The organism is Dyadobacter sp. SG02 (assembly GCF_900109045.1).
GTDB lineage: Bacteria > Bacteroidota > Bacteroidia > Cytophagales > Spirosomataceae > Dyadobacter.
The window spans coordinates 1-57,671 of record NZ_FNYL01000022.1; the positions used below are offsets into that span (position 1 = coordinate 1).

Consider the following 57,671-nt stretch of genomic DNA (forward strand, 5'->3'; position numbering starts at 1 on the left):
ATCGTTCCGGGGTTCGCGCGAACGACAGGTGCAGAGCACCAAAATATTTGTAGAAACGGGGTATTCGTGTGCAAGATGTGAGGTGCAGCGCACCGTGATAAATATTTTCAGGCGGTTAGCCATCATTTGAAATTCAACAAATACCCCGTCAAATCGGCCAAATCCTGTTCGTTGAGTCCCAATGCAGTCGGTTCGGGCATTAATGACGACGGCATCTTTTCCCTCGTTTTAATCTGATCGGCTTTGATCGTATGCTGCTGGCCGGCGGCATCTTTCAAAACCACATTTGCGCCATCGCTCATAAGAAACCCGAAATAGGTATCCCCCTTTTTGGTTACGATGGTATAGCTTTCATAGCCGAAAACCATGCTGGCGGATGGGTTCACAATGGCATCGAGGAGGCCCGCTTTGTCGAATTTTTTATGGATAGTAGTCAAATCCGGCCCGATTTCGGCGCCGATTTTGCCATGCTTGTGGCAAGCGGCACAAGTTGTCGAGAATATCTTTTCGCCGTGCGACGGGTCGGCATTCATTCTGGATATAAAATCGGTTTTGAGAACCTTTCCGTTTCTCGGGAAAAATTGGCTGGCGACCACGCGCACATTCTGATCCGGGTTTTTGAAAATGATTTCGCTCACGGATCTGGCGATGGTGTCGGGTAACTGGCCTTGCACGCGCATGTCCACGAGGATATTGCCGCCATTCACATCCGAGGCCATTTGCCGTGCGGTTTCAATGCGTTGCGGCATGGGTTGCGCTTTATCGGCGACGGTCTTTTTCAGGTCGAGCATACGTTTGTAGGCGGGCGTCATTACCTGCGCGGTGGCTTCCTCCCAGTTCATCAGATCGGCCCAGTCGTTGCTTTTGCGGAAATTGATCCAATAGGAAGCCTGCGAGGCCACATCCGGCAATGTGGATTTGGATAATGCGATCATCGCTTCGGCCGCTTTTTTGTCTTTGATAAAACCGATGGCCGTCAATGCCTTACGGCGCTCCGGTTCGGATACTTTCGCAGATCCGGCCCGGGTTTTCAGCTCGTCCACGGCTGATACCGGATGCAGTCGCCATGCCAGGCCTGCGCGCTGCGGTTTCCAGTTGGGCGCGTCGGCTTTGAATGCCTCGCGTACATATGCATACACCTGAGTCTCTTTTCCATCAGCCGCCGTACCGATCGCTTCCAGCATCCAGGGATCTTTGCCGTCGTAGTTTTTAATAAGGTTTGAAATACTGTTAAATGCCTCCTGATAAGGAACATCCCGCAATGCTATTCCTACCTCCCGTCGAACGGACGCGTCGGCATCTTTGGACATTTGTTCGAAATAGGCATTTGCCTTACCCGTCGATTTTAATGCACGGAAGGCCGTGAGCCGGTGCATTGCATTCGGGGACGATAGCAGTTTCACCTCTTCCGCATTGCCTTTTTCCCCCAATTGCGCCAAAAGCCAGATGGCTCTCGCCTGATGGTACGGGTTTTCAGCCGTCAGCAACTGTTTAACTTCCGGTACGACAGCCCCGCCTTTCATTCTTAGCCCTTCAAAACCTAATGCCCGGACATTGATCGCTGGATTTTGCAATGCATTCACAAGCCCTGCGGTTGTCGTGAAATCCAGCTTCGGTGTAGTTAGCTTCTTCCCTTTGGGTATAATGCGGTAAATGCGTCCGTAGCCCTTTTTATCCTTCATCGCGTGCCCACCTACGACCGGATCATACCAATCTGCGATGTAAATGGCCCCATCAGGCCCCACAGCCACATCCGACGGTCGGAACCATTTGCGATAGTCCTGGTCGGTTTCGTACCATTCGTACCGCTCCGAAACTTTGGGGAAAGAACTGATCAGGTCCTGGCGCTTCAATTCAAAACCGGCCCCCTGCGGCCTGGGCTGGTAGGCGAAGATTACGTTACGGCCTGCTTCGCAGCTCAGCAATGTGCCGCGATAGTTTTTCCCCAATTCATCCCCTTCATAAAATACAATACCCGTTGGAGAACCCGCACCGGAATTGTCGCCGGCCGGCATTACGCCCGGGTCTTCCTGGTGCCAGTGCGTGGCGAAAATATCCTGTCCGGGCCGACGATCGGCCTGCCAGTAGCGGGTACCATCGGCCGAAAAATAGCCCGCATTGCCGTTTTCCTGCAAAAAAGAAACGCGGCAGGTGATCACCTGGTCGTCGTTATCGTTCTGCCACATATTGCCGTAGCTGTCGAGGCACACTTCGTAGCTGTTGCGGAAATTGTGGCCCAGCACTTTCAGGCCGGTACCGTCCGGATTGATGCGCAATGCGAGGCCACCTACCCAAATGCGGCCGTCGTCCGACTTCTGATTCCCTTCATTTTTCTTGTTATAAGGCGTGCCGCCGGTGTAAAGACTGCCGCTTCTCAATGTAAAGCCACTTTTGTCGGTGACGTTATGCGGACCTGCATTACCGGTGTTGAAATAATACTTCCCATCCGGCCCGACGATGAGCGAATGTAGCGAGTGATCATGGTCGAAACCACCGAACCCGGTTAGGAAAACTTCGCGTTTATCGGGTTTGTCGTCACCATTCGTGTCCGTGTACACGAGCAGGTTAGGCGCGCAGGAGACGATGGTTTTATTACCAATCACCGCAATGCCCAGCGGTGCCGTCAGCAACGAATCTTCTACATACACCTTGGAAGATTCTGCCCTTCCGTCGCCATCCCGGTCTTCCAGGATCATCACCCGGTCCCCTTTTTGCTTATGGCTGAGGCGCTCGGCAGGTTTGGTATTGAAATCGCGGTAATTCACGGCCTCCGTGATCCATACCCGGCCTTTGGCGTCGATATCCATGTTCGTCGGGTTATAGAACATCGGTGCTTCCGCCCATAATGTGGCTTCAAGGTCGTCGGGCACGTACAAGCGCGAGGAATCGCCGGCCGCCACGACCGGTACGAAGGATCGATGCTGTGGTTCCCGGCCGTTTTGCATTGAAATCATGCTGAAAACGGAAGCCAGCAGAATGCTTCCCGTCAAAATACCGGTTCTGCGGAGTGGTAATGTGTTGGTAATGTTCATGGTGTGTTATCAAAAAGGGAGGATGGAGGAAAGGGAGAATGGGGCAATGAGCCGTAGAAGCTTTGCCTCCTTAATCCGTCATCCTACGTTAGAAATAGTCCTTTGAGGTAATCAAGATTGTGCTGGTAAGTCGGAATAATCTCGGCTCCCTGCGGGGTAGCGCCTTCGATTTGCATCCAGCCTTCGTAACCGATGTCTTTTACCGCTTTCGCCACCCGCGGCCAGTCGAGCGGGCCTTCGCCAAGGCGCTGGCCATTCTCCTTCATATGTATTTCGCAAATCATATCTTTGCCAAGCATCGGTATTTCCTTGAAAATATCATGGCCGGCGTCGGTGGAATTGCGAAAATCGTAATAAACCTTCACCGCCTTCGAACCGACCGCATGGATAATATCCAAATGCTCCTGTCCGCTCAGCCAGGATTCGATACCCAAGGTAATGCCTTGTTTCTCCGCATGAGGTGCCACTTTTTTCAAACGTTCAATCACGGCTTTTTTACCGGCATCATCGTTGCGGAGGTCGCCGTCCGAAAAGAACGCCAGCAAAATCACTTTCACGCCCAATGCCTTGGCCGCATCCACACTGTTCCAGACCCATTCTTCCGTTTTCGGCTGTGATTTGTACGGTACCCGGTTCAGCTCGCCGATCGCCAGGCTCGACACTTTCACACCCGTACGCGCGGACGCGTCGCGGATTGCCTGCAAGGTTTCCGGCACCGAAAGGCCCTTTTCGTCTTTCCCGGTATTATAGCTTACCTGGATGCCGTGCAAACCGATCTGTTTCGCCCGCTCGAATGCTTCCGGGCTTAGTTGCCGCCCTACCGACCAGTCGCACGCGCCGATCTGGTATTTCGGGGCCAATGCGTGACCGGTTTTCAGCGTATCGTCTTCGCCGAACGCCGCCGATGCCACCAGTAGCGCACTGCTTTTGAGCATTTCCCGCCGGTTCAGTACCAAATCTCCTTTCATTACAGTCAGATTTTGAAATACTTAAAGAAATATCTTCAAAATGTGCTGTGATGGGGTTTCTACTTATAACCGCAGGTAACGTTACCGGCTGAATGCGTCTTCGATATGCCGGATCTCCGTCGAGCCATCGGGCAGCGTGAGGACCGATACAATGTCAAAGCGGACATCAGTTTCCCAATCGATATCGAAAATGTACTGCTCCGCGGCGCGCATGATCAACTTCGCCTTTGCTCCATTTACAAACTCCTCGGGCATGCCGAATGCTGTGCCGCTACGTGTTTTTACCTCCACGAAAATCAGCATTTCGTCTTTGGTGACGATCAGATCGATTTCGGACTGCCAGTTACGGTAATTTTTGGCAATGATTTTGAAGCCCTTTTCGAGCAGGAAGGATGCCGCGGTGGTTTCGCCCCAGCGGCCAAGGTCGTTGTGTGTAGCCATAATAATGTGTGTTTAATCAAAAACTCAGATTCTGATATGATCGCCTCAAGCTGGCTTACTTTGACATATGGAAGTTTTGAAGCATGTTCATAAAGGTTTCCGCTTTGTCGTCTTTAACACTAAGTAAAAGCTTCATAATCACAGAATTTAGTTGCACTGACAAATTTGACGAACATTTAGCTAATAAATTAGCGTTGTGAAACGGGGACGTGTGTGTACGATATGTCGGGTAAACCGGAAGCTTCCGGTCTGAACATTTAGACGTAGCAACTACAAATTGGTAACGCATTGTCCGGAAAATTTTTTTGACCATTGAAATGAATACCCTGATCAATAAAAAAGTACAGTTCCGGGACCTCGGCCTGATCGATTATCAGGAGGCCTGGAACTACCAGGAGAAAATTTTTGCGGAGACGCTGGAAATTAAGACGCAGAATCGCGGCCTCGACCCCGGGAAGCAGCAATTGACGCCGAATATCCTGCTTTTCTGCCAACACCCGCATGTATATACGCTGGGGAAGAGTGGCAAGCCCGAACATCTTTTGCTGGCGGAAGATGATCTGGCGGCGAAGCAGGCGAAATACTACAAAATCAATCGCGGCGGGGACATTACTTACCACGGCCCTGGGCAAATTGTGGGCTACCCGATCCTCGACCTCGACAATTTCTTCACGGACATCCATGTGTACATGCGTACGCTCGAAGAGGCTATTATTCTTACATTAGCGGAGTATGACGTGCAAGCGGGCCGAATTTCAGGATTGACGGGTGTTTGGATTGATTTTGAGGAACAGAAAAACCCAAGGAAAATATGTGCATTGGGTGTGAAAGCGAGTCGGTGGGTCACGATGCATGGATTTGCCTTGAATGTCAATACTGATTTGTCTTATTTCGGAAATATTGTCCCGTGCGGGATTGAAGATAAGGCCGTTACGTCCCTGGCGGCGGAACTGGGCGGGGAAGTGGATTTAGAAGAAGTTTCATTTAAATTAAAAAACCATCTGGCGCAATTGTTCAGTATGGAATGGGAAGCAGTGTAATGAAGAAGGATATTATTTTTCACCCTGTGAAGGGAATAAAGGTCGCGATTGTGCGGAGTACCAATGAGTTGAACGCCGAAGAATGGAACGTGATCGTGATCAACCGCAACGACGAGCCGGTCACAAGCGTTTTTGTGACTTCAAAAGGTTATGGTAACACGGAGTCGGGTACGAATACCGATCAGCGGACTTCCACATTAAGGCATTTTTTCCCGGAAATCCCCTCCGGCGGGCACGTGGTGGTGGAGCCGATCATGCCGGATGTCTTTCATTTGAATAATGAGTTTTGGGTGAGCTACTTCATTGGAAGTCAGATTTTTGATAAGAAATTCATTTTCGTACCTGACAGTATCGTCGAGGAAAACATGATGACGATCGATCCGCTGGGGCTGGAAGGTGTTTTGCATGAGTGACCTTCTTTCGTGTGGGTTTTAAGTGATATAAGTTATCATTTCGATATTTTGCATAATATTGAAAATCATCATTTAAACCCTACACACTATGACAGAAGATTTCAAACGCCGCGCCAAAAATTTCCTGCTCCTCGACATTGAAACCGTTTGCTCGCACGCCAGCTACGACGAACTCCCCGGGCGAATGCAGAAACTCTGGGACAAAAAGGCCCTGGCACTCAAAAAAGGCGACGATACAACTACGAATGCAGACTACTTTTACGACCGCGGCGCCATTTATGCGGAGTTTGGAAAAATCATCTGCATTGCCTTCGGCGCGTATTATTGGAACGAAAAAGACGAGATTGCGTTTAAGGTGAGTAGCTTCGCAGGAAACGACGAAGTTCAGTTGCTGCTGCAATTCAAGGCGTTGATTGAAAAATACCCCGCCGAACAGCTAATCCTCTGCGCCCATAATGGCAAAGAATTCGACTTCCCGTTCATTTGCCGACGGATGCTGATCCACCGCATCGAAATCCCCAAAGCATTACAAATTACGGGTAAAAAGCCCTGGGAGCTTCTCCACCAGGACACGATGGATCTGTGGAAATTCGGTGACTACAAAAGCTACACCTCGCTCGATTTGCTCGCCGCCGTTTTTGATATTCCCGGAAGCAAGAACGAAATGAGCGGCGACCAGGTAACAAAGGTTTATTACGAGGAAAATGATCTGGCTAAAATTTCCCGATATTGCAGAGAGGACGTGGTAGTGCTTGCCCAACTTTATTTACGGCTGCATTGCCTTGACCAAATACCCGAACCAAATATCGTACGGGTGGAGTAACCCACGGTCGGCGGAAAACAGCGGCCCATATCGAAGTTCCGTGAAAAACGCGGGACATTTTATACATTGAATACATGAGAGATAAAAAGAGTAATAAGAAACTGCAACCTGAAAGAAGGGAGGCCGCGACGCCTCATCATATCGTTTCTTACATAGATAATTTAAAGGCGGACATTGCCGCGTTCTTTGATCTGAACGCAGAACACGCATTCCGGCCTTTCGATGTGCATGACCATTTCGGCGTGCACGACAAAAAAGTAAGGCTTCTTTTCAACGAAATCCTGCACGAACTAGAACAGGATGGCCGGTTGGTATACCATAAAAATGGTACTTATACCGCCGTTCCGCTCAAAACCAAGCCCACAGGACTAACCGGTCGCGTAGACCGCGTCAACAAAGGCTTTGCGTTCGTGGTGATAGACGGGCGCGACGACGATATTTACGTGGATCTGGAATTGCTGAATGGAGCCTGGGATGGCGATATCGTGCAGATCCAGCCGCTTTCGAGAAATACACGCAATACAAAATCGCGCGGCGATTCGGGTCGCAACCGGACGGAAGGGCGCGTTACCGAAATCGTGGAGCGCTCGAATGCGGAGATTGTCGGTATTATTGAGATTAACCCGCGTTTCGCGGTCGTTCAGCCGGATAACAAGAAGCTTTTTGACCCTATTTTCCTCGAACCCGACGAGGTAGGAGAGGCGCGCCATGGCGATAAAGTCATCGTGAAAGTGAAAGAATGGCCTACTCGCAGGAGCCAGGCTGAGGGCGAAATTGTGTCGGTGCTTGGAAAAGCAGGTAACAACGACGTGGAAATGCACGCGATCCTGGCCGAGTTTGGATTGCCTTACCATTTCCCGGAAATCGTGGAAGCCGAGGCGCAGAAAATTCCCGATAAAATTGCCAAAAAAGACATTGCCAAACGCCGCGACATCCGCGATGTGCTGACGTTCACGATCGACCCGGTAGATGCCAAAGATTTTGACGACGCATTGTCTGTCCGATATCTGGGCGAAGATGTGGTGGAAGTAGGCGTGCATATTGCCGATGTTTCGCATTATGTGTTGCCCGGTACCGAGCTCGAAAGAGAGGCGTTTCGTCGCGCTACGTCCGTTTATCTCGTAGACAGAACGGTACCAATGCTGCCCGAAAAGCTTTCAAATAACCTTTGTTCGTTGCGCCCGAATGAGGACAGGCTGGCATTTTCGGCCATATTTGAAATTAATTCAAAGGGAAAATTGCTGAAAGAATGGTTTGGAAGGACGGTGATTCATTCCGACCGCCGTTTTAGCTACGAAGAAGCACAGGCCGTGCTTGATTCGGGCGAAGGCGATTTCCCGAAAGAACTGGATACGCTGAACCAACTGGCGAAGGTTTTCAGGAAAGAGCGCTTTAAAAAAGGTGCTATCAACTTCGAAACGCCGGAAGTACGCTTCCGTCTCGATCCGGAAGGCCGGCCGTTGGGCATTTATACCAAAGAACGGCACGATTCGAACAAACTGATAGAGGAATTCATGCTGCTCGCCAACAAGCGCGTGGCGGAATATGTGTATTCGCTTTCCAAGGGCGAAGTCAAAAACACGATGGTATACCGTATTCACGAAGCACCCGACCCCGATCGTTTGCAGACCTTCGCGAATTTTGTGGCCAAACTGGGGTTGAAACTGGAAGTCGAGGAAGAAGGTCAGATCGCAAAATCCATGAATGCCATGCTGGCGAAAGTGGAAGGTAAGCCCGAGCAAAACCTGATCGAATCGCTGGCGGTGCGTACGATGGCCAAAGCGCGGTATAGCACCGAAGATATGGGTCACTTTGGACTGGCATTCAGGCGGTATTCGCATTTTACTTCGCCCATTCGCCGCTATCCCGATGTAATGGCGCACAGGCTGTTACAGCATTATCTCGACGGCGGTGCCAATGTCGATAAGGAAGCTTACGAAATCGCTTCCAAGCATTCATCCGAGCGCGAACGGCTGGCTGCGGAAGCGGAAAGGGCTTCGATCAAGTACAAGCAGGTTGAGTTCATGAGCACGATGGACCCCGAGAAAGAGTTCGACGGCATCATTACCGGTGTAACCGAGTTCGGTATTTTCGTGGAAATCACCGAAACTGCTTCCGAGGGTCTCATCCGTATGACCGACCTGGGCGACGATTTCTACGAGCTTGAAAAGGAAAACTATCGCATTATCGGCCAGCATACCAAGAAAATATATACGTTTGGCGATGCGGTGAAGGTGAAAGTGAAGGAGACCAACCTGGCACGGCGGAGCATGGACCTTTACCTTGCCGGTACCAAGCCAGGTCGTCGGAGCGAATTCAGCCGTCCGGGCTTTGATCGGGATAACGATCGGAGGCCACGGGATCGCAAGCCCAAGGAGCCACGCGGTTCCGGGCGCGTGAAGCGGAGCTCGGGTGGTGGCGGTAGCTCGCCAAAGCCTAAGCGGCGGAGGCGATAGTGTTACCTTTTTGAATTCCTACGTATAAATGGGATAACTAATCCTGTTTATAATGGAAATCGTTTACAAAGAAGAATCTTATAGTATCATCGGCAAATGCATAGAGGTGCATCGCGAGCTCGGACATGGCTTTCTGGAAATCGTTTATAAAGATTCGTTGGAAATACTATTCCGGCAAGGAGGACTGTTTTATGAAAGAGAAAAGGAGTACCCGGTTTTCTTCAAAGGAATTTTACTGCCTCATAAGTTCTTTGCTGATTTTGTGGTTCTTGACAAGATCATTCTGGAAGTCAAATGCGTTTCTTGCCTTACAGATGAGCATGTTGCCCAGACCTTGAATTATTTGAAAGTTTCGCGGAATAAACTGGGACTATTGGTGAATTTTGGGCGGGGGAAGTTAGAATACAAACGGCTTCTGCTTTAATGGTATGCCACGAAGGCACGAATATCCACGAATGCCCTTCGTGCTAATTTGTGCCTTCGTGGCATTAAAAAAACAATAGCCTCTATGACCGCCAAAATCACCTTTCTATTGCTTTTCATCACCTTCCTAGCCAAAGCCCAAAAACCCGCCGACAAGGAAGAATGGCAATCCCTCTTCAACGGCAAGGATCTTACGGGTTGGGATGTGAAAATCGCCGGCCATAAGGTGAATGACAATTACAAAAACACCTTCCTTGTAGAGGATAACATGATCCGCGTGAACTATAAGGAGTACGACAAGTTCACGACGGAATATGGCCATATGTATTACAACAAGCCCTACTCGCATTACAAAATCAGGCTTCAATACCGCTTCACAGGCAACCAGGTACCCGGAGGGGCATCCTGGAATGTGCGGAATAGCGGTATTATGCTGCATTCGCAATCGGCCGCAAGCCTCGGACTCGACCAGGACTTTCCGATTTCATTGGAAATGCAATACCTGGGCGGCCTCAATGCGGGCGAGCGCAACACGGGTAACCTCTGCACACCGGGCACGATTGTCGATATCGACGGTAAACTGGCCGAAGCGCATTGCATCAATTCCAGTTCCAAAACCTACAACGGCGACCAATGGGTGGATGCCGAAGCAATCGTACTCGGCGATTCGATCGTTTACCATATGATCGGTGGCGATACTGTGCTCGTTTTCACCAACCCGCGCATCGGCGGCGGTTACGTCGGCAAAAACCACACTTTTAAGGACGGGAAAGTAGGTAATGAAGCCGAATGGATCAAAAAGGACAATACCAAACTCGGCAGCGGCTACATTGCATTGCAAGCCGAAAGCCATCCGATCGATTTCCGGAATATCGAATTACTTAACCTGAAAGGCTGTATGGACCCTAAGGCGACGAATTACAAATCGTATTACGTCGCGGCCGACAACTCGGCTTGCACCTATAAAAAGAAATAACCTGCGTCACGCGGGCAATAAAACCCGATTGATTTTCGGTTTTTTATATTTTTGCAGGAATGGACGGTTCGTCTGAATCGCCCATTTTTTGTTTGAAATCAGCCTTTGTGCGAATGAAAAAAAATCTTACCCGGTTTGTACTGCTTGTGGTTGTCCTGGCCGGGATCAACTGGCTGGCTTCATCGTTTTTTTTCAGGTGGGACCTTACCGAGGATAAACGTTACAGCATTTCCGACGCTACCAAAACGCTTTTGGGTAGTCTGGAAAAGGATGTGATCGTGAATGTGTACCTCTCGGGCGACTTTCCGGCCGGCTTCGAACGCCTCGAAAGTGCTACGCGGGAAACTTTGGAAGAGTTTAAAACCTACGCCAACGGGCATTTAATCGTCAATTATTCTGATCCATCCGCCGCCACGAGTGAAGAGCAGCGCCAAAAGCAATACATGAGCCTGATCGACCGCGGGCTGAATCCTACCAATGTATTCGCGAACGAGGACGGCAAGCGCACGGAAAAAATTATTTTCCCCGGTGTGATTGTCCAGGCCGATACGCTTTCGGTCCCGGTTCAGTTATTGAAAGGTAATAAAGCGAGTTCGCCGGAAGAACAGCTGAACCAGTCTTACGAAGGTGTCGAGTTTGAACTGGCATCCGCGATACGTGTGCTGGCGAACCCGGAACGGAAAAAGGTAGGGTTTGTGGTTAGCCATACGAAAATTTCCCCCGCCCGTTTGAGCGATATTATCGCCACAATTCAACAGAGCTACGATGTTTTCCTGGACATGAACAATCCTGAGTCATACGAAGGCCTGGACGCATTGATCATCATGAAACCCGACAGCGCATTTTCGGAGGCTGAAAAGTATAAGCTCGATCAATATGTAGTAGGCGGTGGTAAGGCGTTGTTTTTTGTGGACGGCGCACGGGTGGATAGTGTAAGTCTGGATGGTAATTATGCCCAGCCGCTCGATCTGAACCTTGGCGATTTGTTTTTCAAATGGGGTGTCCGGTTAAATACCAACCTCGTCAAAGACATGAACTGCGCACAAATCCTGCTGAATGTGGGTAACGTTGGCGATAATCCCGAGATCAAGCCCATGCCCTGGCGCTTTTTCCCACTCCTCAACAATTTTGGGACACATACGGTAACCCGTAACCTGAATGCCGTTTACACAAGATTTCTGAGCTCGATCGACACGGTCGGCGGGGCGAACGGCATTGCCAAAATGCCTTTGCTGCTGACCTCGCCGTACACCCAGCTCGTGAATGCGCCCGCGCTCGTGGGCTACAATGAGGCGCGTAAAGATCCTGAACCTTCGGAATACCGCTCGGGAATTAAACTCGCCGGGGTATTGCTCGAAGGATCATTCACATCGCTCTTTCAAAACCGCATCCTGCCCGGTGATCCGCGCGCAGCGAAGTTCAAGGCGAGTGGTAATGCAGGAAAGGTGATCATTTGCTCCGACGGCGACCTGATCGTGAACGATTATGATTATAAAAGGAATGCCCCATTACCGCTCGGTTACGACCGCGTCACGAAGCAAACTTTCGGCAATAAGGATTTCGTGCTTCACGCGCTGGATTATATGACAGACGCCAACGGTTTGATCAATGCCCGCGGTAAACAGATCGCCATCCGGGCTTTGGACAAAATCCAGATTCAGGAAAACAGGAAGTTCTGGCAAACGCTTAATTTGCTCCTGCCGGTAGTGTTAATTGGTCTTTTCGGGGCAGCAAGATATTACCTCAGAATCCGAAAATTTGGTTGACAACGCGGCTGGCGCTTCCGTAATTTTTTATACTTTTGTTCCCTACAACAAAGTTTTTCCGGAATCTTCCGCATATAAATCTATCAACTAAACACTTACGTCACGAATTATGAAGTTTGTCGTTTCGTCATCAGTTCTACTCAAACAGCTGTCTGCTATAAACGGTGTCGTTTCAACGAACCCAATAGTGCCAATTCTCGAAAATTTCCTCCTCACATTGGAAGGAAATTCACTGACCGTGACCGCATCCGACCTTCAAACCGTCATGATTACGGAAATTGAAGTGGAATCATCCGAAAAAGGAGCGATCGCCATTCCCGCAAAATTGCTGCTCGACACCCTGCGCGGCCTGCCCGAGCAACCGATTACCTTGCAGGTGAATGCTGAAACTTTTGGTACTGAAATTATTTCCGATAATGGCCGCTACAAACTGTCGGGTGAAAACCCGATCGATTTCCCGAAAACACCGGTGGTGAACCGCGGCCAGTCCGTGGATTTCTCTTCGACGGCATTGGGAGCAGCTATCTCAAACACCTTGTTCGCAACCAGTACCGACGATCTCCGCCCGGCTATGACGGGGGTTTTTGTGCAAATGGGTGCTGAAAGCGCAACTTTCGTCGCTACCGACGGTCACCGCCTCGTGCGCTACCGCCGTATCGACATCAAATCGGACATCGATACGTCAATGATCATTCAGCGGAAAGCATTGAATCTGCTGAAAAGTTGTTTGCCGTCCGACGATGTGCCCGTGAAAGCGGAATTCACTTCCTCGAACGCGTTTTTCAGCTTCGGTAATATCCGTATGATCTGCCGGTTGATCGACGAGCGTTTCCCGGATTATGAAAACGCGATCCCGACCAACAACCCGAATACGCTTACCATTAACAGATTGGAAATCCTTAGCTCTCTGAGACGTATTTCGATCTACTCCAACCGGACTACCCACCAGGTGCGCATGAAAATGGCACTGAACGACCTGGTCATTTCGGCGGAAGACCTCGACTATTCTAACGAAGCCAACGAACGCCTGATGTGCGAGTACAATGGCGATGATATGGAGATCGGTTTCAATGCGAAATTCCTGATTGAAGTATTGGGTAACCTTTCCAGCAAGACCATCACCTTCGAACTTTCCGCTCCAAACCGCGCCGGGCTGATTATCCCGGTAGATCAGGAGGAAAACGAAGACATCCTGATGCTCGTAATGCCGGTAATGCTGAACACTTACGTTTAGGAATTTTTCACATCGATACTGCAAAGTCCGGCTTCCCCGCCGGACTTTTTTCTTGCGTAATCCATTCAAATACAATATATTAGATAGGGTATAACGTTAATTACGAAAAAAATCGTAGTAAACGCTTGCATGTACGATTTTTTTCGTAGACATTTGGTACGAAGATTATCGTAATTAACTAATATCATGTATATCAAGCCCACCGAATCCGAACTGGAAATCCTGAACTACCTCTGGCAGGCAGGCCCAAGTACCGTCCGTGCCGTGCATGATGCCCTTTCCGAAACCAAGGATGTTGGCTACACGACTACCTTGAAACTCATGCAGATCATGCATGACAAAGGGCTGCTCTACCGCACGGAGCAAGGACGATCGCATATTTACGTCGCGCTCCTTGGCAAAGAGGAAACGCAGCAGAATCTGGTTGGTAAAATGGTCGAAACCCTCTTTCAAGGCTCGGCCGCGCAAATGGTCATGCAAGCGTTGGGGAATCATACCACCTCCAAAGAAGAACTGGATGAAATTCGTGAGTTATTAAATAACCTGGAAAACAATCGTTAGCCATGAAATTCTTCTCAAATCTGTTACCCGGTCCGGCCGTTTCCGCATTTGGCTGGACGCTTATCCATTCGATCTGGCAGGGAACACTGCTGATGCTGGTCGCCGTTGCCGCATTTTATTTTTTGAGAAAAAAATCAGCCAACACGCGCTACCTCACGGGTGTTGGCTTCCTTTTCGCACAGGTCGTCGCATCTGTCGGGACATTCATTTACTACTATCCTAAAACCACCAGCGCAGTTTCCAATGTAAAAGCTTTGGCGCGCTACACCGCATTATCCGCATCCCGCACATGGGCGGAAGTCTCCCGGGACCTGCCCATTTCATTTAAGGTACAAATGTGGCTCACCGCCCATTTACACGAACTCGTCATTTGCTGGCTGATCGGCTCCGGCATTCTTTTGCTGCGCTTCGCCGGCGGCTGGATTTTCACGGAAAGGCTTCGGTTCAACGCCAAGATCGTCATGGATAAGGAATGGCGGGCCAGGTTCGGGGTGATCATTGCCAAAATGAATATTTCCAAATCTGTGGAATTCCGCGAAACCGCCAAAGTGCTCACACCCATGGTAATAGGCACATTCAGCCCGGTGGTACTGATCCCGATCGGATTGCTTTCAGGCTTTTCCACAGCGCAGGTGGAGGCGATCCTCGCACACGAACTCGCGCATATCCGCAGGAACGACTACCTGATTAATATGCTGCAATCGTTCGTGGAAGTTATCTTTTTCTTCCATCCGGCCATCTGGTGGCTGTCCGAAAAAGTGCGCGCCGAACGCGAGCATTGCTGCGACGACATTGCATTGGCCGTTTGCGGCGACAAAATGTCCCTCGCCCACGCCCTCGTGAAAGTAGCCGAATGGCAGGCCACACCCGGACTGGCCATGGCTTTTGCTTCCAAAAAACCGCTATTGCTTCATCGTGTACAGCGTGTTTTAGGTCTGAATCCAAAACCTATCCGCACATTTTCAAGCTTGCCGGCAATGATTTTCGCTATCGGATTGGTCATAGGCGTTTCAGCATACGCGGTAGCACAGAAGATTGAAAAAGACAAGGGAAAGAAAGCCGAAAAGCATATCACCGTCAAAAAGCGGAAACCGGTGAAAATCGAAACCCGCAAGGAGCGCGAAATGGAGGAAATCGCCGAAGTGGCTATTGAAGAGCATATTCATGAAAATATCCAGGAAGAATTTGCCTATGCAGACGTTCACATTGACGCTCCTGAAATAGATTTCGAGCAATCGGGTAATGATACCCTGGATCGGAAGATGTGGGAAATCAACCAAAAGATCCGTGCAATGCATGAAGAATTAAAACCTCATCATGTACGATTGCAGGAATTGCACCGCGAACGGGAGAAGTATCGGTTTGAAGCCGAACGTCTTGAACGCGAAATAGAGAAAATCGAATGGAAAAAGCATCGTGCAGAAGAATTGAGGTCCGATTTGATGGAAAAAAGATCTGTCCTCTTTAATCAGGACGGCAAGGAATCGAAGCTCAGCGACACAGAACTGGACAAGCAGCTTGCAGATTTTGAGCAGCAGATCAAAGCACAGGAACAGGTTATTTCTGAGCTAAACAATCAGATTACCAATACGACCAAAGAGGTCATGAAAGTTGACATGCCTGAACAGAAATTGCAGAGGGAGATCGAGGAAGTAAACTTCAAGATCAGCGAACTTGGCAAGAACATCGGGCTGGAAACTTTGAGCTACCAGAAGATGCAGGGTATCGATGAGCCTCCGCGTGCGCCGAGGGTTGCACGTAGCGGGCGCATGCGACGCGCAGGAAGCCCTCCTCCCCCACCCGCTCCAGTAGTCGCACCGGCGAAAGTAGCTCCTCCCGTATCCGCAAAGCCGGCACCAGCGCCCAAGCCGCCGCTTCCACCTAAAAAAGACCCGAACAAATAAGCAAAAGGGCGGCGATTCAGTCGCTGCCCTTTTCATTTATATACATTATCAATGCGTTATTCCACTTCGATCACCACATCGTCGCTCATCGGGTGCGACACGCAGGTGAGGATAAACCCTTCATTAATCTCCGCCTCGGAAAGCGCATCCTCTTCATCCATCTGCACCTTGCCGGACGTACACCGGCCCATACACGCGGTACACATGCCCGCCTGGCACGAGTACGGCAGGTCGATATCCATATTCAACGCCGCTTCGAGCACGGTTTCATGTGGCTTCACCGGGAGTTTATACTCGGTACCTTCATAAAACAGCGTGATTTCGCGCGTCCTGGGCGAATCGTCATCGTCTGCCTCGGGCTCCAAAGTCACCTCGCCAGGCTTGGCGGAAGTAGCAGTGACAAAACTCTCCTTCCGGATATTGCCCTCCGGCACCGCCAGGATCGACAAAGCCCGATGCGCCTCTTCCATCATATCATCGGGTCCGCAAAGGAAGTATTCTGCTTCCTTTTTATTCAGCTCGGGGAGTTTTTCGATGATTTTCAGCACGTGGCTTTTATTCAATCGTCCCGTTTCGCCGTCCCAGCCTTCGTTTGGTTGGCTCAATGAATGGACCACCGTAAAGCGTTTGCCATATTTGTTCTCCAAAGCCGCGATTTTGTCTTTGAAAATAATGCTATCTTCTCTCCGGCTGCCATAAATCAGGAAAACTTCGCTTTCCGGTTCCACCATCAGAATGGATTTCAGGATCGAAAACAGGGGAGTAATGCCGCTTCCCGCTCCGATAAATACAACCTGGCGCGTCTGATCGTCGGCCTGCTTGGGAAAAAAATGGCCCATGGGTTCCAATGCTTCCAGCACATCGCCCTCTTTCAGCGTGTCGAGCAGCAGGTTAGAGGCGTAACCGCCCGGAACCCGTTTAATGGTAATCGCCAGGGAAACATCCGTATAAGGCGAACTCGACATCGAGTATGACCTTCTGATTTTTTTATCTTCAAAAGGCAGCAGCAAAGTCAGGAACTGCCCCGGACGGTATTGAACGACTTCGTTGATCGGATGCCAGAAATGGATCGTCGCAGCCTCTTCGGTTTCCTTCTCAACCTCCTTAACTTTCAAAAAATAGTATTTGCTCATTTTATAGGGTCGGCGGTCGGCGGCCTATCGGCGGCCGCACAATGCCGCATTATTGAAAATCGATTCGGCTTACAACACAAAAGCCTCACAGGTAACACCCATGAGGCTTTTATGATTTCATATTTGTATTATTTCAAAGTCGCTACCGCGTCTTTGATACGCTTTACCGCTTCTTCCAGTGCTTCATCGGCAGCGGCGGTTGAGATACGGATGCAGTTAGGCGCACCAAAACCCGATCCTGCTACGGTCGAAACGTAAGATTTGTTCAAAATCCAGTTGGCAAAATCATCGGAATCCTTGATCAGCGTCTCGCCGTCCGATTTTCCGAAATAATAGCTCACATCGGGGAATGCGTAGAACGCGCCTTGTGGTACATTCACCTTGAAACCCGGAATGTCTTTCAGCAAGCCTACCACGAGGTCACGACGACGGTGGTATGCTTTCGCCATTTCGATAGAAGGCTCTTTCGGACCGTTGAATGCTGCCGTAGCCGCTTTCTGCGCGATGGAGTTCGTTCCCGAGGTAACCTGTCCTTGCAATTTTTCAACGCCGTCTGCGATCCATTTCGCTGCCGCGATGAAACCGATCCGCCAGCCTGTCATCGCGTAACCTTTCGCAACACCGTTCACAGTGATCACGCGGTCTTTCAATGCAGGGATAGAACCAATGCTGAAATGGCCTTCCTCGGTAAAGTTGATATATTCGTAGATTTCGTCGGCCAGTACATAAACACCTTCATGTTTTTCGAGTACCGCCGCAATCTCTCTCAATTCTTTTTCTGAATAAACAGCGCCTGTCGGGTTGTTCGGCGAAGCGTACATCACCACTTTCGTACGTGGCGTGATAGCAGCTTCCAATTGTGCGGCAGTTACTTTGAAATCATTTTCAAACGCACCGTCTACAACCACCGACTTTCCTTCCGCCAGTTTCACCATTTCGGAATAGCTCACCCAGTAAGGAGCGAAAATCACTACTTCGTCGCCCGGATTGACCAGAACCTGGATCACGTTCGCGAGTGAATGCTTGGCACCGGTCGAAACCACGATATTTTCGGGTTTCCAATCTATATTATTGTCGCGCTTTAACTTATCAGCAATAGCCTTTCGCAGATCAGGATAACCTGCTACGGGGGAATAACCGTGAAAACCATCGTCGATGGCTTTTTTAGCGGCCTCGCAAATGTGTGCGGGCGTCTTGAAGTCTGGCTCTCCAACACTCAGACTGATCACTTTATGGCCTTGTGCGGCCAGTTCACGGGCCATTTTGGTCATCGCCAGCGTCGAAGATTCTTCGAGGGCATTGATGCGGTCGGCCAATTGAGTTTGCTCTGCTACTGCGGACATTGCAACGTTTTAATTAAGTTAAAGAAGGTACTGCGAACTGTATCAACAAATTGCCCGCAAAGGTACGGGTTTTTTAGAAGTTGTATTGTATTATGTCAAGAAAGATTTAATGGCAATGCATCATTTACCAGACGGCAAGCCATATGTGCTTGAAATAGCGGAGCCAACAACGATATTTGTCCATGGACACACCAGTTACCATCGAAGAAATCCTATTCCTGGCCAACGTGCCGGAAAAACTGCACACCGACTTCCTGCGCGTCGCGAACGGCTTGCACGAGCGCGCGAAATACCCGAAAGAGAAGGTGTTGCTCATGCTCGTCAAAATGCTGAACGACCCGAAGAAATATGCCTATTCGAAAAATAAGCTTACGAATCTGGCCAAAACGGTTCATGATCTTAAAAAAGCCGGTACTGAAATTTCCCTGACCGACGACGCCAGGGAACTGCTTGTCAATGAGGAAGCTGTATTGACTTTGGAAGAAAAAGAGCCCCAAAAGAAGAACACATTCAACCTCCGCGAAGACAAGCCGCATTACGCGGTTTTCGGTAAAGAACACATCGAAGAAGGCGCATTGTTGCAAATGGAGACTGCCGTTAGTTTACCCATATCGGTCGCTGGCGCATTAATGCCTGACGCGCACCAAGGGTACGGATTACCCATCGGCGGCGTACTCGCCACGGAAGCCGACAAAGTAATTCCCTACGCCGTAGGTGTCGATATTGCCTGCCGCATGTGCATGTCGGTTTTCGATATTCCCACCGATTATCTCAAACGCGAGCCGCATTTCCTGAAAAAGATCCTGACCGAAAACACCAAATTCGGTATGGGCGGCGAAACTGCCCGAAAATACGACGAAAGCATTATGGACGCACCCGAATGGGAAGCTACTAAAACCATTCGCTCATTGAAAGACAAAGCTTACCGGCAGCTGGGCACGTCGGGCACCGGTAATCATTTTGTAGAATGGGGAGTTGTAGAAGTATTTGAAAACGATCCGTTTCTGAATTTACCCAAAGGCGAATACCTGTCGTTGCTCTCCCATTCCGGCTCCCGCGGTTTCGGCGGAAACATCGCCAATTACTATTCCAAACTGGCCATGCAAAAGACGGTACTGCCCAAACAAGCCGCCCATCTCGCCTGGCTCGACCTTAATACCGAAGAAGGCCAGGAATACTGGATCGCGATGAACCTCGCCGGAGATTACGCCTCGGCTAACCACCACGAAATCCACAACAAAATGGCGAGATCGCTGGGTGAAAAGCCATTAAAAATCATCGAAAACCACCACAATTTCGCCTGGAAAGAGCAATTAGCAGACGGACGCGAAGTGATGGTCCACCGCAAAGGCGCCACGCCCGCCGGCTCCGACGAACTCGGCATTATCCCTGGCTCGATGAGCCAGCCGGGGTATGTCATCCGAGGTAAAGCCAATGCAGAATCAATAAATTCCGCCTCCCACGGCGCAGGGCGCGTCATGTCTCGCACGAAGGCATTCACTACCACTACACGAAGCCAGATGAACAGGATTTTGCAAGACAATGGTATTCAACTTATTGGCGGCGACCTGGACGAATCGCCGATGGTTTACAAGAATATCGAGGATGTGATCGCCGCGCAGACGGAATTAGTGACAGTACTGGCGAAGTTCTCGCCTAAGATTGTGCGGATGGCGGATGCTAACCGGAAGGAAGGGAGGGAGGATTGAGGGAATTATTTGTTAACTTTCATAAAAATAATTGTCATGACTGCGCTTAGACTAGTTGAAACACCAAAAAACGGAGAACTGAAAATATCGTTACCGGATTCATTTAGCGATGATCCGGTGGAGGTAATCATTAGCCCGTTAGCGCAGCCTGAAATTGATGCGAAGTCAAGACTTAAAATTGCTCAACAATACCTCGAAAGATCGAAACCAACTAATTTTGACCTTGGAGATTTGGACCCACATGAGCATTAAATTATTCGATTCCCAACTGAGCCTTCACGTCTTCCAGGCTGTGCCAGGTTTTGGTCTCCTCTTTAATCTTGATAGCTGTCAAATAGTCCGAAAGGTCTTCCAGATTTTCAAATTCTGAAAGTTCGCTTAGCAATGCTTCGTACTCGCTAATTGGTAAGAGAGCAAACTTCGGCTTGCCGTCTTCCTCTATAATTTGTGCGTTCAGGTTCATCAGTATATTTCTTTTCTATGCCCTACATCAATCACTTCTACAACTTCAAAATCTACATATTTGTTAAAGAGAACCCTATAATTGCCTACTCTTAGACGATATACTGCACGCGGATGATTTTGAAGGCATTTTACATTCCTCTTCAAATGAGGAAATTCTGCCAGTTCTTCAAGCTGCGCAATTATGTTTTCGGCGTCCCGTTTAGGGATAGATTTCAGGCTTTTCAAAGCCCGGTCTGCAAAGATCAGTCTGTACATCTGGAAGCATAGTGTGTTTTCTATAAAGTTAAAACACCTCCCCCAAATTCACAAACAACCCCCGAGAACCGTCCATACCGAATCCATAATCGATAGCGATGTTTGCTCCGGAGGTTTTATTCACTTTAATACGAATGCCTAACCCTCCCGCAGGAGCGATCTTGCGGAAGCTCTTCGACGGCCAATCCGAAACACTTTGCGCATTCGCGAAGATAACACCGCCGAAAAGGCCATTTTTGGTGAATGCGAAGCGGTATTCGGATTCGAAATAGAGCAGATTGGTACCGCGAAAACGCCCCTGAATGTAACCGCGGCCGATGTTGTTGGTCGGGTCCCAGCCGGTGGCGGGCAGGTCAAGGTAGGGAGGTTTGCCGACGGTGAGCCAGTTGTAGTTCCAGAATGCGAGGGTGTTCTGGCTACCCTGGGGAAAATTGAAATAACGGCGAACGTCGATAACGACTGCTTGCCAGCTATTGGTGCTGCCCAGCGACTTCATATTCGGCCGGAACTGAACATTGGAATAAAACCCTTTCAGCGGGTTAATGGAATTCGTACGACTGTCGTAAGCGACGGTTACCAGTGGCCCGACCGAAGATGATTTATTACCCAATCCATAATCTTTTATATCCTGGTTCAGCTTCTCTTCCTTATCAGATTGCATGATTTGCCACCTTTTATCATAAGCAAATCCCAACCCGACAAAAAACGATTTGCCTATTCTTTTCAAAACCGTCTGGTGCGACCGCAAATGCTTGTATTTCAAATTAGTAGCATCTCTGATTTTAGAATCCATGCCCAACCCGTAAGTATCCTGAGGGTATTTGAAAAACCGCCAGTCGACGACAAAGTTGTAGTCGTTATGCCGCGTCCAGATGTTGGCCTGGACGGGAATGGTCATCTGCTTGTATTCTGTGTAAATGAAATTGGTGGTAATACTCGAAATATTGGTCGTTTTCGGGTTGCTCGTGTAGAAAGCGATGTTCGCATTGAGCGAGCCCGTTAGCCCGGACGAGAGCGTATACCCACCCGCGGGGACGAGCGAAAAGATCGGCTTGCCCGATTTGATTTTGGGAACACGCACCGAGTCCGACTTGTCCTTAGATTTCCACCTTCTGAGAACATCGATCAGGTCTTTTTGCATCACCTTTTGGGCGGAGTCGGCGGTGGCGACCGTGTCCTGACGGGCTACTTGCCCGATAGTTACAAACCTTCCTGCCTGCAAACCATTCACGGTCAGCACGATAAGTGCGGTTAGTATGGTCAAAATCTTGATCACCAGGTCGGGTTTGTTAAGCGCGTTCCCAGTAATATATAATAAAATAGTACCCGCCACAAAAAAAGCCACCGGCTTCTTGCGAAACCGATGGCTTTGTACCACTAAATGTGGATATTATGCTAATGCAGCTTTCAAATTGGTATCGATAGCTTCCAGGAACTCTTCTGTGTACAGGTAGTGCTCACCGTGTTTCACATCGTTTCCGTGTAGGCCGATTGCCAAATCTTTGGTCATTTGTCCACCTTCCACAGTTTCGATACATACTTTTTCCAAAGCATTAGCGAAATCGATCAGCGGCTGGTTGTTGTCCAATTTGCCACGGAACGCCAGACCGCGTGTCCATGCGAAGATGGAAGCGATTGGGTTAGTGGAAGTTGGCTTGCCTTTCTGATGCTCGCGGTAGTGACGGGTTACTGTTCCGTGCGCTGCCTCAGCTTCCATTACTTTGCCGTCTGGCGTAACCAGAGTTGAGGTCATCAGACCCAGTGAACCGAAACCTTGTGCAACGGTATCCGACTGAACGTCACCATCATAGTTTTTACAAGCCCATACGAAGTTACCTTCCCATTTCAATGCGGAAGCAACCATGTCGTCGATCAAACGGTGCTCGTAATGTACTTTTCCCTGGTATTCGGTTTCGTATATTTCCTGGAAAATATCCTTGAAACGACCGTCATATTTTTTAAGGATCGTGTTTTTGGTCGAAAGGTAGAGAGGCCATCCTTTGTCCAAAGCCACGTTGAAGCACGAGCGTGCAAAACCGCGGATCGACTCGTCGATGTTGTACATCGCCATCGCTACACCGGCACCTTTGTATTGGTACACTTCATGCTCGATCACTTGTCCGTCTTCGCCTTCGAATTTGATCGTCAGTTTACCTTTTCCTGGAACTACGAAGTCCGTAGCGCGGTATTGGTCACCGAATGCGTGGCGTCCTACGATAATTGGCGCCGTCCAGTTGGTAACCAGGCGAGGCACGTTTTGCATGACGATCGGCTCACGGAACACAGTACCATCGAGGATGTTACGAATGGTTCCGTTAGGCGATTTCCACATTTGTTTCAGGTTGAATTCTTTTACGCGGTCTTCATCAGGAGTGATTGTAGCGCATTTGATACCTACGCCGTATTCTTTGATAGCGTTAGCGGCATCAATAGTCACCTGGTCGTTGGTCTCGTCGCGGTATTCGATACCCAGATCGTAGTATTTGATGTCTACGTCGATGTAAGGGAGGATCAGTTTTTCCTTGATAAATTTCCAGATGATGCGGGTCATTTCATCGCCATCCAGTTCTACGACGGGATTGTCAACTTTAATTTTGCTCATGTCTTAAATTCTATACAATAGTTAAAGATTTTGAAATCAGACCGTGAAAGTACGAACAATAGAATAAAAAGGCGAAATTTCCTCCGATTACATCCCCAAAAAGACAACATTACCCGATGAAAAAGGCCGCACTGCGCAAGGAATTTTTACAAAAAAGAAAAGGGGCCGACGAGCGGTGGCTGATCGAAAAAAATGCCCTGATCGCGCAGAATCTTGAAAAATATCTTCATCTGAATGCGTTTCAAACCCTGCATACTTTCCTGCCACAACTTAATGCCCGGGAGGTGGATACGTTCGGCATTATGGATATGTTAAGAAAATCCTTTCCGGCCATGCGCATAGCCGCGCCCTACATTATCCCCGGTACGCGGGAAATGGAGCATTTCCTAATGACACCCTTCACGCACCTGGTCATGAACCAATGGCGTATTCCCGAGCCTGATCCGACCACTTCGGAGAAAATTTTGCCCGAAGAAACCGATATCGTACTTGTGCCGCTCCTTGCGTTTGACCGCAAAGGTTACCGCGTGGGGTACGGTGGTGGTTATTACGACCGGTTTCTGCCCCAAACCCGACCCGATTGCATTAAAATGGGCCTTTCGCTATTTGAAAAAGTGGATGAAATAGAGGATATCGATGCATTCGACATTGCGCTCGACGCATGCATTACGCCCGAACACATATACGATTTCGGAATCTGACACGTAAAAATTGGAATACTGAAAAGCCTATTAAACAGCTCTGAAATATCGACTTTGCCCGTTCCTTCCTGAATTTTAATGCATTAAACAGGCAAATTTTCCTATCATTCTAAAAAACTGCGTAAATTTGCGGCACTTTTCGCGAGGCGGCGCAGGCCACTGGCAAAGAGTAAATCATATTCTATCCATTTTTAATCTTAATGCAAGAATGAAAATCGCAGTAGTAGGCGCTACCGGTTTGGTGGGCGGCGAAATCCTCAAAGTGCTCGAAGAGCGTAATTTCCCGGTGACGGAGCTTTTGGCCGTCGCATCTGAAAGGTCTGTTGGTAAGGAAGTTACATTCAAGGGTAAACAGATAAAGGTGATCGGCTTCGAGGATGCGATTGCTGCCAAACCGGAGATCGCGATCTTCTCGGCCGGCGGCGGTACTTCACTCGCTCTTGCACCGAAATTCGCGGAAGCAGGCATTACCGTGGTGGATAACTCTTCGGCTTGGCGTATGGACCCGACCAAAAAATTGGTGGTTCCGGAAATCAATGCAGGTGAATTGACGAAAGAAGACAAAATCATTGCAAACCCGAACTGCTCTACCATTCAAATGGTGGTGGTGCTGAACCCGTTGCACAAAAAATATAAAATTAAGCGTGTGGTTGTTTCCACTTATCAGTCGGTAACCGGAACCGGTAAGGCTGCCGTGGATCAGTTGTTCTCGGAGCGTGCCGGCGATCACAGCAAAGGCAAAGTATACCCGCACCAGATCGACCTGAACGTGCTTCCGCACATCGATGTGTTCCTCGATAACGGTTATACCAAAGAGGAAATGAAGATGACGAACGAGACGAAGAAGATCATGAGCGACGACAGCATTGCGGTAACTGCTACAACTGTTCGTATCCCAACGATCGGCGGTCACTCCGAGGCTGTTAACATCGAGTTCGAAAATGAATACGACCTGGACGAAGTTCGCCAGATCCTGAGCGAAACCGAAGGCGTGATCGTACAGGACGATCCGAAAAATGCATTGTACCCCATGCCGTTGACGGCTCATGGCAAAGACGAAACTTTCGTAGGCCGTATCCGTCGTGACGAATCTCAGCCTAAAACACTGAATCTCTGGATCGTAGCGGACAACTTGCGCAAAGGAGCTGCGACCAATGCAGTTCAGATTGCCGAATTCCTGGCGAAACACGAATTGGTTGGCGTCGCCGCGGAAGCCTAGTAATTAAAAATGAAAAGAGCCGCGACGCGGCTCTTTTCATTTTTAATTACCTATCAACCTCTCCCATCACTACGTCGATGGAACCGATAATGGCGACCAGGTCGGCCAGTAATGAGCCTTTTGATATTTCGCCTATCACCGAAAGGTTATTGAAAGAACAAGCGCGTGCCTTGCAGCGCACGGGAATATCCGAGCGGCCGTCGGTACGGAAATAGAAGCCCAGCTCTCCTTTCGGATTCTCCGCACGCACATAGAAATCCATCGCTTTCGGCCTGATTTTCTTCGGAACAATGGCCTGCGGATCGAAATCGCGGTTTCGTTTGTGATCTCCCTGCAATTGTACCAGGCTTTGTTCGATGATTTTCACCGATTCCCGGCATTCCACCACGCGTACCCAGGTGCGGTCCCAGCAATCTCCTACCTTGCCCAGCTTCCCTTCACCGATAGGTATTTCAAAATCAAGCTCAGGATAAACGGAGTAGCCGTCTACTTTTCTCAAATCGTATCTCAAACCCGAACCGCGCAGCATTGGTCCCGTGCAGCCGTAATTGATAGCAACATCCATTGGTAACACGCCTACATTGGCAGTTCTTTGGATAAAAATCTTGTTATCCACCACCAACTGCTGCAATTCGACCAGCTTTGGTTTTAAATATTTGATAAACTCTCCACAGCGCTCTTCGAAGCCGACGGGCAGATCATAGAACAATCCGCCTATCCATATATAATTGTACAACATCCGCGCACCGCAGGTCCATTCGAGCAGGCGCAGGATTTGCTCGCGGTCGCGCATCATCCACAGGAACGGCGTGTACGCACCTATGTCCATCGCGTAGGTACCCAGCGCGACGAAGTGCGATGCCAGGCGGTTGAGCTCCGCTACTACGACGCGGATATATTCAATGCGTTTGGGAATGTCGTTTTCAATGCCCAGCATTCTTTCCACCCCCATTGCATAAGCGTGCTCCGAGTTCATAGCGGCCACATAATCCATACGGTCTACATACGGAATAATCTGGTTGAATGGCAATGACTCGGCGTGTTTCTCGAAACAGCGGTGCAGATAACCCAAATGCGGCACGACGTCGACTACAACTTCGCCGTCGGTGACCACTTCGAGCCGCAATACCCCGTGCGTAGACGGGTGCTGCGGGCCCATATTGAGCACCATCTCCTCCGTGCGAAGATTTGCTGAGTTGTATTTAGTAGGCGCCGAGGCAATGAAATGCTCGGGTTTATATTCGTATTGGATAGAATTGCTCATATCTAAAACCTGACTAGCTTCTGATCGTGTACTTCCACACGCAACGGGCCGATCGGCCGACCCTCGTTGTGCAGGCGATCCACTGCCGTAACATAATAAACATATCTTTTGCCCGCCTCGGCGCTCATATCCACGAATTTTTCACCTTCGTAGCACATTCCCAAAATGCGGCGCGGGTCGTGAGCGGTGGGTTTTTCATCGGGTGGGAAGCGGTAAATGACGTAGTACCACGCCTTGTCGCCGTCGGCAGCGGCCTCGGGTTGCTCCCAGGAGAGTTCGATACCGCGTGATAGCAATGTCGCTTTCAGGCTTTTGGGAGACAATGGCGGTATTTTGTCCTTCCAGGGCATGGTAGGGATTAATGCAGGATATTTGAAGAGATCCCTTCTCAACGAATCCACAAAACCCAGACTATTAGCCCTTAATGATCTTGAACTAAAAAAAATAGATCCATCCGCCTCACTATCACGGAAATAGCGAACCTGATTGGGTATTTCAGCGGGGTTCGACCAGTGTGAGTCCTTGTCTTTGTACCCGACGCGATAAGCGCCCATACCTATATATAAATGTCTGTCAAAACAATTTTCGGTCCACCAGTCCACCAGATTTTTATAAGGTACCCTGTTGAAACCGGAAGAGAAATAAACTTGCGGTGCAATGTAATCGATCCAGCCTTCCTTTATCCAGCGGCGACTATCTGCAAAAAGGTCATCGTAGGATGCCAGCGCTCCGAAAGTTTTGGAGCCTTCCGCATCGCGGTCCTTGTTACGCCAAACGCCGAAAGGACTGATCCCGAATTTGAGTTTTGGATTTAAGGCTTCCAATGCTTCGTGGATCTGTTTTACCAATAAATCCACATTATGGCGGCGCCAGTCGGCCTTGTTGGTGTAGCCGTCGGAGTATTTCCTGAATGTTGCGTCGTCCTGGATTACCTGGCCCGGCGCGGCGTAAGGGTAAAAATAATCATCGAAGTGAATGCCGTCGACATCGTAGTTTTTAGCCACGTTGACCGTCATATCGGTAATGAACTTGCGCACTTCCGGGATTCCGAAATCGAAGAGTTTATAACCGTCATAGGTCAAAATCCACTCCGGATGGAGGCGGCTGATGTTTTCGGCGGAAACGCTTTTGGAAGATTTATGCACCAGCCGGTTGAGGTTCAGCCATGCGTGAAATTCGAGGCCACGCTTGTGCGCCTCGGTGATCATGAAGTCGAGCGGGTCCCACATCGGGTCGGGCTTACGCCCCTGCACGCCCGTGAGCCATTCCGACCACGGTTCGGGGCTTTTGGCATAGAATGCATCCCCCGCGGCGCGCACTTGCACGAACACCGCATTCATGCCTACCCGTTTGTGAAAATCGAGTAGCTCGGAGAATTCCTCCTGCTGTTCCTCGGGGAGAAGGGTCTTGCTGCTTGGCCAATCAATATTGTCGACAGTGGCTATCCAGACCGCTCTAAACTCTCTCTTCGGGGGCAGATTACCCTCTGTTTCCGCGCTCTGGGCCATGCAACTTTCCAGTAAAAACGTGATAATAACGAAGGAAAGCGCAACAATTTTAATTTTTTTCACTATCTGACCAATGCAAAATGTTAATCCAACCAAAGTAACGTATTTTGGAACAAAGTTAGCCGACAACCGTCTTAATTTCGAGCAATAACGGATTGATTTGGATCGGCATATGAAAATCGGCGCGGGTGCCCTATTCTTGACTTAGTTATATTTTGCCGCTGGAATGATGTTTTAAACCGGCTTTTCTGTCATGTGCACAAAAATTCAAGTGTTGTTATTCTGAATTATTTTTCTGCATATTTATTGTGTAATAACAAGGATTTTTGTGACATAACCGGAAGCAGAATCCCTATAAATACCCTAGTAACGCTTAAACTGTACCCTAATTGGAACCATTTGTCAAAACCACTAAGAAAAACGTCCTGTTCGAAGTTGCATGGGAGGTTTGTAATCAAGTTGGAGGGATATATACCGTAATAAGGACCAAGGTCCCCGCGATGGTTGAGAAATGGGAAGAGAACTATTTTCTCCTTGGGCCTTATTTCGAAAAGAAAGCGTCTTCCGAATTTGAAATGATTCACGATCTGGACGATTCCCCGGCAGGGCGGATCGTCAAGCGGATGCGTGATATGGGTTACACGGTGTATTACGGCTACTGGCTCGTGACCGGAAAGCCACGGGTCGTGCTGTTCGATGTGGACAGCATTATGGGCCAGCTCGATGCGATCAAATTTAGCCTTTGGGAAAAGAACCGCATCCCGACCATCAACGTTGAACACCTTGTAAATCAAACACTTTGCTTCGGCGAGCTGGTACGTATATTCCTGAAAGAATATGCGGAAGAGAATGCCAAACGTGAAGAAATCTCGGCCCAGTTCCACGAGTGGATGGCGAGCAGCGGACTTTCCGAACTGAAACGCGAGAATGTCAAGATCGCGACCACGTTTACCACCCACGCAACGATGCTGGGCCGTTATCTGGCGCAGAATGTATCGGGTTTTTACAACAAACTCCCCTTCTTCGACTGGGAGCAGGAAGCCAAAAACTACGGTATTCTGGCCCAATGTTCTATCGAGCGGCAGGCAGCACTGAATGCGCATGTGCTCACGACAGTTAGCGATGTGACCGCCCGCGAGTGCGAGGTGTTCCTCGGCCGCATGCCCGACCTCGTGACGCCGAACGGACTCAACGTAGTGCGTTTCCAGGCGGTGCATGAGTTTCAGAACCTCCATTTGAAGCATAAAGAGCGCATTCACGAGTTTGTAATGGGGCATTTCTTTCCCAGCTATTCGTTTGATCTGGATAAAACGCTCTATTTCTTCACATCCGGCCGTTACGAGTATTCCAACAAAGGTTATGATCTCACGCTGGAAGCCCTCGCGCGCCTGAACTGGAAAATGGTGCAGGCGAATATGGACATGACGGTGGTGATGTTTATCGTCACCAAACAGCCGTATACGTCGGTAAACCCGGATGTTTTGCAATCGCGCGCGGTACTGAATGAGTTGCAGGAAACTTGTACGGCCATTGAAAAAGAGGTCGGTGAAAAGCTTTTCCTCGCCACGGCGTCAGGAGCCGACCATAAAATGCCCGATTTGAATGAGTTTGTAGATGAATACTGGCGGCTGCGCCTGAGAAGGACCATCCAGAGCTGGAAAACGGACAACCTTCCCGCATTCGTCACGCACGACCTTAAACAGGAAGACGGCATTACCGATTTCTGCCGCCGCGCAAACCTGGTCAACAACGAGCGCGACCGAGTCAAAATCGTTTACCACCCCGATTTCATCGCATCGACCAACCCATTGTTCGGTCTGGATTACGGGCAATTCGTACGCGGCTGCCATTTGGGCGTCTTCCCGAGCTACTATGAGCCGTGGGGCTACACCCCGCTCGAATGCGTCGTCCGCGGCGTCCCGACCGTCACCAGCGACCTTTCCGGCTTCGGCGACTACATCATGCAAATCATGCGTGACTACGAAAACCGGGGCATTTACGTAATCAACCGCAAATCGCAAAACTTCTCGCAAGCCGCCGACCAACTGGCCGATATCCTTTTCAAATTCGTCCGCATGCAGCGCCGCGATCGCATCATGCAACGCAACCGTGTCGAGAATATCTCGGATGTGTTTGACTGGATGAATCTGCGATCGTATTATGATACGGCGCATGATCTGGCAGTGAAGAGGCGGAAGCCGTAAGTTGAAATACTTAATGATAGAGCCCATCGACGAAATCGGTGGGCTTTTTTATGCCCTTATGCTGAATTAATCCCGGTAATTTTAAATTGAATTTTAAAATACCGGCATTAATCGTCCTGATTCCTGAAAATTTTCAACACCTTCACTTCTCAATTTTTACCAATAACTATTACAATGAATTACATCGAACTGGATTTGAAAGTGGATCCCGAGTTTTCGGAGATATTGATGGCGGAGCTGGGCGAGGCGGGGTTTGAATCGTTTGTGGAGACGGATGAAGGGCTGCTGGCCTACATTCAGGAGGGCGATTTTGATGCGCAGGCGATTCACGATTTAACGGCCAAATACCTGGATTTAACGACAATAGCCGCAACCTGGAAATCGTTAGAAAGAAGAAACTGGAACGAGGAATGGGAAAAAAGCTACGAGCCGATCGAGGTGGGTGACCAGGTGCGCGTGCGGGCGACGTTTCATGAGCCCGATCCCTCTTTTACATATGATTTGCTGATCCAACCCAAAATGTCTTTCGGCACGGGGCACCATGAAACGACATGGCTTGTGATGAACGAGCAACTTAGCCTTCCTCATGAACGTCTTTCGATCATGGATGTGGGTTGCGGAACAGGAATTCTGACAATTCTGGCTCATAAACTAGGCGCTTCGCACTTGCTGGGTTTCGATATCGACGAATGGGCCGTGGAAAATACCCGCGAAAATTTCGCGATGAACGGGCTTCCTGCCGATTCCGAAGTATTTCAGGGAACGATCCAGGATGTGCCGGAAGAGAAGATTTTCGGAGGTGTTCTCGCTAATATCAACCGGAATATTCTGTTGGCCGAGATTCCGACGTACGTGAAACACCTCGAACCGGGCGGCTGGCTCGTAACCAGCGGGTTTTATGAGACCGACCAGGCCGATATTGAAAAATGTGCCGCCGAAAACGGCCTGAAAAAGCTCCGGTCCAATACGCGCAACCAGTGGGCCACCGTTGTTTTTGAAAAAATCAAATAGTCCATTAGCTAACTGCTGAAAGCTAACAGCTACAAACCATGAAGATATTTCGCTTTGCTATACTGCTTTACCTGCTGACTTTTATCGGAAAAAATGCAACTGCACAGGGTGTCAAACTGTCCGACGACCCCGCACAGTTCATGCCGCAGCTCCGGAAAATGATGGACGGCAGCCGTAACCCGCAATTCATCCGCCATACTGCCCAGCTGGACAGCGTCTGGATGTCGGGGATTAATGCGCAGCAGCAGACGAAATTCATCGGGATTGTAAAAACACAGGTTGCGAAAGGACAAAAAGCCGGACCGCTGCTCGCATTGTTGATCCGGAACACCCAGGCACTCGCCAAAAAATCGCCCGACAAGCTTGATGGCTTTTTGGATGTAGCTGCCAATGCAGGGGATAAATACGATGCCAAAACTTTCCAAAAAGTCCTGCAAACTGCCCTGCCGATCAACGAGAGTAATAAATTGTACGGAAGCAATTATAATACGCTGTACTTGCTGGGTGGAAATGTGAAGTACCGGTTCGATACAAAAGCCGACACGACCGTCGCCAAAGAAACCCAGGCCGCCAATGACGGTTGGGACACGCCAGTGGACTCCAATTTTGTAATCGCTCCCAAAAAATCGGTACCGTTGCCGGTTATCGCAGGGCCTTTGATGGACCTCGAAAACGCCACTTTTGCGATGGTAGCAGGCGGCGATTCGGTCGTTTTCGGTCCGGCTAATGGGAGTGTTTCGTTGCGCGATGGGGTATTTGTAGGTAAAAACGGCAAGTTCACCTGGCAAACCGCAGGCGATTCGAGCATTTACGCGGACCTCGACGCTTATTCCTTCAATATAAATCATCCCAAACTGGTCGCCGAGAACAGTACCTTGCATTCGGACAATTATCTGGCGGGGCCGGTGAAGGGAACGGTGGAATACCGAGGCATTAAACGTATTAAGGGCCAGCCCGCGCAGTATCCGCGCTTCGTTTCCAACGATATCGACGCCAAACTGAAAGAAGTCCGCAAGAATATCGATTACCAAGGCGGCTATTCGCTCATCGGTTTGGACCGGTACAGCTCGGCCCTGAATGACAAGTACTCGACGATCAAAGTCAAATACCAGGAAAAACCGGCATTTACGGCACGTAGTAAGCGTTTTGCACTGAAAGATTCTGTTTTTACAGCCAATTTCGCACTCTATTCAATGCCGCTTGGAGGGGATTCTCTGATACATCCGGGCATTACATTTAAATATAATGACGACGAGGGGCTGGTAAGGCTCGGCCGGATGGACAAAACTGACTATGGTCCGCTTCCCTACCGCGATTCTTACCACAAAATGAATATCTGGTCGCAGGCCATGCGCTGGCGCTTCCCGACCGAAAAAGTAGAATTTCTCCGAATCAATGGGAAAACAGAAGTTCCCGTCCGGCTGGAATCGTTCGATTATTTCAAAAAAGAGCGTTTCCGGGAAATTAATAAGGAGTTTGGCTTCCAGCCGCTGATTATGGCTGCCAATTATGCGCAGACCACCAAAAAGACTTCTTTCCTGGCCGAGGAGCTCGCTACCAAGTTCAAGCAAAACCCGACGATCATCCGCAATGCGTTGCAAAGGCTCACGCTCGATGATTATTTCATCTACAACAAGGAAACGGATGAATATGGATTGAGTAAAAAGGGCGTCATGTATGTGCTGGCAAACCTGGACAAAGCCGACTATGACAATTTCCAGGTAAGCGGCCAGTTTGCGGCCAACGACGAGGTTGCCAACGCGACGATTTACATGCCCGACACATTGCTCACCGTCCTGGGCGTTTCGAGGTTCGTGGTTAGCGATTCTTTGAAAATCTACGCCGTCCCATCCGACAAGAAGTTGATTATCGGCAAAAACCGCAATTTCACCCTGAATGGACAAATGGTGGCGTCCAACTACCAGTTCCGCGGGCAGAACATCAAATTCGATTACAACCAGTTTTTCGTGAATGTGGCGCCGTCCGACTCGATCACTTTTACGCCGCGCGATAAATTCGCGAAGGGCCAGAAAGGCGAAGTCGGCGGGCACGTGAAGTATGAAAAAGGCGGTACTTTCTACCTCAGCGACCCGAAAAACAAATCGGGTATTCAGAAAGGCATTAAAAAATCGCCCAGACTTGTGGTACCCGATGGTATGATCGTCTATTTCGACCAGCCCGAACGCGGGACGGTACTTTATCCGCGGGAAGTATTTTTCAAGATTCCCAAAATAGATATGGACGGCCTCGACCAGCGTGATGTGATTTTCGAGGGCACATTCAATTCCAACGGCATCATCCCGCCCATTCAGACCATTCTGAAAAGCATGCCCGATAACTCGCTCGGTTTCGACTACAAACCGCCGGTTACCGATATGAAATTGTACGAAGGCAAGGCACTGGCGAAGTTTACGGACACACTGACGATGGACAACACCGGTTTACATTCCAAAGCGGTACTGAAATACCTGTCGGCGTCGATGAATGCCAAAAACATCCTACTTACCTCCGATTCGCTCATGGCGACCGGCGATGTGGCGAGCATCAAGGAAGCCACCATCGGCAAGGGCTACTTCCCGGCCGTTGCGCTGAAAGATTATGCATTGAAATGGTATCCCAATGCGGACAGCATGTTTATCAGCACGACTGGTAAATCTTTCACATTCCACCAGGGTACTACGAACCTGGAAGGAAGCTTGTTGCTGCGCTCGACGGGTTTGTATGGAAATGGTAAATTGAAACGCGCCGATTCCGAGCTTACTTCGCCGGAAATTAAATTCAATAAAGATGGATTTTTGGCCAATAAATCCTCATTTGCCATCAATAGTGGCGATTTGAAGTCTACCAAAAAGCTGCTGACGGGTAATAATGTCAATGTTGATTTCAACTTCAAAACCGGTATTGCCAATTTCGTGACCGACGAATCGGGCTTTGGAAATGATTCGTCGGGTATGCAAATCCCGACGGCTTCCTACCAGACGCTCATCGGAAGTGCGAAATGGGATATGACCAAGAAAACGATCCTGATGAAAGGTTTGGGAGAAACTTCTTCCTACACCTCCACCGACCCGGATCAGGAGGGGCTTACATTCAACGGCTCCGAAGCGATTTACGACATTCAAAAAGTGACCCTGAACATCAAAGGAGTGCCGTTCATACAGACTGCCGACCTGAAAATCATCCCGGACGGCGGTATGGTAGCAGTGGATAGCAAAGGCAAAATCGTTCCGCTGAAAAAGGCCCGTATCGAGATCGATACCCTGAATGTCTCGCACCACATGCGCGACGCTGACATCCGCATCGATTCGCGCAATCATTTCGAAGGTTCGGCCACTTACCAGTACATTACCGCGCGGAAAGATACATTCAATATCAAAATGCAGAATTTCGAGCTTGTGGAAGTCGGTGCCGGCGAGGAAGGCAAGCGCAAGGCGAAAGACAGCAAAGCCGCTCCCGGGGTTAAGTATTACACCACAGCCCGGGCCGACATTAAGGAGGCAGAAAATCTCTTCCTCTCGCCCCGCATTCAATATAAAGGCGCCATCAACCTGGTTGCCTACGAGCCTTCGCTGAAACTGGATGGTTTTGTGAAACCGGTGATCAAGTTCCGCAAAGATTTCCAAAGCTCGTGGATCGTATATCAGGATTCTCCGGGCGAATCGGTTTCGATTAAAATCAATAAAGACCTTAAAAACGAGCACGAGATCCCGCTTTCGGTCGGTTTGCATTATAACGAGGCCAAGGGCATGTACATGAGCTTCCTTTCGCCTAAGGATTCGGACGGCGACGAGGACATTTACCAGGCACAAGGTAATCTCAGCTACGACGAGGATAAGAAAGCATTCCGCGTTAACCCGCCACCGGGTGCTGACGGCCTTATCGACGAGGGGAATGCATTGGCTTTCGATGATAAAACCGGCCTGGCTACATTCGCGGGGCCATTCAAACTCATGCAGGCCAACTGGCTTCAAACCGTCGGCAGCGCCGAAGTACAGGTGGATAGCTCGAAATTCCGCTTCAATACCATGCTGCTCTTCAATGCGCCTGCATTGACTCCGATTGCCCCAACACTCGCCGCGAAGATCGTTGAAACTAACCTCGCGGAATCAAACAGCACCGCCGCAGATGATGATCCCGATCAATTGAACCGTAAACTTTCTGCATTGATCGGTCCGAAGGGTGTTGATGCCTACATGAAGCTGACAGCCGGAGGTTACAAGCCCATTTTTGAAGCCTCTCCCACCCTGGACATACCCATGGTGCTTTCCAATGTGAATTTGCATTGGTCGCCCGTACATAATGCGTACTACTCGCAGGGACCGATCGGCGTGTCGCATTTCGGGCGCAACAATATCAATGCGCAAATGACCGGCGTGCTGGAACTCCGTCGCGGTGTGGAGGGCGATGAATTCAGCCTGTACCTGGAAGCTTCACCGGATGTGTGGTACTATTTCGACCTGAAAGCGGGTGAACTGGGCGTCGTTTCTTCCATGCTTGATTTCAATGACGAGATCGTTGCGAAATCTAAGAATGTGAAATCCAAGGACATGACACTCGTGAGCATTGGAACTGAAGAGAAGGATATGTTTGTTAACCGCTTCGACGATTTCTATCAGCCGGCATTGAAGAAAGCGAAGCTAGTGAAAACTGCGAAGAAGAAGCCGGCCGCCTCCCAAGCCGAAGAAAAGAAGAAAAAAGCGGAACCCACAGAAGGATTCTGATGTGATTAGCAGCATTTACAATAGTTTATGCTATTTTTTGAAAAATTGTACACTGAAATGTAGTTTTACGCCACATTTGCTTGTAAAATCCTCCAACTATCGTATTTTTGAGAAAAGCTTTTTGTAATTTAAATTTATCTTTGAATAGTACAAAATGAGTGTTGCCTTATTAATAGTTGCGGTTGTTGCTGCTTATTTGCTGGGTTCCATCCCAAGTTCAGTCTGGTACGGCATTGGGTATTTTGGAATAGATGTCAGGAAACACGGCAGCGGTAACGCGGGTGCCACCAACACATTCCGGGTATTAGGCAAACGCGCAGGGACAGTTGTAATGCTCATCGATGTACTGAAAGGCTGGACGGCCACTTGCCTCGCTTCGATGCTTTTCTATATGAACGAGATCGGCGAAACGGAGCTCCTGATGTACAAGATCATCTTCGGGATCATCGCTATTATCGGCCATATCTTCCCCATTTTTGTGAATTTCAAAGGCGGTAAGGGCATAGCCACGTTACTCGGAATGGTTTTGGCTATTCATCCAGAGCTCGCGTCCGTCTGCATCACTATATTTATTCTGACACTAATTGCATCTCAATACGTATCGCTGAGCTCGATCCTCGCGACGCTGGCATTTCCGGTACTTTCCTGGACGGGCGCTTTTGGGCATCCTGAGCCGCTACTGGTAGTTTTCGGATTTGTAATGTTTGTCCTGGTTGTTTTTACACACCAGAAAAACATTGTCCGCCTGCTCAACGGCAACGAAAACCGGGTGAACATTTTCGCGAAATCGAAAGCACGTAGCTGATATTCTTAATCTAACCCTTGTTAATCCCAACCCCTGAGGCACAACCTTAGGGGTTATTTTTTTAACTTGACCGCCGATTCAGTAAAGACTAAAAACAACCATTCAATGCAAGAATATATTGAAAAGAACCGCGACCGGTTTCTGAACGAATTGCTCGATCTGCTCCGTATCCCGTCGGTAAGTGCCGATTCGAAGTTCAAACCCGATATGCTCAAAGCCGCGGAATACGTGCGCGACCGCATCGCCGAAGCCGGTGCCGACCGTGCTGAGATCTATGAGACCCAAGGCCATCCGGTAGTTTACGGCGAAAAAATCATCGACCCTGCATTACCTACCGTGCTCGTGTACGGGCATTACGACGTCCAGCCAGCCGATCCTTACGAGCTCTGGAATTCTCCCCCATTCGAGCCGGTGATCAAAAACGATCGCATATACGCCCGTGGCGCGTGCGACGACAAAGGGCAGTTTTATATGCATATCAAAGCCCTCGAAATCATGCTCGCGACAGGTACGCTAGCGTGTAACGTGAAGGTGATGATTGAAGGGGAGGAAGAAATCGGGTCGTCTAATCTTGGGACATTTGTCCGGGAATATAAAGAAATGCTGCAATGCGACACGATCCTTATTTCTGACACAAGTATCATCGCGAACGACGTTCCCTCTATCGAAACCGGTCTTCGTGGACTGACCTATGTCGAAGTAGAAGTGGTAGGTGCCAACCGCGACCTGCATTCCGGCGTGTACGGCGGTGGCGTAGCGAACCCGATCAACGTCCTTTGCGAAATGATCACTTCGCTGAAAGACGAGAACGGCCACATTACCATCCCTGGCTTCTACGACAAAGTAGAGGAATTAAGCGCCTCCGAGCGTGCTGCACTGAACGCGGCACCATTTGATTTGGAAGAATACAAAAAAGACCTCGATATCGGCGACGTCGCCGGTGAAAGAGGCTATACCACCATTGAAAGAACCTCGGTACGTCCTACTTTGGATGTAAACGGTATCTGGGGCGGCTACATTGGTGAAGGTGCCAAAACCGTATTGCCCTCGAAGGCCCACGCCAAGATCTCCATGCGACTCGTCCCGAACCAGAACGAAGACGAAATTTGCGAAATCTTTACCAAGCATTTCGAATCCATCGCGCCGGCTTCCGTAAAAGTGAAAGTGGTACCCCACCACGGCGGCTTGCCTTACGTAACTCCGACAGATTCACTAGAATACCTCGCTGCAGAACTGGCAATGGAAGAATCATTTGGTAAGAAGCCTATCCCTACCCGCGGCGGCGGCAGCATTCCGATCGTGGCGCTGTTTGAGCAGGAACTGGGCTGCAAGAGCATTCTGATGGGCTTCGGGCTCGATATCGACGCATTGCATTCACCGAATGAGAGCTACGGATTGTTCAATTATTACAAAGGCATTGAAACGATCCCGTTGTTTTTCAAACATTATGCGGAATTGAAACGATAACGCGATTCATTTCTACAAGTCTTACGGTGCTCCGCACCTCAACGCCAAGGTGCAGAGCACCGTAAGACTTGTAGAAAAGCACCGTAGTATTTGTCGGGAATGCAGATAATGCGTTCCTGTTACCGCTTCCGCCGCTGGTCGCGTTTCATTTTTTTTAAATTCGCGATGGCGGCCTTTGCCTCTTTATCCTGGCTGGATTTCTTATCTGCGCGGTCATCGGCGAGCTTGTAGTAGCGTAATGCCTCGTCGTAATCCTTTTTATGCTCCGCAATTTTCCCCAACCCCAGCAACGAGGATACGTAATACCCAGCATTCATCGAGTTGGTTTGTGTTGAATAGTCGATCGCCTTCTTGTAATATTCACCGGCTGCGTCGTAGTTGCGGTGGTAGTTCATATTGTAATAAGCCAGCACATAAGCCGCATTCCGGCCACTCACGCCTTCATAACCAGGCATTCCCTGATTGATTTTTGTGATAATATTTTGCGCTGCCTGCTCCGCCTCGGCCATTTTACCTGTTACAAAGGCCGTCCGGCAAAAATACCGCTCGAAATAGGGGTTGTTCGGGTACGTCTGCCACATGTATTTGGCCATTTCGTACGCTTTGCTGTACTCATTTTCCATGCTGTAAATCTGCAACAGGAAGTAACGGGCTTCCACGCGGGTGTAAAATGCATTATTACCCACCTTTTCAAGCTGCTGCTCGCCGAGCTTCTTGTTGCCTTTCGGGAAAAGCGCCAGGATCGGTTTCAGGATTGGATATTCCTTGGGTACCCATTCTGCGTAATAGTTATACAGACCATCGCCGAAAAGCAATTCCGGCGAGAGGTCGCCATTACCCTTGCATTGTTCGAAATATTTCAATGATTTTTTCCCTGCAAATGCCGCCTTCGCCCAGCTTTCACGCTCGGCGTAGAGCCTGCCCTTGAATGCGTAAGCGGCTGCGAGGAAGAAGGCGGGTTCTATTTTATTTTCCTGGTCGTCATACAGCTCCTCGGCGAGCGTGATGGTCGAATCCATTTGCGCGAGGAAAGTTTTGTCGTACGTTTCATTCTCTGTGTTCGGTACAATTTTCCACCACTCGGCCAGACCCATCAGAAAGTGGGGCATAGGGTGTTTGGGGTAACGGTATTTGAGCCACCGGAACTCCGCGTCTGCTTCGTAAAACTGATAATTGTACAATTTATTAATCGCCTCGGTCGACTCGATTTGTACCCCGGGATTTTGGAGGACCATCGCATACTTCTTGTCCAACTCGGCCGAAGAATACAATTGCGCGGTCGCAATGTGGCTTGTCATTACAGTTAAGCAGCAGAATATGATTATGTTAATAACTGATCTTGTCATAGCAGGGGTAAATCTGTCCTATTAACGCCTGATTTATATTTTGCGTTTGTCAGCGGCCCGGTTTTTAAAAAAAGAGTTAATATTGATCCTCAGAGTATTTGACGGGGCCGGCCGGCTTCAAGAAGGCGTCTCATCGTCTTCCCGAACTTGATTCGCACTTCAAAATTATGATTAACATTCTGGATAAAACATTTGTCCCTTTTATTTCGCGCGAAACGATCGAAAAACGCATTGCTGATTTAGCTGCCGGTATCAACTCCGATTATGCGGATTCGTGCCCGGTGTTTATCATTGTACTGAATGGTGCGTTTCTTTTCGCGAGCGAGCTGGTCAAGAATATTTCGCTCGCGTGCGAAATCAACTTCATTCGGCTTTCCTCCTATTCCCAAACCTCCTCGACGGGCTCGGTGCGGGAAATTATCGGGATGGACGCCAGCATTGCGGGGCGCGATGTGATCATTATTGAGGATATTGTGGACACGGGGCTGACCATGTCGCAACTGATCACAAAATTAAAGGCAATGTCGCCCAAATCCGTTGAAATCGCTACTTTGCTGCACAAGCCGGAAGCGTTGAAAACCCCGGTGGACATGCGTTATGTCGGCTTCGAAATCGAAAATAAATTTGTGGTCGGCTACGGCCTCGATTACGACGGCATCGGGCGAAACCTCGACGCGATTTACGTTCTAGCCTGATCCCTCTTTTTTCACCAACGTTCTAAATTCCAAACCTTTATGCTTATCCAATTCTTTGGCGCCGCACGCACCGTAACCGGAAGCAAGCACCTCATTACCACCGAAAAAGGAACCAAAATTTTGCTCGATTGCGGGCTTTTCCAGGGTATCCAGACCGACGAGTTCAATCAGGAATTCGGGTTCAAACCCGCCGACGTCGATTACGTAATCCTCTCGCACGCGCATATCGACCACTCGGGGCTTCTCCCGCGCCTCGTGCGCAAGGGCTTCAAGGGGCCGATCTACTGCACCGCCGCTACCGCAGACCTTTGCCGCGTAATGTTGCTCGATAGCGCCCATATCCAGGAAAAAGACCTTGAACGCATTAACCACCGACGCAAAAAACAAGGCCGTCCGCTGCTCGAAGAATTGTATAATGCCGAAGATGCTGCGCACGCATTGACCCTTTTCAAAACGGTACGCTATGGACAGACTTTCTTTTTAGGTGAAGACAACGAAGTGTCCGTCATCCTGACCGACGCCGCGCATTTGCTTGGCAGCGCCGCCGTGCATTTGAGTATTCCTGATGAAGGAACATTTAAACAAGTAACATTTACCGGCGACATTGGTCGTCCCGAGGACCGCATTCTCCGTAAGCCCGAAGAATTTCCGCAGGCCGATTACATCATCTGCGAATCGACCTACGGCGACCGGTTGCACGAAAAGGAGATCGATATGCACGCGCATTTGCTGCATATTGTGCAGGAAACATGCATTCGCCGTCGCGGTAAGCTTATCATCCCGGCTTTCGCGATAGACCGTACACAGGAACTCATCTACGCCCTCGACCAGCTTTCGAGCTCCGGCCAGCTCCCGCAGATTCCCGTTTACATCGACAGCCCGCTCGCCATCCGCGCCACGGCCATCATGAAGGAACACGACGAATGCTTCAACCCCGAAATCCTTGAATACATTGAAAAGGATGGCGATGCATTTGCATTCCCGTACCTTAATTACATTTCCGACGTTCAGCAATCCATCGCTCTCAACGACCGTAAAGAGCCCTGCATCATCATTTCGGCCTCCGGAATGGCCGAAGCCGGGCGCATTAAGCACCATATCAAAAACAATATCGGCGACCCGAACTCGACGATCCTGCTCGTAGGCTACGCTTCCGCGAACACGCTCGCCGGCGCATTAAAGCGCGGGGACACGCACGTAAACATCTTTGGCGAGAAGTTCGAGGTAAAATGCCGCGTCGAAACCATGGATTCCTTCTCCGGCCACGGTGATTACAACGAAATGCTGGAATTCCTATCTTGCCAGAAGCCCGAGCGCGTGAAGGAAGTGTTCCTCGTCCACGGCGAATACGAGACACAAATTGCCTTCAAATTGAAGCTGGAAAAGGCAGGATATCCCAAAATCCACATTCCAGCGCTCTACGAAGGCGTAAAAATTTAAATTTTTCAGCTTTTTTAAGCTCTTGAAACCCCAAACGCTTGTAAAGTCCAAAACAAGATTACTATCTTTGCCCACCGAATTCAAGCCGAAGTGGTGAAACTGGTAGACACGCACGTTTCAGGGGCGTGAGGGAGCAATCCTGTGCGGGTTCGAGTCCCGCCTTCGGCACAAAACGCTGTTTCTGTTATCAGGAACGGCGTTTTTGCTTTTTAACCGAAAATGAAGACTTCCCGTGTCTATACAATTTCAATCGCCATAAGGTCGGGTAATGCTTATTCCAAAACAATCCTGAACTTCTCCACTTTTCCGCCAGCATCATTTTTTATAATATGAAAATAGTACGTACCCCGGGGCAGATCATGGGTATCGATCAGCAATTTCCGGTCGGTAATGTTACTGTTAACATATACAGACCGCTTGGCGGCTGTTGATTTTTCATCAAATATTTGAATTTGGTCTGGCAACTCGCCATCACCGAAATTCGAAAAATCAAATGTTACCACATCTGTCGCGGGATTGGGATAGGCAATGAGGCTCCCGAAGCAGCTGTTCACGCAGATTGTCGTACCGTCAAGGACCGATCCACAGGCATTGAAAACGTTAATTTGAAGTCCATAACAGTCCTGAACATAGCTATTGAAGTACGCTATCCCGTTACCGTTGTCCATCAGCGTCGCGTTGAAGCTGTTGGCGCTCGTAACTGCCCAACTCGAACTCGTTGCTCCGGTAAGACTGGCAACCACATCCTGCCCCTCGCCCGTACAAACATCTGAGTCTACATTAATGCTCCCCACAACTGGCTTACCAACATGGACCGTCTTTGTCCGGGTGAAGTTGCCGCACCCGTTATTCAATGTTGCTGTAATTGTTACCTGCCCATTCGCATTTCCTACGCGGCTGGCCGTTCCGGCCGAATTGATGGTCAGCATCGCGGGATTGCCCGAACTCCACGAGACAACCGATGTGCCGGGTTGCAGATTAGCAACAGAATATGAGGAAGTTGTGCAAACAAAACCACTCCCTGCAATGTGTGAAAGGCTAATGCTAGGTGTCGTAGTATTGCCAAAACCGGATGGATCAAGCCAATTGCTTAACCTCGTCGCGTTAGTTCCCAGCCCCGTCCAGGAATTGTCGAAGCGGCCGTAGGCATCTTTGATTAATGCAGGCGGCGCATTACAGTAGGATGGCCCGCCCGCCAACTGTCCTACTAATTTTTTGGATTGATTGAGAAGGGGTGCGCCTGATGAGCCTATTTCTACCAAGCCATTATTCCAAGTAACTATCCAATGTTGTGATCCGGGAGCCTTCTTCCCATTCGCAAAGAGATAATTATCCGCTCTCAATACTACACTATTAAAAGTTGATATCTTCATCACATCCCCTGTCGGATGGTGAATGCTCGCGCCATTTGTGGCTGCATTTAACGTTCTGTCCCACCCCAAGTAATTAATGCCGGCTGTCGGATCCGGCAACTGATTTAACTGAAGAAGCAAAAAATCAGATGGACTCGCATTTGCGCGCAAAGTCGATCCATAGAATTGGATATAATTTGGATCGTCTTGCGACGGATTGCAGGAAGCGCTCCAATATTGAAAAATAAAACGCCATTGACCGACATCACCCGCCCCTGGTAAACAATGATTTGCCGACAAAACGTAGGGTATGTTGTTATTGCAGGAATTATTTATCATCGAACCAGAACAAAAGCGTGTCCCATTCTGATTCACAAGCAAGCAAACCGCATTTCGCTCAAATTCCCATCCATTACCAAAACATACCACATTGTTACTCACCAAACAACCGCCGGATTCACCAAACCCAGACTTCCCTAAATCGAACTTCCTGTAACCGTACGCTATATTTGACGCTGCAAGTTTCAGCGCACTCTTTTGCCCGGTTGGAAGCTTTGCCTCTATCCAAATCGAATCGCCAGCGAAAATAGGACTTGCCCAGGTCTGACCGCTGTTATTTTCCTTAGCGGTTATCTGGCCCGCAATTGTCCCCTTCGAATTGTATATCACCAACTCGCCGAGATCTGGAATGTCAAATGCTTTGAAATTCAAACTCAAAGACTTAGCCCTTTCAGCCACTATCAATAGCCGACCATAGGACATACCACCTCTTGTTATCCAATTAGCCGACTCGAGAAAATCGATATTTATATCGATCGAAGTTGCAAAACGATATGTTTTTGACCCCATATCAAGCGAGTCTTCACCTACAAGCTGGTCTATTTGTTCGCCTGTTGGGATAGGTGATTGATATAAGTTCGCAACATGGCCGTCAATATAAAATCCTTTTTGCGCACCGTGCGACAGAACTCGCGTTTCAACCTTGATCTGACTTCGGCAAGGTATTACCACAAAAATCAACAATGATAATAATATATTCTTCATCTTTATATCGATTTAGCATGTCCAGGGAATTTATTTTACTCTATCAAAAATCAGTTCCCCTTCGTCGTATATTAGGTGTAACTCGTTGTAATTGAAATTCAATCCTTTTTTCTTTAATGCAAACGTCGTTACCAGACGAAAGCTACGGTAAAAATATTCTCCCCATTCAGGTATTCCCTTTTTCGAAAATTGCCACCCTTCAATTTTGATGGAATCCCCATCAGTAATTTCATAACTTCCTGAAAACACATCCGTAGGCAGCGTTCCTTCAATTGATCGGTCCTTCAAAAATTCCATTTCTACCTCGGATTCAAACTGCCGAGGTTTCGGCTTCGAAATCGACTTTCCCTGATGAACTACTTTCACCATTTGCCAACGCCCAATCAGATTTTTCGGGTCGGTATCGATATCTCCCACACAACTCACCGCGGCAATAGCGAATAATAAGACTACAATTAAAACGGGCCAGCATAAGCTTTGATTTTTCATAACTTCGCTTGTTTTTAATTTGAAACATTTGCGAAATGTATAAAACAAAAAATCATTCATTTGTAGTAGCAAATTGTCAAATGTCCCAACGGCACCGTTGAATTATCAAGTAACGGAAAGCATCAAAAATTGAGGGGTTTTGTAGTAGTTAGATTGAGCGAGTTTGAAGTAGTTAAAGCATTTGGAAAAGGGTTGGCAACCTTTTTAAATTTTAGATGATGTTTAAAAACTTGTCTTCAATTAGATTGCTTTGTGTAGCATTTGATTTAAAGTTTAAGATTAATGCATATCAATCCATTTTCATTACTAAACTCAAACATACTCTCATTCCGTTTATCACTGCCTCGCTGGGATCGTTAGTGATCCTTTCGTTTGCCGGGTGGTGGCTATTTATGGGAAATTTTGTCCTGATTACCCAGCAAATCCGTCGCTAATCACCCTTTCGGGGGCCGTTTGCGACAGCTATTTTTACGTGAGCATTCCGGCAATCGCCAGCGTGGACCGGGCGCCATTTGATCCTAAACAGAACAACCACTCATGGAAACCATCAAACAAATCTCCCTCGACAGCGAATGCGTGGTAATTACCGCGCATTGCGTCATGCTCTCCAATTCCACATTTAATGATGTGAATATGAGCAACATATCGATTACGGATGCCAATCTGAGCGACTTGCAAATCGAAGGCGCACAGCTGGGCGGCGCGGTGTTTCAGAATATCGGCATGGCGCCCCCGGATCATCCGATGTATGACCCGAATGCGGAGCAGCGGCCATTACTTTTCGAGCATTCGGATTTGCATAAAAGCCAGTTTATTGACTGCGATCTAAGCGGAGTGGCAATTACCAGTTGTAATATTGAAGGAATGACCATCGATGGCATATCGGTTTCGGAGTTGTTGAAAAATCATTTTTAACTCCGAAACCAATACCAGCCATCTTAGCGGCCTTTGAGGAATTTGAATTGCCGCACGTCGTTGCCGATGGTCAGTTCGACGTGGTAAATGCCGTCGGAGATGTGCAAAGACTTTAAATCCGCTCTTACTTCGCCGTTGGAGACGCTCACCGCCTTGGTTAGCACGGCTTGTCCGGCTACATTGATCAGCCGTAAAGTGGCAGCCTTGCCATTCTGGCCGGGCAGGGAAATTCTGAGCTGGTCGGTTACCGGATTGGGATATACGTAGGCAGCGCTGTTGTCGAAATGGACGCTGACGATCTTGCTGTAAGCATAGCTTTCGTCGATATCCACCATTTTCAGACGGTAGTAGACTTGCCCCTGCGCATTGGTCTGGGGATGGTAGTCCGTCATTGCGTAGCTTTCCTGGTCGGTGATGTGATTTTCATTGCCTAACCACTCGAATTGCTTCCCGTCGACGCTGTGCTCGATTTCAAAATGGCTGAAATTGACTGCATCGGCGATTTCCCAGGCCAGGTTTACTGCTTTCCCTTCTGGTTTTGCACTGAATGAAACCAGGCGGACAGGCAGCGGCTCGGTGGTAGTTTGTATCACAAAACCGCTGAAACCCTCGGTATCGAAAGTTACTTCCCAACGCTTGAATGTGTCATTCCACACGATGTCGTTGTCGTCGGGATCGATAATGGTGGAGAGAATGGAAGCATAGCTGCCCGGCAGGCCTGTTCCGTCGCTGCTGGTACCGGCATATTTGCCAATGCGGAGATTGGCCTTGCCCGAAGTATCATTCGCATCGACGGGTAAATCGAGCTTGCTACCGGGCACTGCGTTGAAAGCGATAAACTCGCCCTGTGAAAAATAAAGTGTTATACGCCCGGTTGCGCTGGCGGCATTCTGTGCAGGTGTAATCTCATAATGCCTGGCCACAAAAGGATCGCCATGGAAGGACGGGACGCCGCTTTCGACCCACGTCCGAGCATTTACGGTGCCCGCGATGGGATTTGCCCCCTGAGAAGCCACCGTTGCGATAGTCCGGCAGCCCGCGCCACCCATAAAGGAGCTTGTTTGTCCCGAACTGATATCGGTAAACGCCGCATCCTGCGACATTGCCAGAAGTGGGCCTCCTGTACGATAGACGAGCCTGACGACGTTTTCATTCGGAATTACCGTCACAACGTATCCATATGTAACATTGTATACTCCATCTCCCGCGCCGAGATAGCTGTTGCAGTCATTCACTTCCCCGGTAGTGCCCGTCGACCCATTTCCCCAGGTTATGGCCCCTACATTGTTCCCGATTGTCTTTACAATATAGTTGTCATCCGGCAAAATCTCCAACGTACCATACTTCCCCATTGACCCTCCCGGCGTGGTACCGACAAAAGAGTTCGCAGCATTAACTTCACCGGTAATAGCGGCCGTTCCGTTAGCCCAGGTAATAGCACCTGCTTCGGCTATATTTCCATTATCCCAATTAGTGCTCACAATCAGATAATTACCATTTTTAAGCGGTGTGATCGACCGGCCGATAAGGTCTACCGGTTGGCTGCCGAATATCGAATTAGATGCGTTCACGGACCCTACCAGCTCTTTCGAACCATCAGCCCAAGTGATCGCACCGGCCCGATCAACACCGTTTATTTCCATGAAGGAGCTTTGAATGACATAGTTACCATTGGTAAGCGGGGTTATACCAATGTTGGCTACGTCATCATATTCCTCCGTGCCAACAAACGAATTGAGTTCGCTCACTTCACCCGTCGTGGGCTTAAAACCGTCACACCAGGTTACCGCGCCCGCGTATCTTTGGCCGTCACTGCTCCTGAAGGGGCTTGCCACTACGTAATGGCCGTTACTGAGGGCGACCACGCCCCGCAAACCGATATTATCGAGCGTGTCTCTTCCTACCAGCGAATTGGCCGTTGAAATTCTGCCGGTGATTCCGGTTGTTCCGTCCGCCCAGGTAATCGCGCCAGCCGCATATATTCCGTCGCGCGTCCACATGTGACTCCTGACGACATAATTGCCGTTTGCTAATGGATAGGCGCCGCCGGCATCGCCAGGCCGGGAACCATAAAGCGAATTCATTTCGGTGATCGGTCCCGTAGTACCTGTCACCCCATTTCCCCAGGTGACAGCCCCATACGCCTCGGCAGCAGCATTCGACCAACCGGAGCTGCTAACAACATAGTTACCATTTTTAAGGGCAACAGTATATCCCCCGGCATACTGATTAGCTGCCGTTCCCACCAGCGAATTGGCGGCACTGACAACACCCGTCAGTCCTGTATTACCATTGCAAAAGGTAACAGCCCCAACGTTTTGAACATTCCCGTTATCCCACCCCGTACTTTTTACCAAATAATTGCCATTTGTAAGCCCTATTAACCCAAAATCATTGCCGATACGGTCATCGGCATGAGAGCCCGTCAGCGCATTAGCAGCGCTTATCACTCCCGAGACACCTGTCGATCCATTACCAAAAACCACTGCACCCACATTCTGAGCGGTGGGACTGTCCCATCCCGGACATGGTACAACGTAGTTCCCGTTCGATAAAATCAAAATATCCAGATATCCCAGCGCGTCCCCCGCGTTTGCGCCCAACAACGAATTAGCCGCACTGACATGTCCTGCTAGTCCGGTATTGCCATTGCACCAGGTGACCGCGCCAACCGCAAGTTTTCCCGGAGACTTGAAATAGTCAGTCCTCACGAGATAGTTTCCATTTGGCAAAACGGTAACCCCGCTGTTACCCACTACATCCGTCTGGACGTTGCCAATCAAAGAATTAGCTGCGCTCACTACGCCATCCAGCCCCGTAACCCCGTTCACCCAGGTGGCTGCCCCCACATCGGTGATCGCACCATTGTCCCAATAAGTACTCACCACCACGAAGTTTCCGTTAGGTAATGCATATAGCTTTTCACCAACTTTGTCATTCGAAGTCGATCCTTTCAAAGTGCTGATCAACTTCTTTGTCTGACCGTCAAAAAGATAAACAATCCCGATATCTGTCTTTCCCCCCTCGTCATACTCGCGATTGGATACAACAAAATTCCCATTGGTAAGCACAATGGTAGATGGCCGGGTCATGTTACCAGGGCCGGCTGGAAATGGAATATCCAGTGTTTGAGAAAACGACGTCCGGGCGGTCAGCATGAGCGCCGCCAGTGCGGAGCAAAGTAAATGAATTTTCATAGCGTAATGTGTCAAGCGTGAAACAGGAAGATATGTATTTGTAACTGACAAATACATGTACGAAGATATGAGAAATCACTAACTTGTTTTGCTTCCGCAAGACGATCGGCATAATTGTTAATTTACCGGTAGTGCCCGATTACATCTCCTATAATTTCACCCTCAAAACCGCATACTCATTCCACCATTAAAAACTCCTTTATATCCGTACCCCAATTCCATAAATACACCCAATTTCTTCCCCATGCGCAATCCCACGGGAGTTGCCTGAAAGGTGGTACCCCAATTGGTCTCGACCTGCGTATCGTAAAGCGTGCGTCGCTTGGCAAAAAAACCGGCCCCGATCATTCCATAGAATTGAAAATCCTTTCCTTTTACCCAAAATAACGTGGCTTCTCCGGCCGTGGTCAGGGAACGAACCTTCCAGTCGTCATCATTACGAAAGTCGAAATCTTGTATCCATCGGTCAGGCATTGGATTGTATACCGAGCTACCGCCTATCGCAAACCGCTCAGAAACATGGTATTTGTAGCTAATTGACCAGCTGGCTCGTGTGACCCTCACTTCCTGATGGCTGTTAAACACAGCACTGCCCCAAAGCAGCACCAAATCGGTAGCAGCATCCTCCGAAGACATAATACCAGCCCCAATACTCAATTCGCTTTTGTCCTTATCCTGCGCCTCCGCCCGCATCAATGCGCAACAAATGAGGACGGATAAAATGATGATTTTGAGTAGTGGAAATTTCATGGCTAATAGATTTTTGTCATATTCAAATTAACTTCCCTTTCATTATTTTATATCTTGTCAAAAGACATTGATTTGAATTGTCGTACAACAAGATTTTGCATTGTCGCACGACAAGTACCGCCACTCTTTATAACTTCAATTATCTAATGCAGCTCTCCGAAGAACTCAAACCATTGCACCATTTGCTGGAAGCGTCCAAATTCATGGTTTCGGAGGAAGTCAGGGAGAAATTTCAGCAAAACCTGAAAAGGTTTATGATCCCGAAAGGCCGCGTGCTGGTGGATTTGGGGCAGGTGAGTCCGTCGTTATATTTTATTGAAAAAGGGGTCATGCGTACGTATTACCTGCGCGGGTCCGAGGACATTACTTCGCTGCTGGTTTCGGAAGGGGATATTGTTTGCATTGCGGAAAGTTTTTTGTTGCAAAAGCTTTCGAATGAGGTTTTGGAAACGCTGGAAGACACGACGGTCTATGCGATTTCGTACGATTCGTACCGGAAGCTCGTGGAAGAAGATTCGTACATGGGCAAGCTCGCCGTAAGGCTTTTGGAGCAACATCTCATCAACTTTACCGATAAGGTGAAGGTTTTCAAATATTTGTCGGTAGAAGAACGCATTGCGCATTACATCAGCCAGCCGTCGTCGCTTTTCCGTCGCATTCCCGACCATTACATTGCCACCTACCTCGGCACCACGCCCGCTACTTTCAGCCGCTGCCTGAAAACGGTACCATTCGACAAGAACCGTCCTTGACTGCGGCCCTGTGAATGTGTATTTTGTGCCAAGTTTATATCCACAACTTCCGAAAAACCTACCGCCATGGCCGATTACTCTGTCAAACTGCTCGCCAAAAAGCCTGTCACCCATAACGTAAACGCCTATACGGTAGAAAAACCGGCCGGTTTCACCTATACACCCGGCCAGGCGACGGACTTTTCCATCCTGAAAGAGCCGTGGACAGCGGAAAAGCGGCCATTTACATTCACATCGCTGCCTACGGCGGATACGCTCCAGTTCACAATCAAATCCTACACCGACCACGACGGCGTGACCAATGCATTGACACACGTCCAGCCGGGCGACGAGTTCGAAATCAGCGATGCCTGGGGCGCGATCGAATACAAAGGCGAAGGCGTATTCCTGGCCGGGGGCGCTGGTATCACCCCTTTTCTGGCCATTTTCAGGGATTTGTATGCCAAAGGGCAGATCGGAGCAAACCAGCTTTTCTTCTCCAACCGCACCACGTCCGACATTATCCTTAAAGAAGAACTGGAACAAATCCTCGGCGACCATTTTTTCAACCTCATTTCGGGCGAAAACGCGGAAGGGTATTATCACGGGCGTATCGACAAGGATTTTCTGCAAAAGCACGTCACGCATTTCGACCAGCCGTTCTACGTTTGCGGCCCGGACGCATTCACCGAATCGATTTTGAAGGCATTGGAGGAACTGGGCGCGAAGGCGGATGCGTTGGTATTTGAAAAGTAGAACTTACTTCCGATGTATCCCGGACTGCTCCACGAACTACACAAAAGAGTAACGCTCAGTCCCGGACAGGAAGCGGCTATTCTTAGCCATTTTACGCCTAAAAAACTTAAAAAACGGCAGTTTCTGCACCAGGAAGGCGATATTATCCAACGGATGAGTTTCGTGGAAAAAGGCGCATTGTATTCCTATTCCACCGATGCGCATGGCGCGCAACATGTTGTCCAGTTTGGGTTCGAAGGCTGGTGGATCGGTGATCTTTACAGTTTTTTTACGCAAAAACCTTCGCGACTAAATGTCGAAGTGCTGGAAAGCTGCGAAGTACTGACGCTTTCGCTCGAAAGCCACGAGTTGTTGCTCAAAACCATCCCGCCATACGAGACCTATATGCGCATTCTTTACCAGAATGCCTATGTGGCGCTGCTGAGCCGGATCGAAAACTCGCTGGGCCTCTCCGCCGAGGAGATTTACAGCCGGTTTCTGGAACAATATCCCTTCATTTTCTCCCGCGTCCCCCTGCATCTGATCGCCTCATACATGGGCATCACACCTGTAACGCTCAGCCGCATTCGCAGGCAGGTCGCGAGCTGATTTTTCCTTATCATTTGTTAAGGTTTTTTCCTATCAAATGTTGTGGCGCCGGCCGTATGGGGTGGGTTATCTTTGTATTGTCCTAAAAGACATGATAGCCTCACCTAATAGACAAACGTCATGGAAAGTGCAAAATCAGAAGCCAGAAAGAAAAAGATCATCGTCATCGGCGGCGGGTTCGCAGGGTTGAACTTCGCGCAGCAGATGTTTAAAAATAAAGATTACCACGTCACATTGGTTGACAAAAACAATTATAACTACTTCACACCGCTGCTCTACCAGGTAGCTACGAGCTTCCTCGATCCGTCGAGCATCTCTTATCCGTTCCGCAGGCTGCTACGCGACAAACGCGTTCACTTCCGGATGGCCGAATTGAAGAAAGTCGACCCGGAAAAACACGTGATTTACCTCAGCGACGGCGAAATGGAATACGACCACCTCGTGTTTGCGGCGGGCGCGGAGACTAATTTTTTTGGTATTGAAAGCATTAAAAAGAATGCGATTTCACTCAAAGGCATCGACGACGCCCTGCGAATGCGCAATGCTTTGCTGAAAACCCTCGAAAACGCGACCCGCATTACCGACCCGGCCGAACGCGCCAAAGCGCTGAACATCGTGATCGCCGGCGGCGGCCCTACCGGTGTGGAAATAGCGGGTATGCTGGCCGAGTTGAAAAAATACGTCATCGCAAAAGACTATCCCGAACTGGCGAAAACGCCTGGCGAGATCTACATTGTCGACGGAGGCCCAGCCCTTCTGGCGCCTATGAGTGATCAAACGCATGAGGATACTTATCAAACGTTGTCCGATCTCGGCGTCCACATCAAACTGAATGCACAGGTAACCGACTTTTCAGAAGGCAAAGTTACGTTTGCCAACGGCGACGTCATCGAAGCTCCGACGCTGATCTGGGCCGCCGGTGTGATTGCCAATATATTCGAGGGTATTCCCGCAAGCAGCCTGGGAGCCGGACGAAGGATGGTTACCGACGTGTATAACCGCGTTACCGGCGTCGATAACATCTGGGCGATCGGCGACATCAGCATTCAAAAAACGGACGAGGCATTTCCAAAAGGACACCCGCAACAGGCGCAGGTCGCCATTCAGCAAGGCCGCCATTTGGCCAAAAACTTTCTGGCAATTGCAAAAGGCAGGGAATTGAAGCCATTCAAATACTTCGACAAGGGAGAAATGGCCATTATCGGCCGGAACGAAGCCGTTGTTGACCTCTTCAAACACAGACTCCATTTCAAAGGAATCCTTGCATTGCTCGTCTGGCTTTACATCCACGTCGTATCACTGGTGAACGTCCACAATAAGGTAAGAACGTTGTACAACTGGGCCGTCGCCTACCTCACCCGCGACCAGTCATTCAGGATGATTTTCCGCTCCTGACGGCCATCCGGGAATATTGATTTGCTTTTTGAGTGTTTGATTTTTTGAGTAGTAGGTTAAATCCCGTCCGGGTCCTCCGGGCGGGATTTTTGTCAGATATAACCGAACGCTTCCAGCTCGGTATAAGATGGCTAACAGATGCAAATTACACCCGGCTTCCAGAGCCGCCTTCCTGAATTTCAGAGACTCTTTTTCACTTTTTAACGAAAAATAAGTTCGATAACTAAATTTTAGTTATACCTTTGGAGCATGGAACCGCTAAGTCATTCGGAAGAAAACATCATGCGCATTCTCTGGGAGCTTGGAGAAGGCGTCATCCACGACATTCTCGAAAAATTGCCCGAGCCGAAGCCGCCTTACACGACCGTTTCGTCTATCGTACGGCTGCTTGAAAAGAAGGGTTTTGTCGATCATAAGGCCTATGGCAAGACGCACGTCTATTTCCCGGCCATTTCCCGCGATCAATATGCCCGCAGGTCGTTTTCAGACCTGATCAAGCATTATTTCGAAGGTTCGCCCAAGAATATTGTCTCATTTATTGTCCAGGAAAATGCTTTGAAACCGGAAGAAGTAAATGAGTTGAAACAACTGATCGATTCCTATTATCCTCCTAAATCCTGATCGTTATGGCCGGTACTTACCTGTTGGAAGTGAATCTTTGTCTGGCATTGGTGATCCTGCTTTACAGGGTTGCCTTTCAGAAACTTACCTTCTTTGCAGCCAACCGGTTATACCTGCTTTTGGGAATGATATTCTGTATCGTCGCGCCTGCATTGAAACTTCCGCTTTTGCCCGGCGAATGGAGAGCGTCTTCGGTTGTGGTGGCAGATTTTATCCCGACCTACGTACCAACCGGGCGTATTACCTTCGATCCGACTCAACTGCAAGGATTTCACTTTTCACAAATCCTCTGGATAATTTACGGCTGCATTACCATCTGGCATTTGTACAAATTGTTTGCAGACGTTTTCGCCGTCGTGCGGTTGATCCGGAAATATCCTTCCAGAAAACTGGGCAATGCACGCCTCGTATTCGCAGGCGACGAAATACCGGCCTCCTCATTTTTCAACTACATTTTTATCCATCAAAACCTGAGCAATGAATCATTACGTACGTGCGTCGCGCACGAGCTTGTGCATTGCAGGCAGGCACATACCTGCGACTGGCTGCTTGTCCGGTTCCTCAGCGCCTGCTGCTGGTTCAATCCGCTGATGCGTTTCTGGCGGGAAGCGATTACAGTTAATCATGAATTCATTGCCGACGAACAGGCCGCACGCCAGGCCGGGAGATTTCGCTATACGCATTTACTCCTGAACCTGTCGTCATCTACGCAAATCTCAACCCTGCATTACTTTTCATATTATGGTCAAATCAAATCACGGATTATCATGTTACATCAAACTCCATCCAGGGCCGTCAACCGGCTGCGCTTCCTGGCCGTCGTGCCATTGACGGCACTAATGCTATTCCTTTTCTCCTGCGAAAGACCGGGCGGCGAGACAAACAGCATTTCCGAATACCTCAACAAAGACCTTATCGGCGTGTGGGAAAATATGAACCGCATCACGATCAACGACAACGACGGTAAAACGCCCCGCGATTTTCCCGAACGCTCCGGCAATGTGAAAGTATGCTTATCCAAACTGGAACTCCGGGCCGACGGTCATTTCGAAATGCGCGACGCCGGCAATGCGAACCAACTCGCAGGCACCTGGCAAAGTAATAGCGCGGGTAACGCTATTCAGCTTTTCTGCAACAATGAAAAAACCGGGACCTCGGTCATTTCCCTGGAACTCGAAGGCGACGAAAATGGCAGCATCGCGGTGTGGCAGCACTACCCCGCCGACGAAAAGCTATCGGCTGGCCACGTCTTTTACGAATACAAAAAGCTCTAAAATTTTTTAAGCATTATAACTAAATTTTAGTTATAAAACGAAATACAAGTAATTTGGGTTGAGGTTAATGAAGTGAAAAGCCCCGCGGACGATCGTACGTCCGTGGGGCTTATGCTAATCCTACGCTGCTGATACTACGCGCCCGCCCTTTTTTCCCGCATTCGCTTCACAATCCGGACGGCGGTCATGATCACGACCGCGAAGGCCAGCAATCCGAGTACACCCCACAGCCAGTCGACCGTGTTTTTCAAAACCACTAAAAACACGATGGAGAACAGGAAAATCGTCGCTATTTCATTGAAAAGCCGCAGTTGGAACGAACTGAACCGGAATTTGCCGGCGCGCAGTTCCAGCAATAGCTTTCGGGTAATGGAATGGTAGGCCAGTAACCCCAGCACAAAAACGAGTTTCAGCTTCATCCAGCCCTGGTCGAGCCAGGCGGGCGTGATGTAGAGCATGGCGGTACCGCACAGTAATGCGAGCCAGCAGGCCGGCGTCATGATCGCATTGAACAGCAGTTTCTCCATTTTGGTAAATTGCGCAAGCAGGATTTCGCGCTCGGGACTGGGTTTATCATTGGCTTCGGTGTGGTACACAAACAGCCGGGGCATGTAAAAAAGCCCTGCAAACCAGCTTACTACGAATATGATATGAAGCGCTTTGAAATGAAGATAGGTCATAAACTACCGGAGGTTTGGTGCCGCCGGGATTTGACGGTATCCCGATCTTTTGGCCCTCAAATTTCGTAAATATTATAGGATTACGGCGATAAAACTTTATTGAAGCCGTAATCGTTACCGAAACAGTGATAACCTGTATTTAATGATGAGAACCACCATCCCGATTTTCACGTTTATATTTTTGAGCTGCATGGCCCTCGTGTCGTGCGCACAGTCAGACAAAAAACACAAGAGCAAAATGGACAAAGAAGCAGCCTCAACCGCACTCGACGAAAGCAACGTCGATACCGCGAATACACAAGTCGCAACATTTGGTACGGGATGTTTCTGGTGCACCGAGGCCGTGATGGAATCACTTGACGGCGTCAAGAAAGTGGTTTCGGGCTACTCGGGCGGGCACGACCCCAATCCCAATTATAAAGCCGTATGCACAGGCACAACCGGCCACGCCGAATGCGTGGAAGTGACGTACGATCCCAAGGTGATCAGCTACGCCGACCTGTTGGAAGCATTCTTCCGCAGCCACGACCCTACTACGCTGAACCGTCAGGGAAATGATGTGGGCACGCAGTACCGTTCAGTCATTTTTTACCATACCGACGAGCAGAAGCAACTGGCGGAAACAGCCAAGGCGGAACTGGACAAATCGGGCGCTTATGCGAATCCGATTGTAACCGAAATCACTAAATTCCAGAAGTTTTACCCTGCCGAAGACTATCACCAGAATTATTTTGCCAACAATCCCGAGCAAGGGTATTGCGCCTTCGTGATTGCACCAAAACTGGACAAATTCAAAAAGGTCTTTAAGGATAAGCTCCGGAAGCACATCTGATTTTGGATTAAATAAAGAAGCCGGAACCACTTATAAAGTAGGAAACTCCGGTTAATAACTATAAATGGCACAAGTTTTGAAGCATTGAAATAAAGGCTTTAATTTGTGCCATTATTCTTTAACAATAACTAATCTATTACGATGAAAAAGACTCTATTCATGCTAATGGTTGCCGCTCTTTTCAGCGCAGCTTCGGAGAAGGCGTTTGCCCAATTTGAGAAAGGAGATAAATTATTGAATGCAGGTATCAACCTTGGCGGAACTTACGGCGGCGGCGGCGTCGGTGTAGGTGCGTCGTTCGAAGGCGGCGTGCATGACTTCATCAGCGTGGGTGGCCAGGCTGACTTCACAACCTGGAACTATGGCTGGGTTGGTTACAAATGGAGATATAACTTCTTCACCATCGCTGCCCGCGGTTCTTACCACTACGGCAAGCACTTCCTGAAACTGGACAACCTTGATTTGTACGCAGGTCCTTCTTTGGGATACCGTATTTCTTCTTTCAGCGATCCTGATGGTTACTCAGGCGTTTATGATGACGGTTACGGAAGTGGCGTTTTCTTCGGTGTATTCGCTGGTGCACGTTACTACTTCAAGCCAAACCTCGGTGTATTTGCAGAAGTTGGTTACAATGCATCTCCTGTAAAAGCGGGTATCGCATTCAAATTCTAAGAAATTCCATTCATAAAAAAGCGGGCTCCGAGGTATTCGGAGCCCGCTTTTTGTTTTCAGGCATATCAGAAATTCAATGCCAGTGTGAGACTTCCAGCCCGCTGCGCCGGACTGAACGACGGCCTGATGCTGATCGTCAGAGGCTCTCCACGCCGGATTAGTTCCCGGCGAATGCGACTGGCTTTGGCACCATTCTTACCGCCTTTCACGAATCCGACGGTACCGAACGTGATCGCTCCCGCAAAGCCTCCGAGCATCATATAGGCGCCCTTGCGCGCACGTAGCTCATCCTGATAACTTTTGTAATTCCCATTATCGTCTACCGCGCTGGCTACAATGCCGGTACCGATCGCCGCCACAATCGCACCCACCGAAGTACCCGCAATGCCCATAATCATCCCCGCTTTCGAACGGGTCTTATAATAGGTATACATGCTTCGCAAATGATCG

Annotated in this window: 48 protein-coding genes and 1 tRNA gene (1 of these 49 running past the window's edge); 31 read left to right on the top strand and 18 right to left on the bottom strand. The window is 49.1% G+C overall.

What is annotated here, in order from left to right:
- Nucleotides 1-122: 122 nt before the first annotated feature.
- The 3 genes from BMW93_RS33505 to BMW93_RS33515 all read right to left on the bottom strand — a co-directional run bounded on the left by BMW93_RS33505 (nt 123) and on the right by BMW93_RS33515 (nt 4,441).
- The gene (locus tag BMW93_RS33505) at nt 123-3,032 is read right to left on the bottom strand and encodes a PVC-type heme-binding CxxCH protein (RefSeq protein WP_090386928.1); all 2,910 of its coding nucleotides are present in this window, start codon (nt 3,030-3,032) and stop codon (nt 123-125) included.
- An 83-nt stretch (nt 3,033-3,115) separates the two neighbouring features.
- Nucleotides 3,116-4,000: a sugar phosphate isomerase/epimerase gene (locus BMW93_RS33510; RefSeq protein ID WP_090386930.1), complete on the bottom strand. Its 885-nt coding sequence runs from the start codon at nt 3,998-4,000 to the stop codon at nt 3,116-3,118.
- An 81-nt stretch (nt 4,001-4,081) separates the two neighbouring features.
- On the bottom strand, nt 4,082-4,441 hold the full coding sequence (locus BMW93_RS33515) for a YraN family protein (protein ID WP_090386932.1): 360 nt from the start codon (nt 4,439-4,441) through the stop codon (nt 4,082-4,084).
- Between the two features lie 317 nt (nt 4,442-4,758).
- Here BMW93_RS33515 and lipB point away from each other — a divergent pair, with 317 nt between their 5' ends.
- The 10 genes from lipB to BMW93_RS33565 all read left to right on the top strand — a co-directional run bounded on the left by lipB (nt 4,759) and on the right by BMW93_RS33565 (nt 16,037).
- Nucleotides 4,759-5,481 carry a lipoyl(octanoyl) transferase LipB gene (lipB, locus tag BMW93_RS33520; RefSeq protein WP_090386934.1) on the top strand — a complete coding sequence of 241 codons (723 nt, stop codon included), beginning with the start codon at nt 4,759-4,761 and terminating at the stop codon, nt 5,479-5,481.
- A complete protein-coding gene (locus BMW93_RS33525) occupies nt 5,481-5,894 on the top strand; it encodes a hypothetical protein (RefSeq protein WP_090387075.1) in 414 nt (137 codons plus the stop codon). Before lipB ends, BMW93_RS33525 begins: the two co-directional genes overlap by 1 nt.
- An 88-nt stretch (nt 5,895-5,982) precedes the next feature.
- Nucleotides 5,983-6,717, top strand: coding sequence for a 3'-5' exonuclease (locus tag BMW93_RS33530; protein WP_090386936.1), 735 nt, complete (start codon nt 5,983-5,985; stop codon nt 6,715-6,717).
- Between the two features lie 74 nt (nt 6,718-6,791).
- The gene (rnr, locus tag BMW93_RS33535) at nt 6,792-9,173 is read left to right on the top strand and encodes a ribonuclease R (protein ID WP_090386938.1); all 2,382 of its coding nucleotides are present in this window, start codon (nt 6,792-6,794) and stop codon (nt 9,171-9,173) included.
- 52 nt (nt 9,174-9,225) lie between these two features.
- Nucleotides 9,226-9,597: a GxxExxY protein gene (locus tag BMW93_RS33540; protein ID WP_090386940.1), complete on the top strand. Its 372-nt coding sequence runs from the start codon at nt 9,226-9,228 to the stop codon at nt 9,595-9,597.
- A gap of 84 nt (nt 9,598-9,681) precedes the next feature.
- Complete coding sequence (locus BMW93_RS33545) at nt 9,682-10,572, top strand: DUF1080 domain-containing protein (protein WP_090386942.1); 891 nt, start codon at nt 9,682-9,684, stop codon at nt 10,570-10,572.
- A gap of 113 nt (nt 10,573-10,685) precedes the next feature.
- Nucleotides 10,686-12,338 (top strand): gliding motility-associated ABC transporter substrate-binding protein GldG, encoded by a 1,653-nt coding sequence (gene gldG / locus BMW93_RS33550; protein WP_090386944.1) that lies wholly within the window; start codon nt 10,686-10,688, stop codon nt 12,336-12,338.
- Between the two features lie 109 nt (nt 12,339-12,447).
- Nucleotides 12,448-13,572 (top strand): DNA polymerase III subunit beta, encoded by a 1,125-nt coding sequence (gene dnaN / locus BMW93_RS33555; protein ID WP_090386946.1) that lies wholly within the window; start codon nt 12,448-12,450, stop codon nt 13,570-13,572.
- A 186-nt stretch (nt 13,573-13,758) separates the two neighbouring features.
- Complete coding sequence (locus BMW93_RS33560) at nt 13,759-14,133, top strand: BlaI/MecI/CopY family transcriptional regulator (RefSeq protein ID WP_090386948.1); 375 nt, start codon at nt 13,759-13,761, stop codon at nt 14,131-14,133.
- 2 nt (nt 14,134-14,135) lie between these two features.
- A complete protein-coding gene (locus BMW93_RS33565; RefSeq protein ID WP_090386950.1) occupies nt 14,136-16,037 on the top strand; it encodes a M56 family metallopeptidase in 1,902 nt (633 codons plus the stop codon).
- Nucleotides 16,038-16,093: 56 nt separating this feature from the next.
- On the opposite strand, the gene BMW93_RS33570 is transcribed toward BMW93_RS33565, so the two are convergent.
- The gene (locus BMW93_RS33570; protein WP_090386952.1) at nt 16,094-17,170 is read right to left on the bottom strand and encodes a ferredoxin--NADP reductase; all 1,077 of its coding nucleotides are present in this window, start codon (nt 17,168-17,170) and stop codon (nt 16,094-16,096) included.
- 128 nt (nt 17,171-17,298) lie between these two features.
- The gene (locus BMW93_RS33575; protein WP_090386954.1) at nt 17,299-18,513 is read right to left on the bottom strand and encodes a pyridoxal phosphate-dependent aminotransferase; all 1,215 of its coding nucleotides are present in this window, start codon (nt 18,511-18,513) and stop codon (nt 17,299-17,301) included.
- 182 nt (nt 18,514-18,695) lie between these two features.
- Here BMW93_RS33575 and BMW93_RS33580 point away from each other — a divergent pair, with 182 nt between their 5' ends.
- Nucleotides 18,696-20,222 carry an RtcB family protein gene (locus BMW93_RS33580; RefSeq protein WP_090386956.1) on the top strand — a complete coding sequence of 509 codons (1,527 nt, stop codon included), beginning with the start codon at nt 18,696-18,698 and terminating at the stop codon, nt 20,220-20,222.
- A 36-nt stretch (nt 20,223-20,258) separates the two neighbouring features.
- Nucleotides 20,259-20,474: a hypothetical protein gene (locus BMW93_RS33585; RefSeq protein ID WP_090386958.1), complete on the top strand. Its 216-nt coding sequence runs from the start codon at nt 20,259-20,261 to the stop codon at nt 20,472-20,474.
- Nucleotide 20,475: 1 nt separating this feature from the next.
- Here BMW93_RS33585 and BMW93_RS33590 read toward each other — a convergent pair whose 3' ends face one another.
- The 4 genes from BMW93_RS33590 to BMW93_RS33605 all read right to left on the bottom strand — a co-directional run bounded on the left by BMW93_RS33590 (nt 20,476) and on the right by BMW93_RS33605 (nt 23,544).
- Nucleotides 20,476-20,685, bottom strand: a complete 210-nt coding sequence (locus BMW93_RS33590) for a prevent-host-death family protein (protein WP_090386960.1) — start codon at nt 20,683-20,685, stop codon at nt 20,476-20,478.
- The gene (locus BMW93_RS33595) at nt 20,685-20,942 is read right to left on the bottom strand and encodes a type II toxin-antitoxin system RelE/ParE family toxin (protein WP_090386962.1); all 258 of its coding nucleotides are present in this window, start codon (nt 20,940-20,942) and stop codon (nt 20,685-20,687) included. Before BMW93_RS33595 ends, BMW93_RS33590 begins: the two co-directional genes overlap by 1 nt.
- 28 nt (nt 20,943-20,970) lie before the next feature.
- Nucleotides 20,971-22,218, bottom strand: a complete 1,248-nt coding sequence (locus BMW93_RS33600; protein WP_229241099.1) for an outer membrane protein assembly factor — start codon at nt 22,216-22,218, stop codon at nt 20,971-20,973.
- A gap of 114 nt (nt 22,219-22,332) precedes the next feature.
- Nucleotides 22,333-23,544, bottom strand: a complete 1,212-nt coding sequence (locus BMW93_RS33605; RefSeq protein WP_090386964.1) for an NADP-dependent isocitrate dehydrogenase — start codon at nt 23,542-23,544, stop codon at nt 22,333-22,335.
- A 116-nt stretch (nt 23,545-23,660) separates the two neighbouring features.
- On the opposite strand from BMW93_RS33605, the gene BMW93_RS33610 reads away from it, so the two are divergent.
- Nucleotides 23,661-24,245 carry a 5-formyltetrahydrofolate cyclo-ligase gene (locus tag BMW93_RS33610; protein ID WP_090386966.1) on the top strand — a complete coding sequence of 195 codons (585 nt, stop codon included), beginning with the start codon at nt 23,661-23,663 and terminating at the stop codon, nt 24,243-24,245.
- Between the two features lie 208 nt (nt 24,246-24,453).
- Nucleotides 24,454-25,464, top strand: coding sequence for an aspartate-semialdehyde dehydrogenase (locus BMW93_RS33615; RefSeq protein ID WP_090386968.1), 1,011 nt, complete (start codon nt 24,454-24,456; stop codon nt 25,462-25,464).
- Nucleotides 25,465-25,510: 46 nt separating this feature from the next.
- Here the strand turns inward: BMW93_RS33615 and BMW93_RS33620 are convergent, their stop codons facing one another.
- Both BMW93_RS33620 and BMW93_RS33625 read right to left on the bottom strand, forming a co-directional pair.
- Nucleotides 25,511-26,728, bottom strand: a complete 1,218-nt coding sequence (locus tag BMW93_RS33620) for an NADH-quinone oxidoreductase subunit D (protein WP_090386970.1) — start codon at nt 26,726-26,728, stop codon at nt 25,511-25,513.
- Between the two features lie 2 nt (nt 26,729-26,730).
- Complete coding sequence (locus tag BMW93_RS33625; RefSeq protein WP_229241101.1) at nt 26,731-28,236, bottom strand: glycoside hydrolase family 10 protein; 1,506 nt, start codon at nt 28,234-28,236, stop codon at nt 26,731-26,733.
- A 389-nt stretch (nt 28,237-28,625) separates the two neighbouring features.
- Between BMW93_RS33625 and BMW93_RS33630 the strand changes: the two genes are divergently transcribed.
- From BMW93_RS33630 to BMW93_RS33650, 5 genes are all read left to right on the top strand, one after another.
- Nucleotides 28,626-30,440 carry a glycosyltransferase gene (locus BMW93_RS33630; RefSeq protein ID WP_090386974.1) on the top strand — a complete coding sequence of 605 codons (1,815 nt, stop codon included), beginning with the start codon at nt 28,626-28,628 and terminating at the stop codon, nt 30,438-30,440.
- Between the two features lie 174 nt (nt 30,441-30,614).
- Nucleotides 30,615-31,451 carry a 50S ribosomal protein L11 methyltransferase gene (gene prmA, locus BMW93_RS33635; protein WP_177194275.1) on the top strand — a complete coding sequence of 279 codons (837 nt, stop codon included), beginning with the start codon at nt 30,615-30,617 and terminating at the stop codon, nt 31,449-31,451.
- A 38-nt stretch (nt 31,452-31,489) separates the two neighbouring features.
- Complete coding sequence (locus BMW93_RS33640) at nt 31,490-36,172, top strand: hypothetical protein (protein WP_090386978.1); 4,683 nt, start codon at nt 31,490-31,492, stop codon at nt 36,170-36,172.
- A 154-nt stretch (nt 36,173-36,326) separates the two neighbouring features.
- The gene (plsY, locus tag BMW93_RS33645) at nt 36,327-36,977 is read left to right on the top strand and encodes a glycerol-3-phosphate 1-O-acyltransferase PlsY (protein ID WP_090386980.1); all 651 of its coding nucleotides are present in this window, start codon (nt 36,327-36,329) and stop codon (nt 36,975-36,977) included.
- A gap of 66 nt (nt 36,978-37,043) precedes the next feature.
- On the top strand, nt 37,044-38,444 hold the full coding sequence (locus BMW93_RS33650; RefSeq protein WP_255372365.1) for a dipeptidase: 1,401 nt from the start codon (nt 37,044-37,046) through the stop codon (nt 38,442-38,444).
- A gap of 119 nt (nt 38,445-38,563) precedes the next feature.
- On the opposite strand, the gene BMW93_RS33655 is transcribed toward BMW93_RS33650, so the two are convergent.
- The gene (locus BMW93_RS33655; protein WP_229241103.1) at nt 38,564-39,742 is read right to left on the bottom strand and encodes a lipopolysaccharide assembly protein LapB; all 1,179 of its coding nucleotides are present in this window, start codon (nt 39,740-39,742) and stop codon (nt 38,564-38,566) included.
- A gap of 215 nt (nt 39,743-39,957) precedes the next feature.
- Between BMW93_RS33655 and hpt the strand changes: the two genes are divergently transcribed.
- The 3 genes from hpt (at nt 39,958) to BMW93_RS33670 (ending at nt 42,093) form a co-directional block, all read left to right on the top strand.
- Nucleotides 39,958-40,485, top strand: coding sequence for a hypoxanthine phosphoribosyltransferase (gene hpt / locus BMW93_RS33660; protein WP_090387079.1), 528 nt, complete (start codon nt 39,958-39,960; stop codon nt 40,483-40,485).
- Between the two features lie 39 nt (nt 40,486-40,524).
- The gene (locus BMW93_RS33665; RefSeq protein ID WP_090386986.1) at nt 40,525-41,925 is read left to right on the top strand and encodes an MBL fold metallo-hydrolase RNA specificity domain-containing protein; all 1,401 of its coding nucleotides are present in this window, start codon (nt 40,525-40,527) and stop codon (nt 41,923-41,925) included.
- 84 nt (nt 41,926-42,009) lie between these two features.
- A tRNA-Leu gene (locus tag BMW93_RS33670) sits at nt 42,010-42,093 on the top strand.
- A gap of 104 nt (nt 42,094-42,197) precedes the next feature.
- Here the strand turns inward: BMW93_RS33670 and BMW93_RS33675 are convergent.
- Together BMW93_RS33675 and BMW93_RS33680 are read right to left on the bottom strand one after the other, a co-directional pair.
- Nucleotides 42,198-44,321, bottom strand: a complete 2,124-nt coding sequence (locus BMW93_RS33675; RefSeq protein WP_090386988.1) for a hypothetical protein — start codon at nt 44,319-44,321, stop codon at nt 42,198-42,200.
- 30 nt (nt 44,322-44,351) lie between these two features.
- Nucleotides 44,352-44,810, bottom strand: coding sequence for a hypothetical protein (locus BMW93_RS33680; protein WP_143061775.1), 459 nt, complete (start codon nt 44,808-44,810; stop codon nt 44,352-44,354).
- 537 nt (nt 44,811-45,347) lie between these two features.
- Here BMW93_RS33680 and BMW93_RS33690 point away from each other — a divergent pair.
- Nucleotides 45,348-45,725, top strand: coding sequence for a pentapeptide repeat-containing protein (locus tag BMW93_RS33690; RefSeq protein ID WP_090386994.1), 378 nt, complete (start codon nt 45,348-45,350; stop codon nt 45,723-45,725).
- A 23-nt stretch (nt 45,726-45,748) separates the two neighbouring features.
- Here the strand turns inward: BMW93_RS33690 and BMW93_RS33695 are convergent, their stop codons facing one another.
- Together BMW93_RS33695 and BMW93_RS33700 are read right to left on the bottom strand one after the other, a co-directional pair.
- Nucleotides 45,749-48,922, bottom strand: coding sequence for a T9SS type A sorting domain-containing protein (locus tag BMW93_RS33695; protein ID WP_177194276.1), 3,174 nt, complete (start codon nt 48,920-48,922; stop codon nt 45,749-45,751).
- A 162-nt stretch (nt 48,923-49,084) separates the two neighbouring features.
- Entirely contained in the window at nt 49,085-49,672 is a 588-nt protein-coding gene (locus BMW93_RS33700; RefSeq protein WP_090386998.1) for a hypothetical protein, read from the bottom strand.
- A gap of 146 nt (nt 49,673-49,818) precedes the next feature.
- Between BMW93_RS33700 and BMW93_RS33705 the strand changes: the two genes are divergently transcribed.
- The 6 genes from BMW93_RS33705 to BMW93_RS33730 all read left to right on the top strand — a co-directional run bounded on the left by BMW93_RS33705 (nt 49,819) and on the right by BMW93_RS33730 (nt 55,037).
- The gene (locus BMW93_RS33705; RefSeq protein ID WP_090387000.1) at nt 49,819-50,424 is read left to right on the top strand and encodes a Crp/Fnr family transcriptional regulator; all 606 of its coding nucleotides are present in this window, start codon (nt 49,819-49,821) and stop codon (nt 50,422-50,424) included.
- A gap of 66 nt (nt 50,425-50,490) precedes the next feature.
- Nucleotides 50,491-51,159 (top strand): flavodoxin reductase, encoded by a 669-nt coding sequence (locus BMW93_RS33710; protein ID WP_090387002.1) that lies wholly within the window; start codon nt 50,491-50,493, stop codon nt 51,157-51,159.
- Between the two features lie 12 nt (nt 51,160-51,171).
- Entirely contained in the window at nt 51,172-51,747 is a 576-nt protein-coding gene (locus BMW93_RS33715; RefSeq protein WP_090387004.1) for a Crp/Fnr family transcriptional regulator, read from the top strand.
- Nucleotides 51,748-51,867: 120 nt separating this feature from the next.
- Nucleotides 51,868-53,142 (top strand): NAD(P)/FAD-dependent oxidoreductase, encoded by a 1,275-nt coding sequence (locus BMW93_RS33720; RefSeq protein WP_090387006.1) that lies wholly within the window; start codon nt 51,868-51,870, stop codon nt 53,140-53,142.
- 249 nt (nt 53,143-53,391) lie between these two features.
- Nucleotides 53,392-53,763, top strand: a complete 372-nt coding sequence (locus BMW93_RS33725; protein ID WP_090387008.1) for a BlaI/MecI/CopY family transcriptional regulator — start codon at nt 53,392-53,394, stop codon at nt 53,761-53,763.
- Between the two features lie 5 nt (nt 53,764-53,768).
- Nucleotides 53,769-55,037, top strand: a complete 1,269-nt coding sequence (locus BMW93_RS33730) for a M56 family metallopeptidase (RefSeq protein ID WP_090387010.1) — start codon at nt 53,769-53,771, stop codon at nt 55,035-55,037.
- A 134-nt stretch (nt 55,038-55,171) separates the two neighbouring features.
- Here the strand turns inward: BMW93_RS33730 and BMW93_RS33735 are convergent, their stop codons facing one another.
- Nucleotides 55,172-55,717, bottom strand: a complete 546-nt coding sequence (locus BMW93_RS33735) for a CopD family protein (RefSeq protein WP_090387012.1) — start codon at nt 55,715-55,717, stop codon at nt 55,172-55,174.
- 145 nt (nt 55,718-55,862) lie between these two features.
- Between BMW93_RS33735 and msrA the strand changes: the two genes are divergently transcribed.
- Both msrA and BMW93_RS33745 read left to right on the top strand, forming a co-directional pair.
- Nucleotides 55,863-56,549, top strand: a complete 687-nt coding sequence (msrA, locus tag BMW93_RS33740) for a peptide-methionine (S)-S-oxide reductase MsrA (protein WP_177194278.1) — start codon at nt 55,863-55,865, stop codon at nt 56,547-56,549.
- Between the two features lie 141 nt (nt 56,550-56,690).
- On the top strand, nt 56,691-57,221 hold the full coding sequence (locus BMW93_RS33745; RefSeq protein ID WP_090387014.1) for a hypothetical protein: 531 nt from the start codon (nt 56,691-56,693) through the stop codon (nt 57,219-57,221).
- Nucleotides 57,222-57,286: 65 nt separating this feature from the next.
- On the opposite strand, the gene BMW93_RS33750 is transcribed toward BMW93_RS33745, so the two are convergent.
- Nucleotides 57,287-57,671 carry the end of a hypothetical protein gene (locus tag BMW93_RS33750; RefSeq protein ID WP_090387017.1) on the bottom strand. It continues 416 nt past the right edge of the window, so only the last 385 of its 801 coding nucleotides appear in the window; its start codon lies beyond the right edge, outside the window; it ends in the stop codon at nt 57,287-57,289.

Bases quoted from the DNA above. Each gene is read 5' to 3' on its own strand.
- BMW93_RS33505 (WP_090386928.1), bottom strand. From the start codon at position 3,032: ATGAACATTACCAACACATTACCACTCCGCAGAACCGGTATTTTGACG.
- BMW93_RS33510 (WP_090386930.1), bottom strand. From the start codon at position 4,000: ATGAAAGGAGATTTGGTACTGAACCGGCGGGAAATGCTCAAAAGCAGT.
- BMW93_RS33515 (WP_090386932.1), bottom strand. From the start codon at position 4,441: ATGGCTACACACAACGACCTTGGCCGCTGGGGCGAAACCACCGCGGCA.
- lipB (WP_090386934.1), top strand. From the start codon at position 4,759: ATGAATACCCTGATCAATAAAAAAGTACAGTTCCGGGACCTCGGCCTG.
- BMW93_RS33525 (WP_090387075.1), top strand. From the start codon at position 5,481: ATGAAGAAGGATATTATTTTTCACCCTGTGAAGGGAATAAAGGTCGCG.
- BMW93_RS33530 (WP_090386936.1), top strand. From the start codon at position 5,983: ATGACAGAAGATTTCAAACGCCGCGCCAAAAATTTCCTGCTCCTCGAC.
- rnr (WP_090386938.1), top strand. From the start codon at position 6,792: ATGAGAGATAAAAAGAGTAATAAGAAACTGCAACCTGAAAGAAGGGAG.
- BMW93_RS33540 (WP_090386940.1), top strand. From the start codon at position 9,226: ATGGAAATCGTTTACAAAGAAGAATCTTATAGTATCATCGGCAAATGC.
- BMW93_RS33545 (WP_090386942.1), top strand. From the start codon at position 9,682: ATGACCGCCAAAATCACCTTTCTATTGCTTTTCATCACCTTCCTAGCC.
- gldG (WP_090386944.1), top strand. From the start codon at position 10,686: ATGAAAAAAAATCTTACCCGGTTTGTACTGCTTGTGGTTGTCCTGGCC.
- dnaN (WP_090386946.1), top strand. From the start codon at position 12,448: ATGAAGTTTGTCGTTTCGTCATCAGTTCTACTCAAACAGCTGTCTGCT.
- BMW93_RS33560 (WP_090386948.1), top strand. From the start codon at position 13,759: ATGTATATCAAGCCCACCGAATCCGAACTGGAAATCCTGAACTACCTC.
- BMW93_RS33565 (WP_090386950.1), top strand. From the start codon at position 14,136: ATGAAATTCTTCTCAAATCTGTTACCCGGTCCGGCCGTTTCCGCATTT.
- BMW93_RS33570 (WP_090386952.1), bottom strand. From the start codon at position 17,170: ATGAGCAAATACTATTTTTTGAAAGTTAAGGAGGTTGAGAAGGAAACC.
- BMW93_RS33575 (WP_090386954.1), bottom strand. From the start codon at position 18,513: ATGTCCGCAGTAGCAGAGCAAACTCAATTGGCCGACCGCATCAATGCC.
- BMW93_RS33580 (WP_090386956.1), top strand. From the start codon at position 18,696: ATGGACACACCAGTTACCATCGAAGAAATCCTATTCCTGGCCAACGTG.
- BMW93_RS33585 (WP_090386958.1), top strand. From the start codon at position 20,259: ATGACTGCGCTTAGACTAGTTGAAACACCAAAAAACGGAGAACTGAAA.
- BMW93_RS33590 (WP_090386960.1), bottom strand. From the start codon at position 20,685: ATGAACCTGAACGCACAAATTATAGAGGAAGACGGCAAGCCGAAGTTT.
- BMW93_RS33595 (WP_090386962.1), bottom strand. From the start codon at position 20,942: ATGTACAGACTGATCTTTGCAGACCGGGCTTTGAAAAGCCTGAAATCT.
- BMW93_RS33605 (WP_090386964.1), bottom strand. From the start codon at position 23,544: ATGAGCAAAATTAAAGTTGACAATCCCGTCGTAGAACTGGATGGCGAT.
- BMW93_RS33610 (WP_090386966.1), top strand. From the start codon at position 23,661: ATGAAAAAGGCCGCACTGCGCAAGGAATTTTTACAAAAAAGAAAAGGG.
- BMW93_RS33615 (WP_090386968.1), top strand. From the start codon at position 24,454: ATGAAAATCGCAGTAGTAGGCGCTACCGGTTTGGTGGGCGGCGAAATC.
- BMW93_RS33620 (WP_090386970.1), bottom strand. From the start codon at position 26,728: ATGAGCAATTCTATCCAATACGAATATAAACCCGAGCATTTCATTGCC.
- BMW93_RS33625 (WP_229241101.1), bottom strand. From the start codon at position 28,236: ATGGCCCAGAGCGCGGAAACAGAGGGTAATCTGCCCCCGAAGAGAGAG.
- prmA (WP_177194275.1), top strand. From the start codon at position 30,615: ATGAATTACATCGAACTGGATTTGAAAGTGGATCCCGAGTTTTCGGAG.
- BMW93_RS33640 (WP_090386978.1), top strand. From the start codon at position 31,490: ATGAAGATATTTCGCTTTGCTATACTGCTTTACCTGCTGACTTTTATC.
- plsY (WP_090386980.1), top strand. From the start codon at position 36,327: ATGAGTGTTGCCTTATTAATAGTTGCGGTTGTTGCTGCTTATTTGCTG.
- BMW93_RS33655 (WP_229241103.1), bottom strand. From the start codon at position 39,742: ATGACAAGCCACATTGCGACCGCGCAATTGTATTCTTCGGCCGAGTTG.
- hpt (WP_090387079.1), top strand. From the start codon at position 39,958: ATGATTAACATTCTGGATAAAACATTTGTCCCTTTTATTTCGCGCGAA.
- BMW93_RS33665 (WP_090386986.1), top strand. From the start codon at position 40,525: ATGCTTATCCAATTCTTTGGCGCCGCACGCACCGTAACCGGAAGCAAG.
- BMW93_RS33675 (WP_090386988.1), bottom strand. From the start codon at position 44,321: ATGAAGAATATATTATTATCATTGTTGATTTTTGTGGTAATACCTTGC.
- BMW93_RS33680 (WP_143061775.1), bottom strand. From the start codon at position 44,810: ATGAAAAATCAAAGCTTATGCTGGCCCGTTTTAATTGTAGTCTTATTA.
- BMW93_RS33690 (WP_090386994.1), top strand. From the start codon at position 45,348: ATGGAAACCATCAAACAAATCTCCCTCGACAGCGAATGCGTGGTAATT.
- BMW93_RS33695 (WP_177194276.1), bottom strand. From the start codon at position 48,922: ATGAAAATTCATTTACTTTGCTCCGCACTGGCGGCGCTCATGCTGACC.
- BMW93_RS33700 (WP_090386998.1), bottom strand. From the start codon at position 49,672: ATGAAATTTCCACTACTCAAAATCATCATTTTATCCGTCCTCATTTGT.
- BMW93_RS33705 (WP_090387000.1), top strand. From the start codon at position 49,819: ATGCAGCTCTCCGAAGAACTCAAACCATTGCACCATTTGCTGGAAGCG.
- BMW93_RS33710 (WP_090387002.1), top strand. From the start codon at position 50,491: ATGGCCGATTACTCTGTCAAACTGCTCGCCAAAAAGCCTGTCACCCAT.
- BMW93_RS33715 (WP_090387004.1), top strand. From the start codon at position 51,172: ATGTATCCCGGACTGCTCCACGAACTACACAAAAGAGTAACGCTCAGT.
- BMW93_RS33720 (WP_090387006.1), top strand. From the start codon at position 51,868: ATGGAAAGTGCAAAATCAGAAGCCAGAAAGAAAAAGATCATCGTCATC.
- BMW93_RS33725 (WP_090387008.1), top strand. From the start codon at position 53,392: ATGGAACCGCTAAGTCATTCGGAAGAAAACATCATGCGCATTCTCTGG.
- BMW93_RS33730 (WP_090387010.1), top strand. From the start codon at position 53,769: ATGGCCGGTACTTACCTGTTGGAAGTGAATCTTTGTCTGGCATTGGTG.
- BMW93_RS33735 (WP_090387012.1), bottom strand. From the start codon at position 55,717: ATGACCTATCTTCATTTCAAAGCGCTTCATATCATATTCGTAGTAAGC.
- msrA (WP_177194278.1), top strand. From the start codon at position 55,863: ATGAGAACCACCATCCCGATTTTCACGTTTATATTTTTGAGCTGCATG.
- BMW93_RS33745 (WP_090387014.1), top strand. From the start codon at position 56,691: ATGAAAAAGACTCTATTCATGCTAATGGTTGCCGCTCTTTTCAGCGCA.